At 70.7% G+C, this 57,671-nt stretch carries 51 protein-coding genes (1 of these 51 cut by a window edge); 38 read left to right on the top strand and 13 right to left on the bottom strand.

Going from position 1 to position 57,671, the window contains the following annotated elements; genetic code table 11:
• Positions 1-54: 54 nt before the first annotated feature.
• Positions 55-678, bottom strand: coding sequence for a TetR family transcriptional regulator (locus tag AB0M63_RS35705; protein WP_366022269.1), 624 nt, complete (start codon positions 676-678; stop codon positions 55-57).
• A 151-nt stretch (positions 679-829) separates the two neighbouring features.
• On the opposite strand from AB0M63_RS35705, the gene AB0M63_RS35710 reads away from it, so the two are divergent.
• The 3 genes from AB0M63_RS35710 (at position 830) to AB0M63_RS35720 (ending at position 2,572) form a co-directional block, all read left to right on the top strand.
• Positions 830-997 carry a hypothetical protein gene (locus AB0M63_RS35710; protein WP_355920934.1) on the top strand — a complete coding sequence of 56 codons (168 nt, stop codon included), beginning with the start codon at positions 830-832 and terminating at the stop codon, positions 995-997.
• Positions 998-1,041: 44 nt separating this feature from the next.
• On the top strand, positions 1,042-1,323 hold the full coding sequence (locus AB0M63_RS35715) for a DUF4190 domain-containing protein (protein WP_355920931.1): 282 nt from the start codon (positions 1,042-1,044) through the stop codon (positions 1,321-1,323).
• 85 nt (positions 1,324-1,408) lie between these two features.
• Complete coding sequence (locus AB0M63_RS35720) at positions 1,409-2,572, top strand: cysteine desulfurase family protein (protein ID WP_366022271.1); 1,164 nt, start codon at positions 1,409-1,411, stop codon at positions 2,570-2,572.
• Between the two features lie 136 nt (positions 2,573-2,708).
• Here the strand turns inward: AB0M63_RS35720 and AB0M63_RS35725 are convergent, their stop codons facing one another.
• Positions 2,709-4,421 (bottom strand): multicopper oxidase domain-containing protein, encoded by a 1,713-nt coding sequence (locus AB0M63_RS35725; RefSeq protein ID WP_366022272.1) that lies wholly within the window; start codon positions 4,419-4,421, stop codon positions 2,709-2,711.
• 214 nt (positions 4,422-4,635) lie between these two features.
• A complete protein-coding gene (locus AB0M63_RS35730) occupies positions 4,636-5,343 on the bottom strand; it encodes an N-acetylmuramoyl-L-alanine amidase (RefSeq protein ID WP_366022273.1) in 708 nt (235 codons plus the stop codon).
• A gap of 60 nt (positions 5,344-5,403) precedes the next feature.
• Here AB0M63_RS35730 and mnmA point away from each other — a divergent pair, with 60 nt between their 5' ends.
• A complete protein-coding gene (gene mnmA / locus AB0M63_RS35735; RefSeq protein WP_355920921.1) occupies positions 5,404-6,534 on the top strand; it encodes a tRNA 2-thiouridine(34) synthase MnmA in 1,131 nt (376 codons plus the stop codon).
• A 36-nt stretch (positions 6,535-6,570) separates the two neighbouring features.
• Here mnmA and AB0M63_RS35740 read toward each other — a convergent pair whose 3' ends face one another.
• Together AB0M63_RS35740 and AB0M63_RS35745 are read right to left on the bottom strand one after the other, a co-directional pair.
• On the bottom strand, positions 6,571-7,350 hold the full coding sequence (locus AB0M63_RS35740) for an alpha/beta hydrolase (RefSeq protein ID WP_366022274.1): 780 nt from the start codon (positions 7,348-7,350) through the stop codon (positions 6,571-6,573).
• A gap of 36 nt (positions 7,351-7,386) precedes the next feature.
• The gene (locus AB0M63_RS35745; RefSeq protein ID WP_355920915.1) at positions 7,387-7,710 is read right to left on the bottom strand and encodes a DUF427 domain-containing protein; all 324 of its coding nucleotides are present in this window, start codon (positions 7,708-7,710) and stop codon (positions 7,387-7,389) included.
• Between the two features lie 50 nt (positions 7,711-7,760).
• On the opposite strand from AB0M63_RS35745, the gene AB0M63_RS35750 reads away from it, so the two are divergent.
• The 9 genes from AB0M63_RS35750 to gatB all read left to right on the top strand — a co-directional run bounded on the left by AB0M63_RS35750 (position 7,761) and on the right by gatB (position 18,480).
• Positions 7,761-8,300: a TIGR00730 family Rossman fold protein gene (locus AB0M63_RS35750; RefSeq protein WP_366022276.1), complete on the top strand. Its 540-nt coding sequence runs from the start codon at positions 7,761-7,763 to the stop codon at positions 8,298-8,300.
• 7 nt (positions 8,301-8,307) lie between these two features.
• Positions 8,308-9,006: an SDR family oxidoreductase gene (locus AB0M63_RS35755; RefSeq protein WP_355920909.1), complete on the top strand. Its 699-nt coding sequence runs from the start codon at positions 8,308-8,310 to the stop codon at positions 9,004-9,006.
• A 58-nt stretch (positions 9,007-9,064) separates the two neighbouring features.
• Positions 9,065-10,072 carry a methionine synthase gene (locus AB0M63_RS35760; RefSeq protein ID WP_355920906.1) on the top strand — a complete coding sequence of 336 codons (1,008 nt, stop codon included), beginning with the start codon at positions 9,065-9,067 and terminating at the stop codon, positions 10,070-10,072.
• 15 nt (positions 10,073-10,087) lie between these two features.
• Positions 10,088-12,280, top strand: a complete 2,193-nt coding sequence (gene ligA, locus AB0M63_RS35765; protein ID WP_366022278.1) for an NAD-dependent DNA ligase LigA — start codon at positions 10,088-10,090, stop codon at positions 12,278-12,280.
• A gap of 270 nt (positions 12,281-12,550) precedes the next feature.
• A complete protein-coding gene (locus AB0M63_RS35770) occupies positions 12,551-14,809 on the top strand; it encodes a bifunctional diguanylate cyclase/phosphodiesterase (protein WP_355920900.1) in 2,259 nt (752 codons plus the stop codon).
• Between the two features lie 97 nt (positions 14,810-14,906).
• Positions 14,907-15,203, top strand: a complete 297-nt coding sequence (gene gatC / locus AB0M63_RS35775; RefSeq protein ID WP_030231941.1) for an Asp-tRNA(Asn)/Glu-tRNA(Gln) amidotransferase subunit GatC — start codon at positions 14,907-14,909, stop codon at positions 15,201-15,203.
• A 5-nt stretch (positions 15,204-15,208) separates the two neighbouring features.
• The gene (gene gatA, locus AB0M63_RS35780; RefSeq protein ID WP_355920896.1) at positions 15,209-16,711 is read left to right on the top strand and encodes an Asp-tRNA(Asn)/Glu-tRNA(Gln) amidotransferase subunit GatA; all 1,503 of its coding nucleotides are present in this window, start codon (positions 15,209-15,211) and stop codon (positions 16,709-16,711) included.
• Entirely contained in the window at positions 16,708-16,950 is a 243-nt protein-coding gene (locus tag AB0M63_RS35785; protein ID WP_355920893.1) for a hypothetical protein, read from the top strand. The genes gatA and AB0M63_RS35785 overlap by 4 nt, the downstream gene beginning before the upstream one ends.
• 15 nt (positions 16,951-16,965) lie before the next feature.
• Positions 16,966-18,480, top strand: coding sequence for an Asp-tRNA(Asn)/Glu-tRNA(Gln) amidotransferase subunit GatB (gatB, locus tag AB0M63_RS35790; protein ID WP_355920890.1), 1,515 nt, complete (start codon positions 16,966-16,968; stop codon positions 18,478-18,480).
• A gap of 70 nt (positions 18,481-18,550) precedes the next feature.
• Here gatB and AB0M63_RS35795 read toward each other — a convergent pair whose 3' ends face one another.
• Positions 18,551-19,333: a methyltransferase domain-containing protein gene (locus AB0M63_RS35795; RefSeq protein WP_366022279.1), complete on the bottom strand. Its 783-nt coding sequence runs from the start codon at positions 19,331-19,333 to the stop codon at positions 18,551-18,553.
• Between the two features lie 117 nt (positions 19,334-19,450).
• On the opposite strand from AB0M63_RS35795, the gene AB0M63_RS35800 reads away from it, so the two are divergent.
• The 7 genes from AB0M63_RS35800 to AB0M63_RS35830 all read left to right on the top strand — a co-directional run bounded on the left by AB0M63_RS35800 (position 19,451) and on the right by AB0M63_RS35830 (position 27,203).
• Complete coding sequence (locus AB0M63_RS35800) at positions 19,451-19,744, top strand: hypothetical protein (RefSeq protein ID WP_355920887.1); 294 nt, start codon at positions 19,451-19,453, stop codon at positions 19,742-19,744.
• A gap of 206 nt (positions 19,745-19,950) precedes the next feature.
• Positions 19,951-22,194 (top strand): MMPL family transporter, encoded by a 2,244-nt coding sequence (locus AB0M63_RS35805; protein WP_366022281.1) that lies wholly within the window; start codon positions 19,951-19,953, stop codon positions 22,192-22,194.
• Complete coding sequence (locus AB0M63_RS35810) at positions 22,172-22,747, top strand: GNAT family protein (RefSeq protein WP_355920881.1); 576 nt, start codon at positions 22,172-22,174, stop codon at positions 22,745-22,747. Before AB0M63_RS35805 ends, AB0M63_RS35810 begins: the two co-directional genes overlap by 23 nt.
• Before the next feature lie 35 nt (positions 22,748-22,782).
• On the top strand, positions 22,783-23,385 hold the full coding sequence (locus AB0M63_RS35815; RefSeq protein ID WP_355920878.1) for a hypothetical protein: 603 nt from the start codon (positions 22,783-22,785) through the stop codon (positions 23,383-23,385).
• A gap of 197 nt (positions 23,386-23,582) precedes the next feature.
• Positions 23,583-23,768 (top strand): hypothetical protein, encoded by a 186-nt coding sequence (locus AB0M63_RS35820; protein WP_355920876.1) that lies wholly within the window; start codon positions 23,583-23,585, stop codon positions 23,766-23,768.
• A 101-nt stretch (positions 23,769-23,869) separates the two neighbouring features.
• Complete coding sequence (locus AB0M63_RS35825; RefSeq protein WP_366022283.1) at positions 23,870-26,932, top strand: AAA family ATPase; 3,063 nt, start codon at positions 23,870-23,872, stop codon at positions 26,930-26,932.
• A gap of 37 nt (positions 26,933-26,969) precedes the next feature.
• Positions 26,970-27,203, top strand: coding sequence for a DUF6191 domain-containing protein (locus AB0M63_RS35830; RefSeq protein WP_355920870.1), 234 nt, complete (start codon positions 26,970-26,972; stop codon positions 27,201-27,203).
• Here the strand turns inward: AB0M63_RS35830 and AB0M63_RS35835 are convergent.
• Together AB0M63_RS35835 and AB0M63_RS35840 are read right to left on the bottom strand one after the other, a co-directional pair.
• Positions 27,160-28,314 (bottom strand): PQQ-dependent sugar dehydrogenase, encoded by a 1,155-nt coding sequence (locus AB0M63_RS35835; protein ID WP_366022460.1) that lies wholly within the window; start codon positions 28,312-28,314, stop codon positions 27,160-27,162. The genes AB0M63_RS35830 and AB0M63_RS35835 overlap by 44 nt on opposite strands.
• 186 nt (positions 28,315-28,500) lie before the next feature.
• Complete coding sequence (locus AB0M63_RS35840) at positions 28,501-29,499, bottom strand: aldo/keto reductase (protein WP_355920868.1); 999 nt, start codon at positions 29,497-29,499, stop codon at positions 28,501-28,503.
• 76 nt (positions 29,500-29,575) lie between these two features.
• Between AB0M63_RS35840 and AB0M63_RS35845 the strand changes: the two genes are divergently transcribed.
• From AB0M63_RS35845 to serA, 6 genes are all read left to right on the top strand, one after another.
• Positions 29,576-30,523: a 2-hydroxyacid dehydrogenase gene (locus AB0M63_RS35845; RefSeq protein ID WP_366022284.1), complete on the top strand. Its 948-nt coding sequence runs from the start codon at positions 29,576-29,578 to the stop codon at positions 30,521-30,523.
• Between the two features lie 455 nt (positions 30,524-30,978).
• The gene (locus AB0M63_RS35850) at positions 30,979-33,957 is read left to right on the top strand and encodes an EAL domain-containing protein (protein WP_366022285.1); all 2,979 of its coding nucleotides are present in this window, start codon (positions 30,979-30,981) and stop codon (positions 33,955-33,957) included.
• Between the two features lie 237 nt (positions 33,958-34,194).
• On the top strand, positions 34,195-36,048 hold the full coding sequence (locus AB0M63_RS35855; RefSeq protein ID WP_355920858.1) for an acetolactate synthase large subunit: 1,854 nt from the start codon (positions 34,195-34,197) through the stop codon (positions 36,046-36,048).
• A gap of 20 nt (positions 36,049-36,068) precedes the next feature.
• Positions 36,069-36,596 carry an acetolactate synthase small subunit gene (gene ilvN / locus AB0M63_RS35860; protein WP_355920856.1) on the top strand — a complete coding sequence of 176 codons (528 nt, stop codon included), beginning with the start codon at positions 36,069-36,071 and terminating at the stop codon, positions 36,594-36,596.
• Positions 36,597-36,738: 142 nt separating this feature from the next.
• Positions 36,739-37,737, top strand: a complete 999-nt coding sequence (gene ilvC, locus AB0M63_RS35865) for a ketol-acid reductoisomerase (protein WP_355920853.1) — start codon at positions 36,739-36,741, stop codon at positions 37,735-37,737.
• A gap of 232 nt (positions 37,738-37,969) precedes the next feature.
• The gene (serA, locus tag AB0M63_RS35870; RefSeq protein ID WP_355920850.1) at positions 37,970-39,559 is read left to right on the top strand and encodes a phosphoglycerate dehydrogenase; all 1,590 of its coding nucleotides are present in this window, start codon (positions 37,970-37,972) and stop codon (positions 39,557-39,559) included.
• Positions 39,560-39,638: 79 nt separating this feature from the next.
• On the opposite strand, the gene AB0M63_RS35875 is transcribed toward serA, so the two are convergent.
• Positions 39,639-41,183: an MFS transporter gene (locus tag AB0M63_RS35875; protein ID WP_366022287.1), complete on the bottom strand. Its 1,545-nt coding sequence runs from the start codon at positions 41,181-41,183 to the stop codon at positions 39,639-39,641.
• A 123-nt stretch (positions 41,184-41,306) separates the two neighbouring features.
• On the opposite strand from AB0M63_RS35875, the gene AB0M63_RS35880 reads away from it, so the two are divergent.
• On the top strand, positions 41,307-41,882 hold the full coding sequence (locus AB0M63_RS35880) for a TetR/AcrR family transcriptional regulator (protein ID WP_355920841.1): 576 nt from the start codon (positions 41,307-41,309) through the stop codon (positions 41,880-41,882).
• Here AB0M63_RS35880 and AB0M63_RS35885 read toward each other — a convergent pair.
• Complete coding sequence (locus AB0M63_RS35885) at positions 41,833-42,969, bottom strand: MFS transporter (RefSeq protein WP_366022288.1); 1,137 nt, start codon at positions 42,967-42,969, stop codon at positions 41,833-41,835. The genes AB0M63_RS35880 and AB0M63_RS35885 overlap by 50 nt on opposite strands.
• Positions 42,970-43,139: 170 nt before the next feature.
• Between AB0M63_RS35885 and AB0M63_RS35890 the strand changes: the two genes are divergently transcribed.
• The gene (locus AB0M63_RS35890) at positions 43,140-44,555 is read left to right on the top strand and encodes a PLP-dependent aminotransferase family protein (RefSeq protein WP_366022289.1); all 1,416 of its coding nucleotides are present in this window, start codon (positions 43,140-43,142) and stop codon (positions 44,553-44,555) included.
• Positions 44,556-45,216: 661 nt separating this feature from the next.
• Here the strand turns inward: AB0M63_RS35890 and AB0M63_RS35895 are convergent.
• Both AB0M63_RS35895 and AB0M63_RS35900 read right to left on the bottom strand, forming a co-directional pair.
• Positions 45,217-45,858 carry an HAD-IA family hydrolase gene (locus AB0M63_RS35895; protein WP_366022290.1) on the bottom strand — a complete coding sequence of 214 codons (642 nt, stop codon included), beginning with the start codon at positions 45,856-45,858 and terminating at the stop codon, positions 45,217-45,219.
• Positions 45,859-45,871: 13 nt separating this feature from the next.
• On the bottom strand, positions 45,872-47,074 hold the full coding sequence (locus AB0M63_RS35900; RefSeq protein WP_366022292.1) for a helix-turn-helix domain-containing protein: 1,203 nt from the start codon (positions 47,072-47,074) through the stop codon (positions 45,872-45,874).
• A gap of 130 nt (positions 47,075-47,204) precedes the next feature.
• On the opposite strand from AB0M63_RS35900, the gene AB0M63_RS35905 reads away from it, so the two are divergent.
• The 7 genes from AB0M63_RS35905 to AB0M63_RS35935 all read left to right on the top strand — a co-directional run bounded on the left by AB0M63_RS35905 (position 47,205) and on the right by AB0M63_RS35935 (position 53,010).
• Complete coding sequence (locus AB0M63_RS35905; RefSeq protein ID WP_366022294.1) at positions 47,205-48,131, top strand: proline dehydrogenase family protein; 927 nt, start codon at positions 47,205-47,207, stop codon at positions 48,129-48,131.
• Between the two features lie 61 nt (positions 48,132-48,192).
• On the top strand, positions 48,193-49,824 hold the full coding sequence (gene pruA, locus AB0M63_RS35910; protein ID WP_366022295.1) for an L-glutamate gamma-semialdehyde dehydrogenase: 1,632 nt from the start codon (positions 48,193-48,195) through the stop codon (positions 49,822-49,824).
• Positions 49,825-49,911: 87 nt separating this feature from the next.
• A complete protein-coding gene (locus tag AB0M63_RS35915; protein WP_355920820.1) occupies positions 49,912-50,565 on the top strand; it encodes a hypothetical protein in 654 nt (217 codons plus the stop codon).
• The gene (locus AB0M63_RS35920) at positions 50,562-51,215 is read left to right on the top strand and encodes a hypothetical protein (RefSeq protein WP_366022297.1); all 654 of its coding nucleotides are present in this window, start codon (positions 50,562-50,564) and stop codon (positions 51,213-51,215) included. The genes AB0M63_RS35915 and AB0M63_RS35920 overlap by 4 nt, the downstream gene beginning before the upstream one ends.
• Before the next feature lie 8 nt (positions 51,216-51,223).
• Positions 51,224-52,066 (top strand): alpha/beta hydrolase, encoded by an 843-nt coding sequence (locus tag AB0M63_RS35925; RefSeq protein ID WP_366022299.1) that lies wholly within the window; start codon positions 51,224-51,226, stop codon positions 52,064-52,066.
• A 24-nt stretch (positions 52,067-52,090) separates the two neighbouring features.
• Positions 52,091-52,630 (top strand): GNAT family N-acetyltransferase, encoded by a 540-nt coding sequence (locus AB0M63_RS35930; protein ID WP_355920811.1) that lies wholly within the window; start codon positions 52,091-52,093, stop codon positions 52,628-52,630.
• A gap of 248 nt (positions 52,631-52,878) precedes the next feature.
• Complete coding sequence (locus AB0M63_RS35935; RefSeq protein ID WP_089098576.1) at positions 52,879-53,010, top strand: hypothetical protein; 132 nt, start codon at positions 52,879-52,881, stop codon at positions 53,008-53,010.
• A 104-nt stretch (positions 53,011-53,114) separates the two neighbouring features.
• Here AB0M63_RS35935 and AB0M63_RS35940 read toward each other — a convergent pair whose 3' ends face one another.
• Complete coding sequence (locus tag AB0M63_RS35940) at positions 53,115-54,668, bottom strand: metallophosphoesterase family protein (RefSeq protein WP_366022300.1); 1,554 nt, start codon at positions 54,666-54,668, stop codon at positions 53,115-53,117.
• A gap of 143 nt (positions 54,669-54,811) precedes the next feature.
• On the opposite strand from AB0M63_RS35940, the gene AB0M63_RS35945 reads away from it, so the two are divergent.
• The 3 genes from AB0M63_RS35945 to AB0M63_RS35955 all read left to right on the top strand — a co-directional run.
• A complete protein-coding gene (locus AB0M63_RS35945) occupies positions 54,812-55,855 on the top strand; it encodes a 3-isopropylmalate dehydrogenase (protein ID WP_355920804.1) in 1,044 nt (347 codons plus the stop codon).
• Between the two features lie 274 nt (positions 55,856-56,129).
• A complete protein-coding gene (locus tag AB0M63_RS35950; protein WP_366022302.1) occupies positions 56,130-57,218 on the top strand; it encodes a branched-chain amino acid aminotransferase in 1,089 nt (362 codons plus the stop codon).
• A gap of 98 nt (positions 57,219-57,316) precedes the next feature.
• Positions 57,317-57,671, top strand: the 5' portion of a protein-coding gene (locus tag AB0M63_RS35955; protein WP_355920799.1) for a hypothetical protein. 716 nt of this gene lie beyond the right edge of the window; the window shows 355 of its 1,071 coding nt (coding positions 1-355); its start codon is at positions 57,317-57,319; the stop codon falls past the right edge of the window.

Consider the following 57,671-nt stretch of genomic DNA (forward strand, 5'->3'; position numbering starts at 1 on the left):
AGCTCTCCTGGCCGGACCACCGGGTGTGCCGCCCCTGTCGTATGTCCCGCCCCCTCAGCCGAGCCAGTGCCGGCGGCCGACGCTGATCAACCGCATCTGGCGGGTGGCGAGTTGTGCCACCCGCTCGCGCTCCTCGTCCGAGGTCTCCAGCGCCTCCAGGAAGAGCGAGGCCGTGATGAGCATCTGGTCGACGTAGAGATGGGCGAGCATCAGCAGGTCGGAGTCCTGCCAGCCGCTGGATTCGGGGTCCTTGGCGAGTTCGGCCTTCACCTCCTCGGCGAACCGGGCGAGTTGGTCCCGGATGGCCTCCCGCACCGGCTGGACTCCGCCGTGCCGCTCGCGCGCGATGAAGCGGACGTGCGCCGGGTACGTGTCCACATGGTCGGCGATCAACCGGACGGCGCGCGTGATGCGTTGGTCGCTGTCCGCCGGGGCCACCGTCTGCCGGATCATCGGATGCAGACTGCCCAGCGCCTCCTCGACAAGCGCCACTCCGAGATCGGCCGTGGACCGGAAGTGCCGGTAGAAGGCGGTCGGGGCGACACCCACGGCCCGGGTGACCTCGCGCAGGCCCAGACTGCTCAGGCTCTGCTCCTCCAGCAGCCCCAACGCGGCGTCCAGCAACGCCTGTCGGGTCTTCTGCTTCTGTACCTGCCGGATGCCGAGGGTGTGACTCATGTCATCCAGTTAACAACTGTTCTCCGGAATTGAAAAGCCGTCCCAGACGCTAGACTCAAAGTCAGTGAACAAGTGTTACTACAACCGTTCACCGAAACGTAACGAGAGTCCACAAGACTCACGAGAGTCATCTCGGAGGGGGATCCATCCCATGCTGTTCCTCGTCGTAGCGCTGCTCCTGCTCGGCGTCGTGATGGGCACCGTGGCCCACGCACCGCTCGCCTTCACCGCCGTCGCCGCCGCCGTCATCGCCGTATGGCTGGGCATCTTCGCGCTCCGCGAGCGCCACGGCCGCCGCGGCCGTACGTCCGCCAACTGACCGCCCGTCCATCCGCCCGCCCGATCACCGGGAGCTGAACCACCATGCAACTCACCGCACCTGCAACCAGGACCGCCGCCGTCAAGCCCACCGGCCGCCGTGACGCCGACGGCATGGCCGTCGCGTCCTTCATCCTCGGCCTCGTCGGCCTGCTCGTGCTCAACGTGTTCCTCGGCCCGATCGCCATCGCCCTGGCCGGCGCGGCGCTCTGGCGTGGCACCGCCCGTCGCGGCCGTGCCTTCCTCGGCCTCGGACTCGGCATCGCCGATCTGCTGGTCCTCGTCGCCTTCATGCAACTGGACAGCACCGTCTCCTGGAGCTTCTAGGCCCGGGGGAGCGACGGCAAGGACGAGGTGACAAGCGGCCCGCACCTCCTGGGCGCTCACCGGGGACCGTAGAATCGGCGTCACCATGGCATACCTCGACCACGCCGCGACCACCCCGATGCTTCCCGAGGCAGTCGAGGCGATGACGGCCCACCTGAGCATCACGGGCAACGCCTCCTCCCTCCACGCTTCCGGCCGCAAGGCCCGCCGTACGGTCGAAGAGGCCCGGGAGACCCTCGCCGAAGCGCTCGGCGCACGGCCCAGCGAGGTCGTGTTGACCTCCGGCGGCACCGAGGCCGACAACCTCGCGGTGAAGGGCCTGTACTGGTCCCGCCGCGACGCCGACCCGGCCCGCACCCGCGTCCTGGCCAGCCCCGTCGAACACCACGCCGTCCTGGACGCCGTGCACTGGCTGGGCGAGCACGAGGGTGCCACCGTCGAGTACCTCCCGGTCGACGCCCACGGCCGCGTCCACCCCGAGGTGCTGCGCGAGGCCATCTCCCGCAACCCCGACGACGTGGCCCTGGCCACCGTGATGTGGGCCAACAACGAGATCGGGACCGTCCTGCCGGTCCGCGAACTGGCCGATGTGGCCCAGGAGTTCGGCGTCCCGCTGCACTCCGACGCGGTCCAGGCCTTCGGCCAGGTCCCGGTCGACTTCGCCGCCTCCGGCCTCGCCGCGATGACGGTCTCCGGCCACAAGATCGGCGGCCCGTACGGCATCGGCGCCCTGCTGCTCGGCCGCGAATACACCCCTGTCCCCGTCCTGCACGGCGGCGGTCAGGAACGCCATGTCCGCTCCGGCACCCTCGACGTCCCCGCCGTCGCCTCCTTCGCGGTCGCCGGCCGCCTCGCCGCCGAACAGCGCGAGTGGTTCGCCCGCGAGATCGGCGCCCTGCGCGACGACCTGGTCTCGGCCGTCCGTACGGCGGTCCCGGACGCGATCCTCGGCGGGGACCCGGTGGACCGGCTGCCTGCCAACGCTCACTTCACGTTCCCGGGTTGTGAGGGCGACTCGCTCCTGCTCCTCCTGGACGCCCAGGGCATCGAGTGCTCCACCGGCTCGGCCTGCACGGCGGGCGTCGCCCAGCCCAGCCATGTCCTGCTCGCCACCGGTACCGACCCGGACCTGGCCCGCGGCACCCTGCGCTTCTCCCTCGGCCACACCTCCACGGAGGCCGACGTGGACGCCGTGGCGAAGGCGATCGGTCCCGCGGTGGAACGCGCGCGAGCCGCCGGGCTGACCTGACCCGGACATGCGTCGGACCGGGAAGAGCCCGCCGGCTCTCCCCGGTCCGAGGTGTCCGGCGTCCACGGGGGAGGCCGACGCCGGACATCGGGGAACGAAGCTCCCCGCAGGAGCGGAACTGCGTGAACTGCCCGGCCTAGTCGTCCGTCGCGCTGGCGCTCGCGGTCGCCGTGGCGGTCGAGTCGTCCGTCGCGGTCGCCGAGGCGCTCGCACTCGCGGACGCGCTCGCGCTGGCCGTGGCCGTGGAGTCGTCGGACGTCGTGTCCGAGCTGGTGGTGCTCGTGCCGTCGTCCGTGACCATGAGGGAGGCCATCATGCCCTCGTCCTCGTGCTGCAGGAGATGGCAGTGGAGCATGTACATATAGGTGTCGTCGGCGAAGTCGGTGAACTCCATGGCGATCTTGATCGAACCGCCGCCGACCACCTCGTAGGTGTCGTACCAGCCCAGTTGGACCCCGGTGGGATCCTCGCCGTTGATGGCGATCAGCTGATACGGCACGTCGTGCAGGTGGAACGAGTGTTCCAGCTGAGTGGAGTTCTGGATCGTCCAGACCTCCTTCGAGCCGAGCGTCGTACTGATCATCGCCATCCCGGCCATGGTGGTGCCGGCCGAGCCGTTGATCAGCATGGTGGCGCCGCTCTGGCCCAGGGTGATCGTCCGCGCGGTGAAGTCGGTGGTGTCGTACCGGTCGATCGTGTTGAGGGTGCTCGGCAGGTCGGCCGGGGTGTCGCTGCCGCTGGCCGTGATCGCGAGGACGTCGAACGTGCCGCTGCCGCCGCGGATCCAGCCGGTGGTGACCACGGCCTGGAGGGTGGCGTCCGCCGTGAGGTCCATGACGAACTCGGCGCGGGCGCCCGCCACCAGACGGATCGTGGTCACCTCGGCGGCCTCGGCCAGGTAGCCCTGGTCGGAGGTGATCTGGGTGAGGGTGCCGCCGTCGCTGCGCTGGATGGTGATGATGTCGGACGGCGACGCGTTCAGGGCGCGGAACCGGGTCCGGGTCTTGGTCGCGGTGAAACCGAGCGTGGTGGAGTCCACGTTGGTTCCGTTGAGCAGGAGGGGGAACGTGGTGGTGCTCAGCCGGTAGCCGGCCGCGTCGTACTTGATGTCACCGGTGTCGTCGACGGCGAGGCACTGGAAGATGAGCGGGATGTCGTCGACGCCGTAGTCGCTGGGCAGCGCGGCGGAGGTGTCCGTGGAGTCCTCGACGATGATCATGCCGGCCAGGCCGTGCACGGCCTGCTGGGCGGTGGTGCCCAGGGCGTGCGGGTGGTACCAGAGCGTGGTGGCCGGGTCCTTGACCGTGAACGTGGGCGACCAGGTGGTGCCGTCGGAGAAGGCGACCTGCGGGCCGCCGTCCATCTTCGCCGGGACGTGGGCGCCGTGGAAGTGGACCGTGGTGTCCGCGCCGATGCTGTTGGTGATGTTGAGCAGGACCTCGTCGCCGTTGGTCCACTTCATGGTGGGGCCCAGGAAGTCCTGGTTGTAGCCCATCGTGGTGCTGGTGACGCCCGAGATCACCTCGTGGGTGCCGGTCTTGGCCTCCAGGGTGAAGGTGGTGACGCCGCTGGTGGTGGTGCCCTCCAGGAGGTCCGGGATGGTGAGGGTGCTGTCCGCCGCGGAGGCCTTGTTCTTCGCCGCGTCGTTCAGCAGCGAGAAGGCGCCTCCGGCCGCGGCGACCGCCGCGATACCGGCTCCGGCCATCCCACCGAGGAACTTGCGCCGGTGCAGACCCTTGCCCCGGGCCGCGCTGTCCTTGCTGTGATCGCGCTTCTCGGCCGTGGTTTTGCGGTGGTTGCCCTTGCTGTCTCTGTTCGCTTCGGACGCGGGCTCGCTGGTGTGTGTCATGCGGCCAGAGATTTGACCTAAGGCCTGTGTAAAGACTGGGTGGTTGTTAGTAGCGAGCAGGGCAAGCTGTGAAAGGTAAGCGTGCACGATCCCTCCACAACTCCCTTGCATCTCAAGGTGAGTTGGCGTACCCCAGGTCACATCCGGAGCGGGGGACGCATCGGACACCGCCGTAACTGAAACGACTCATAGCCAAAGCGAGGTGTGACCAGCGTCACACTTGCGTCCGGTGTGCCCGCTTTACCAGCGCCATGTACCGGTCCCAGTCCCAGTACCGCCCCGGGTCCGTGTGATCGGTGCCCGGCACCTCCACATGCCCGATGACGTGCTCCCGGTCGACGGGGAATCCGTACCGCCGGCATATCGCCGCCGTCAGCCGCGCGGAGCCCGAGTACATCGCGTCGGTGAACGAGGATGCCCGCTCCACGAAGCCCTCGTGCTCGATGCCGACACTGCGTTCGTTGTACTCCCGGTTGCCCGCGTGGAAGGCCACGTCCAGCTCGCGGATCATCTGTGTGATGTGCCCGTCCTTGCGGACGATGTAGTGCGCCGCCGCCTGGTGCGCGGGGTCCTGGAAGGCCTTCACCGCGCTGTCGAAACCGCCCTGCGTGACATGGATGACCACCCGGTCTATCGCGTAGTCGTCCGGCCGGTCCGCCCGCCGGTAGTTCGCCGAGGACGCGGCCACCCACGACGCACCCGTGAAGTCCACCGCACCCGGTGTCCGCGGTTTCTCCACCCCCGGCAGCCGCCACCACAGCCGCGACAGCTCCTCCCGCGCCAGCACGGCCGTCCCCACGGCGGCCACGGCCCCGCCGATCAGCAGCGCCCGCCGCCCGGGCCGCCGGCCCGGGTCGCCCTGAGCCGCCCCATCGCTTTTCGCGGTCCCGCTTTTCGCGTCCTTGCTTCTGGTCTCCCCCATGTGATCGTCAACGGATACTCGCGGGTCCCGGTTCCCGGCGACCCGTACCCTGGAAGCGTTATGACTGAGACCTCGCAGCGCCCCCGCCCCCTTCGCGTACTCGCCGCCATGTCGGGCGGAGTCGACTCCGCCGTCGCCGCCGCCCGGGCCGCCGAAGCCGGCCACGACGTGACCGGCGTCCACCTCGCGCTCTCCGCGAACCCGCAATCGTTCCGCACGGGCGCGCGTGGCTGTTGCACCATCGAGGATTCACGGGACGCCCGCCGGGCCGCCGACGTCATCGGCATCCCGTTCTACGTCTGGGACCTCGCCGACCGCTTCCGCGAGGACGTCGTGGAGGACTTCGTCGCCGAGTACGAGGCCGGCCGCACCCCGAACCCCTGCCTGCGCTGCAACGAGAAGATCAAGTTCGCCGCGCTCCTCGACAAGGCGCTCGCCCTCGGCTTCGACGCGGTCTGCACCGGCCACTACGCCCAGGTGATCGTGAACGAGGACGGCACCCGCGAGCTGCACCGCGCCTCCGACATGGCCAAGGACCAGTCGTACGTCCTCGGTGTCCTGGACGAGAAGCAGCTCGCGCACGCCCTGTTCCCGCTCGGCGACACGGTGACGACGAAGGACGAGATCCGCGCGGAGGCCGAGCGGCGCGGCCTCGCGGTCGCCAAGAAGCCCGACTCGCACGACATCTGCTTCATCGCCGACGGCGACACCCAGGGCTTCCTCGCGAACCGCCTCGGCAAGGCCGAGGGCGACATCGTCGACGAGTCCGGCTCCGTCATCGGCTCGCACGAGGGCGCGTACGGCTTCACCATCGGCCAGCGCAAGGGCCTGCGCATCGGCACCCCGGCCGCCGACGGCAAGCCGCGCTACGTCCTGGACATCTCCCCGGTCGACAACACGGTGACGGTCGGTCCGGCCGCCTCCCTGGACGTCAGCGGCCTGACCGCCGTCCGCCCCCGCTGGTGCGGCACGGCCCCGACCGGCCCCGGCACCTACACCGCCCAGCTCCGCGCCCACGGCGGCGAGACCGAGGTCACCGCCGAACTCGTCGACGGCACCCTGGAGGTGTCCTTCACCGAGCCGGTACGGGGCGTGGCCCCCGGACAGGCGATCGTGCTGTACGACGACACGCGCGTGGTCGGCTCGGCGACCATCGCGACGACCACGCGCGCGGCTACCGCCATGGCGTGACCCTCAGGGGCACGCCGTTTTCGGGGCACCGCGCGGTCAGCGCGTGAGGAACTCCGTGAGCAGCGGCGCCAGGACGGCCGGGTCCACCATGTGGGTCTGGCCGTCCAGCGTGCGATACGTCCCCTCCGGCGCCGCGTCCGCCACGGCCCGCGCGGCCTCCCGCATCCACTCCGCGCTCGCGCCGCCCGCGATCGTGAGCACCGGCACGGACAGGGACGCCAGCCGCTGCGCCGGCACCAGACCGTCGCCCATGGCCGCGTCGTCGTAGGCGAGGGTGGGGGCGATGGCCTCCATGCCGGGCCACATGGGGGAGTTGCGGGCGCCCTCGATCATCTGCGGGGGTGCGCCGGTGAGTGCCATGAACAGCTCGACGGCGTCGCCGTGGCGGCCTCCGGCGAGCAGTGCCGTGAGCCGCTCGGTGTACTCGGCGCGCTCCTTGGCGCCGGACGCGTCGAGGGCGAACGGCGGCTCGTACAGGGCGACTTGGGTGACCGGCAGGCCGCTCGCCGCCGCGTGCAGGACCAGGGCGGCACCGGAGGAGTGGCCGTACAGGGCCGCGCTGCCGCCCACGGCGTCGATCAGCGCCGCGAGGTCCTCGACCTCGCGGGCCACCGCGAACGGGGCCGTGTCGCCGCTGGCGCCACGACCCCGGCGGTCGTACGGGACGGCACCGAACCGGTGCGCGAGCTGAGCGGCGAGCGGCAGCAGCCCCTCGCCCGTCGTCATCGCGCCGCCCACCAGGACGACGGGCGGACCCGCACCGATGCACTCGTACGCGATGGCGGTGCCGTCGCGTGAAACAGTTTTCTTGTCCATGCCCTGGAGACTGCCGCAGGACGCCGGACTAATCGGTCACAACACTTCTACTTCGTAGAAGCAGAGATGGTCCTTGATCTCCGCGACGTCGGGCTTGGGGTCGGGGTACGCCCACACCAGGTCGGTCGCGTCCGGCAGCGACCAGTAGGACGCGTCGCCCTTGAAGGGGCAGTGTGTGTGGGTCGCGGAAGGGGTCAGGAGGTCCAGGCGCACATCCTCCGGGGGGATGTAGTACCGGACCGGACAGCCGGTCTCCTTCAGGACGAGGGGGCGGTCGCTCTCCGCCAGCACCTGGTCGCCGTGGACGACGCGTACGCGGCGGTCGCCCTGCTCGATCGTGATCGTGTGTCCGTCAGCCATACCGGAAAAGCACTCGCGGGCCCCTGGTTCTTCCCGCGTACGGTGACGACATGAAGATCTGTGTGTTTCTCTCCGCCGCCGATCTCGACGAGCGCTACACGGGCCCCGCACGGGAGTTCGCGGAACTGCTCGGCAAGGGCGGGCACACGCTCGTGTGGGGCGGTTCCGACGTCGGGCTGATGAAGGTGGTCGCCGACGGTGTGCAGGCGGCCGGCGGCCGGCTGGTGGGCGTCTCGGTGGACTTCCTTGCGGCGAAGGCGAGGCCGGGTGCCGACGAGATGGTGATCGCGGCCGACCTGGCGGAACGAAAGAGACTCCTCCTGGAGAAGGCCGACGCCGTCGTCATCATGGTGGGCGGCACCGGGACGCTGGACGAGGCGACGGAGATCCTGGAGCTGAAGAAACACGGCCACACCGACAAGCCGGTCGTGCTGCTCAACACGGCGGGCTTCTACGACGGCCTGAAGACCCAGTTCCGGCGCATGGAGGACGAGGGGTTCCTGCCCGTCCCGCTCACCGACCTGGTGTTCTTCGCAGAGGAGCCGGTGGGGGCGCTGGCCTACCTGGAGGAGAGCCAGGGCATCGAGTGATGCGAGCATGGCGGGCATGGCTACACATGTGATCACCGGGGCCGGTTCGGGCATCGGCGCGGCCGTCGCCCGCAGGCTGCACGCGCGCGGGGACGAACTCGTGCTCCACGCGCGCGACGCGGGCCGTGCGAAGGAACTCGCGGCGGAGTATCCCGGGTCGAGCACCCTGGTCGGCGACCTCGCCGACCCGGACCGGCTCAGCTGGGCGTTCTCGCACCAGAGCCTGCCCGACCGGGTGGACACGCTCCTGCACATCGCCGGAGTCGTCGACCTGGGCCCGGTAGGCGAGTTGACCCCGAAGTCCTGGCGCCACCAGCTCAACGTCAACCTGATCGCCCCCGCCGAACTGACCCGCCACTTCCTCCCTCAACTCCGGCTGGCCGGCGGCCATGTGCTCTTCGTGAACTCCGGCGCGGGCCTGCGGGCGAGCGCCGACTGGTCCGCGTACGCCGCCTCCAAGCACGGCCTGAAGGCCCTGGCGGACTCCCTGCGCCAGGAGGAACACGAGAACGGCGTCCGCGTCACCTCGGTCTACCCCGGCCGCACCGCCAGCCCCATGCAGGCCAAGGTCCACCAGCAGGAGGGCAAGGAGTACGACCCCGCGCGGTGGATCGACCCCGAGTCGGTCGCCACGACGATCCTGATGGCCATCGACCTGCCGGCGGACGCGGAGGTCAACGATCTGACGGTGCGGCCGGGGCGGTGACACCTCCGGAGCCGTAGGGGGAGGGCCGCCACCCCAACGGGTTACGTAGTCTTCCGGAGTGAGCAACAACAGCCAGTTCAGCTTCGGCGCGGCCACCGGCATCGGTTCCCTGCCCGGTGGTGACGCCCGTGAGGCCGCGAAGACCGCGACCGGGGCCTTCGAGGACTTTCCGTTCCTGCCCGAGCTGCCCGCGCGGGGACCCGGCGCGGACATGATCGGGCGGACCGCCGGGCTGCTCGTCGAGGTGTACGCGCGCGTGGAGCCCAGCGGGTGGCGGATCGGGGACCGGCCGGGGCGGGACACCAAGCGGGCCTGGGCCTGGCTGGGGGAGGACCTCGACGCGTTCGAGGAGTTCACGCAGGGGTACGAGGGCCCGCTCAAGGTGCAGGCCGTGGGGCCCTGGACGCTCGCCGCCAACCTGGAGTTGAGGAACGGCGAGGCCGCGCTCTCCGACCCCGGTGCCTGCCGCGACCTCGCCGGCTCGCTCGCCGAGGGGCTGCGCAACCACCTCGACGACGTACAACGCCGCGTCCCCGGCGCCCGGATCGTGCTCCAGCTCGACGAGCCGTCCCTCATCGCCGTACTGCGCGGACAGGTCAGGTCCGCCAGTGGCTACCGCACCCATCGCGCCCCGGACCGCCAACTCGTCGAGGACACGCTCCGCGATGTCGTCGGCGTACACGCGGACGGGCCCGTCGTCGTCCACTCCTGCGCACCCGACGTGCCGTTCGCCCTGCTGCGCCGGGCCGGCGCGGATGCGGTCTCCTTCGACTTCTCGCTCCTCACCGAGCGTGACGACGATGTGATCGGCGAGGCGGTGGAGGCCGGCACCCGGCTCTTCGCCGGTGTCGTGCCGGGCACGGACGCCGCATTGTCAGACCCGGCCGGTAGCGTCATGGGTGTCAGGACGCTGTGGCGCAGGCTGGGGCTGCGACCGGGACTTCTCGCGGAGGCGGTCACCATCACCCCGGCGTGCGGACTCGCGGGGGCTTCCCCCGAGTACGCGCGCCGCGCTCTCACCCACTGCGTCAGGGCGGCGAGATCCCTCGCGGACAACCCTGAGTGACGGAAGGACAACACGGTGGCCGGCGACAGGCAAGCGGAGACGACGGTGCCCGCAGAGGCACGGGAGAAGCACGCGCAGCTCGCTGAGCAGATCGAGGAGCACCGCTTCCGGTACTACGTGAACGACGCCCCGGTCGTCAGCGACGCGGAGTTCGACAAGCTCCTGCGCGCCCTGGAGGCGCTGGAGGAGGAGCACCCCGAGCTGCGCACGCCCGACTCCCCGACCCAGAAGGTCGCGGGGGCGTACGAGACGGAGTTCACCTCCGTCGTCCACCCCTCGCGCATGCTCTCCCTGGACAACGCCTTCGACGACCTGGAGCTGGCGGCCTGGGCCGAGCGCGTCCACAAGGACGTCGGCAGCTCCGCGCACCACTTCCTGTGCGAGCTGAAGGTCGACGGCCTCGCCGTCAACCTGACGTATGAGCACGGCCGCCTCACGCGCGCGGCGACCCGCGGCGACGGCCGCACGGGCGAGGACATCACGCCCAACGTCCGCACCATCGCGGAGATCCCGGACCGGCTGACCGGCGACCGCGTGCCCGACCTCGTGGAGATCCGCGGCGAGGTCTACTTCCCGATGGAGAAGTTCGAGGAGCTGAACGCCCGCCTGGTCGAGGCCGGCGACAAGCCCTTCGCCAACCCCCGTAACGCGGCGGCCGGTTCACTGCGCCAGAAGGACCCGCGCGTCACCGCCACCCGCCCCCTGCACATGGTCGTCCACGGCATCGGCACCCTGGCGGGCTTCGACCCCCTCACCCGCCTCTCCGAGGCCTACGACCTGCTGAGCACCTGGGGCCTGCCGACCTCCCCGCACAACAAGGTGGTCGACGACCTCGACGGCGTACGGGAGTTCATCAGGTACTACGGCGAGAACCGCCACTCCGTGGCGCACGAGATCGACGGTGTGGTCGTCAAGCTCGACGAGATCCCCCTCCAGGGGCGGCTCGGCTCCACCTCCCGCGCCCCGCGCTGGGCGATCGCGTGGAAGTACGCGCCCGAGGAGGTCAACACCAAGCTGGTCAACATCCGGGTGGGTGTGGGCCGTACGGGCCGGGTCACGCCGTACGCCCAGGTCGAGCCGGTCACGGTGGCCGGCTCGGAGGTCGAGTTCGCGACCCTGCACAACCAGGAGGTCGTCAAGGCCAAGGGCGTCCTCATCGGTGACACGGTGGTGCTGCGCAAGGCCGGTGACGTCATCCCGGAGATCCTCGGCCCGGTCGCCGATCTGCGGGACGGCAGCGAGCGGGAGTTCGTGATGCCCGCCGAGTGTCCCGAGTGCGGGACACCGCTGCGGCCGATGAAGGAGGGCGACATCGACCTCCGCTGCCCGAACGCCCGTACCTGCCCTGCCCAGTTGAGGGAGCGCCTCTTCTACCTCGCGGGCCGCAAGGCGCTGGACATCGACCACTTCGGCTATGTGTCGGCGGCGGCCCTCACCAAGCCGCTGGAGCCGGCCGACCCGCCGCTGCGCGACGAGGGCGACCTGTTCGGCCTCACCATCGAGCAACTGCTGCCCATCAAGGCGTACGTCCTCGACCAGGACAGCGGGCTGCCCAAGCGCGACCCGAAGACCGGCGAGGAGAAGATCGCGACGGTCTTCGCCAACCAGCAGGGCGAGCCGAAGAAGAACGCGCTGGCGATGCTGGAGACCATCGCCGCCGCCAAGGAGCGTCCGCTCGCCCGGGTCCTCACCGGTCTGTCGATCCGTCATGTCGGTCCGGTCGCGGCCGAGGCGCTGGCCCGGGAGTTCCGCTCGATCGAGCGTATCGAGCAGGCCACCGAGGAGGAGTTGGCGAACACCGAGGGCGTCGGCGCGATCATCGCCGCCTCCCTCAAGGAGTGGTTCGCCGAGGACTGGCACCAGGAGATCCTGCGCAAGTGGCGGGCCGCCGGGGTCCGGATGGAGGACGAGGGGGCCGGCGAGGACGAGGGCCCGCGTCCGCTCGAAGGGCTGACCGTGGTCGTCACCGGCACTCTCGAACACTTCACGAGAGACGGCGCCAAGGACGCCCTGCAGAGCCGGGGAGCGAAAGTGACCGGTTCTGTTTCGAAGAAGACGTCCTTCGTGGTCGTAGGTGACAATCCTGGTTCGAAGTACGACAAGGCGATGCAGGTCAAGGTGCCCGTGCTGAACGAGGACGGTTTCACCGTCCTGTTGGAGCAGGGACCCGAGGCGGCCGCCGAAGTCGCGCTTCCGGTCGAGGAGTAGCGAGGAGCAGCGGTTGAAGGCCACCCGATCGGCGCATACCAGATGCATACGGGTGGCCGGGTCGCATTCGGGCAACCGTCCACGACCGCTGCCCGTGGAAGCCTTCTGCGGCCTACTGTTGAGGTGTGCACCTGCCGTGCCCGGCTGCGGTTGGGGCGGCCCCCTGCTCCTGGTGAGCCGGGGGAAGGGTTTTCCAAACGCGGTGCCGTTGACGGAAGTCGGGCATCGGACCGCGTGGCGTGGGCACCGCCGGCTGTGAGAGGGACGGGAATGGAACCGACCGAGAGCGCCGCCCCGGACTCACTCCTGCGCCGGCTCACCGGCGCCTGGCGGGGGAGTCGCCCGGGTGCGCGACCCGTGGAGCGTCCGGGCGCGCAGCCGCGTGCCACCGGACAGTACTCCACACCGGACGCGCGCCACGACGCACCGCTCACCCCCGACCACACCTCCGGCCTGCCGGGCGGTGAAAGCGGACGGCACCTCCACTGGCCCGCGCTGCCCACGGCGGTCGTGGCCGCCGCCGGGTTCGTCCTGGGCGCCGGTTTCTTCCGGGCGTTCACCGGCGACCACGCGCTCTTCCCGTCCGGCACCGTCGGCTGGTCGCTGGCCGTCCTGACCGGTGTCATCGTCGGCCACCTGGTCGCCCTCGGCCGCGCCCGCTGGTGGGGCGGCACCGGCTCGGGCGCCGCCCTCACCCTCGGCGTCCTGCTGCTCTACGGCTGGGTCGCCGCCGGCATGGTCAGCCTGACCGTCGTCGTCCTGGTCGGCATAGCCCGGCGCAACCGCTGGCGCCAGGGCGTGCTGCACGGCGCGGTGGACATCCTCGGCATCGCCGCCGGAGCGCTCGTGCTGGGCGCGTTCGGCCGGGTGCCGTCCGTCGAGCAGCCCTGGAACCCGGACAGCTGGACGGTCTACACCGCACCCGAAGTGGTCCTGGTCGCCGTCGCCTATCTCGCCGTGACCCGCACCCTGCTCTGGTATCTGCACGCCCCGCGCCACGGCGGACTGCCCACCGTCGCCCGCACCGCCCTGCTCAGACAGGGGCTGGTCGCCGTCGCCCTGCTCGGCATCGCACCGCTGATCTGCGTGGTCGCCGTCGCCCAGCCGGTGCTGCTGCCGCTCTTCTCGATCCCGCTGATCGCCCTCGACTCCACCCTGTGGATGGCCCGCGCGAGGGCCGAGGAGCAACTGCGCGATCCGCTGACCGGACTGCCCAACCGGCAGTGGCTCCTGGAGCGCATCTGGACCGCCCTGGACGACGCCGAGCGCATCGGCGCCAAGGCCGCCCTCATGCTCATCGACCTCGACCGCTTCCGGTCGGTCAACGACACCCTGGGCCATCTCGCCGGTGACCGGCTGCTGTTGCAGATAGCCGACCGGCTGCGGGTGGCGCTGCCGCGCGGGGCGGAGGCCGCGCGGCTCGGCGGCGACGAGTTCGCCGTTTTACTGCCGGTCGCCGATTCCACGACGTCCGCGACCCGGGTCGCCCGCAACCTCGTCGCCGCGCTCAGCTCCCCGCTCGACCTCGACGGGCTCACCCTCGTCCTGGAGGCCAGCGCGGGCGTCGCCGTCTTCCCCGACCACGCCCTCGACGCCGAGGGGCTGCTGCGCCGGGCCGACGTCGCGATGTACCAGGCGAAGCGGGACCGTACGGGCGTGGAGGTCTACGAGTCCAAGCGGGACTCCAACACCCCGGACCGGTTGGGCCTGCTGGGGGATCTGCGCCGGGCGCTCGACGCGCACGAGGTGCAGCTGCACTACCAGCCCAAGGTCCGCTTCGACGGCCAGGTCGCCGGCCTGGAGGCGCTGGTGCGGTGGGTCCATCCGGAGCGCGGGAAGGTGCCGCCGGACGAGTTCATAGCGATCGCCGAGTCGTCCGGGCTGATGCCCCATCTGACGGAGTACGTGCTCGACACCGCGCTCGCCCAGGTCGCCAGATGGCGGGCTCAGGGCCTGTTCGTGCCGGTCGCGGTGAACGTCTCCCCGCGCGATGTGCACACCCCCGGTTTCGCCGGATCGGTCGCCGCGCGCCTCGCCCGGCACGGCGTCCCGGCGGGCTCCCTCCAACTGGAGATAACGGAACACGTCCTCCTGGAGGACCCGCAGCGAGCCGCCGACACCCTCAACGGCCTCACCGGACACGGCGTGAAGATGTCCCTCGACGACTTCGGCACCGGCTACTCCTCCCTGGTGCATCTACGGCGGCTGCCGGTCAGCGAGTTGAAGATCGACCGCTCCTTCGTGGCCCGGCTCGCGGTGGACACCGAGGACGCGGAGATCGTGCGCTGCACGGTGGATCTCGCCCACTCGCTGGGGCTGCTCGTCGTGGCGGAGGGCGTCGAGGACGACGAGACGTGGGAGCGGCTGCGGGACCTCGGCTGCGACGCCGTACAGGGGTGGCTGGTCGCCGCGGCGATGCCGCCGGAGGACATGACGGCGTGGCTGCTGGCGCGGGGGTCCCGGGGATGGCAGCGGCCCCGGGCGGCGCTGCCGGCCGCCGCCGCGGACGATCCGGGGCGGCTCGGCTGACCGCCCCGGCAAAACCGTTTAACGGCTGAGGGGCCCCGCCCCATAGGATTGGCCGGGATTGGCCCCAAACCACACACTCACCCCAGAGGAACGCTGCATGCCTGGCATCACGCGCGAGGAGGTCGCCCACCTCGCCCGGCTGGCGCGTCTGGAGCTGAAGCCCGAAGAGCTCGAACACTTCGCGGGACAGCTCGACGACATCATCGGCGCGGTCGCCCGCGTCAGCGAGGTCGCCGACCAAGACGTACCGCCGACCTCCCACCCGCTGCCGCTGACGAACGTCATGCGCCCGGACGAGGTCCGTCCCTCGCTCACCCCCGAGCAGGCGCTCTCCGGCGCCCCGGCCCAGGAGCAGCAGCGTTTCAAGGTGCCGCAGATCCTGGGGGAGGACTAATCACCATGACGGACCACAGCAGCATCATCCGGCTCACCGCCGCCGAGACCGCCGCGAACATCGCGTCCGGTGTGCTCACGGCCGTCGAGGTCACCGAGGCCCACCTCGCCCGTATCGAGGAGGTCGACGCGAAGGTGCACGCCTTCCTGCACGTCGACCGCGAGGGCGCCCTCGCGCAGGCCCGTGCCGTCGACGCGAAGCGGGCCAGGGGCGAGCAGCTCGGCCCCCTCGCCGGCGTCCCGCTCGCGCTCAAGGACATCTTCACCACCGAGGGCATCCCGACCACGGTCGGCTCCAAGATCCTCGAAGGCTGGATCCCGCCGTACGACGCGACGGTCACCAAGCGGCTGAAGGCCGCCGACGTGGTCATCCTCGGCAAGACCAACATGGACGAGTTCGCCATGGGGTCCTCGACCGAGAACAGCGCGTACGGCCCGACCGGCAACCCCTGGGACCTCACCAGGATCCCCGGTGGCTCCGGCGGCGGTTCCTCCGCCGCGCTCGCCTCCTTCCAGGCGCCCCTCGCGATCGGCACCGACACCGGCGGTTCCATCCGCCAGCCGGCCGCCGTCACCGGCACGGTCGGCGTCAAGCCGACATACGGCGCGGTCTCCCGCTACGGCATGGTGGCGTTCTCCTCCTCCCTCGACCAGGGCGGCCCCTGCGCCCGTACGGTCCTGGACGCGGCCCTGCTGCACGAGGTCATCGCCGGACACGACCCGCTCGACTCGACCTCCATCGACGCCCCGGTCCCCCCGGTCGTCGAGGCCGCCCGCAACGGCAGTGTCGCGGGCATGCGCGTCGGCGTCGTCAAGCAGTTCCGCGGCGAGGGCTACCAGGCCGGTGTCATCCAGCGGTTCGACGAGTCCGTCGCCGTACTGAGGGAACTGGGCGCCGAGATCGTCGAGTTGGACTGCCCGTCCTTCGACCTCGCCCTGTCGGCGTACTACCTCATCGCGCCCTCCGAGTGCTCCTCCAACCTCGCCCGCTTCGACGGCCTGCGCTACGGCCTCCGTACCGGCGACGACGGCACCCACTCGGCCGAGGAGGTCACCTCCCTCACCCGTGAGGCGGGCTTCGGCCCCGAGGTCAAGCGCCGCATCATGCTCGGCACGTACGCCCTCTCCAGCGGCTACTACGACGCGTACTACGGCAGCGCCCAGAAGGTCCGTACGCTCATCACCCGCGACTTCGAGAAGTCGTTCGAGAGCGTCGATGTGATCGTGTCGCCGACGACGCCGACCACCGCCTTCCCGATCGGCGAGCGCGCCGACGACCCGATGGCGATGTACCTCGCGGACCTGTGCACCATCCCGACCAACCTGGCGGGCAACTCGGCCATGTCGCTGCCCTGCGGTCTCGCGCCGGAGGACGGCCTCCCGGTCGGGCTGCAGATCATCGCCCCGGCCCTGAAGGACGACCGTCTTTACAAGGTCGGCGCCGCCGTCGAGGCCGCCTTCGTGGAAAAGTGGGGGCACCCGCTGCTTGAGGAGGCACCGTCGCTGTGAGCAACGCACTGTCGAAGGCCAAGGGCTTCAAGAAGTCCAAGTCCGGCACTTATGTGTCCATGGCCACCACCGCGTTCGGCGCGCTGGGTGTCGCCAAGCAGATCAAGAAGGCGCGCACCGAGCACGACACGCTCCGTCTGATCGACGCCACGGTCTCCGCCGTCGCGATCGTCACCGGCCTCGCCATCCTGTACCGCGAGCTGAAGCGGCTGGGCGACGACGACGTCCTGCTGGGCTGAGAGGGAAAGTTCACCGTGACCACCACGACCGACCTGGAGTCGTACGAGGACGCTCTCGCGTCGTACGACCCCGTCATGGGCCTTGAGGTCCATGTCGAACTCGGCACAAAGACCAAGATGTTCTGCGGCTGTTCGACCGAACTGGGCGCCGAGCCCAACTCGCAGACCTGCCCGACCTGCCTCGGCATGCCCGGCGCGCTCCCGGTCGTCAACGCGATCGGCGTCGAGTCCGCGATCAAGATCGGCCTCGCGCTGAACTGCGAGATCGCCGAGTGGTGCCGCTTCGCCCGGAAGAACTACTTCTATCCGGACATGCCGAAGAACTTCCAGACCTCCCAGTACGACGAGCCGATCGCCTTCAACGGCTACCTCGACGTACAGCTGGAGGACGGCGAGACCTTCCGGGTGCAGATCGAGCGCGCCCACATGGAGGAGGACACCGGCAAGTCGCTGCACGTCGGCGGCGCGACGGGCCGTATCCACGGCGCCTCGCACTCGCTGCTCGACTACAACCGCGCCGGCATCCCGCTCATCGAGATCGTCACCAAGCCGATCGAAGGTGCGGGCGAGCGTGCCCCCGAGGTCGCCAAGGCCTACGTCGCCGAGCTGCGCGAGCTGATCCGGGCGCTCGGGGTCTCCGAGGCGCGGATGGAGCAGGGCCAGATGCGCTGCGACGTGAACCTGTCGCTGCGTCCGCACGGCCGCGAGAAGTTCGGCACCCGCAGCGAGACGAAGAACGTCAACTCGCTGCGCTCCGTGGAGCGTGCCGCCCGCTACGAGATCCAGCGCCACGCCGCGGTGCTGAACTCCGGCGGCACGATCATCCAGGAGACCCGCCACTTCCACGAGGACACCGGGTCCACGACCTCGGGCCGCGTGAAGGAGGAGGCCGAGGACTACCGGTACTTCCCCGAGCCGGACCTGGTGCCGGTGGCACCCTCGCGCGAGTGGGTCGAGGAGATCCGCTCCGGGCTGCCCGAGCAGCCGTTGGCCCGCCGCAACCGGCTGAGCGAGGAGTGGGGGATCACCGCCTTCGACATGCAGTCGATCCTCAACGCCGGTGCCATCGACCCGATCGTCGCGACGATCGACGCCGGTGCCGACGCGGCCTCCGCCCGCAAGTGGTGGATGGGTGAACTCGCCCGCAGCGCCAACGAGTCGGGCAAGGCGCTCGACGAGCTGCCCATCACGCCCGAGCAGGTCGCCCGGGTCACCGCGCTGGTGACGGCCGGAGACCTGAACGACAAGCTGGCCCGCCAGGTCATCGAAGGCGTCCTCGCCGGCGAGGGCACCCCGGACGAGGTCGTCGAGAAGCGCGGTCTGAAGGTCGTCTCCGACGACGGCGCCCTCACCACCGCCGTCCAGGAGGCCATCGCCGGCAACCCGGGCATCGCCGACAAGATCCGCGGCGGCAAGGTGGCGGCGGCCGGCGCCCTGGTCGGCGCGGTCATGAAGGCCACCCGCGGTCAGGCCGACGCGGCCCGCGTCAAGGAGCTGATCCTGGAGCAGTTGGGCGTCAGCGAGGGCTGACGGAAGTCAACTCCCTGGGGGGATGCATCGGTTGCGATGCATCCCCCCAGGTGTGTCATCAGGCGTGTGATCAGGTGCGGCGCCCGACCACCCGCACGAAGCCAAGCGTGCGCCCCTCGTCGGCCCGCACCAGCTCCACAGACTCACGGGCCATGCGCGCCATCCAGTCGTAGGGACTCTCCTCGGCGCACACCTCGCTCCACAGCAGCCAGTCCTTCCAGCCGTCGGGCTGCCAGTCGGCGGTCTCGACCTCCACGGTCCCGCCGCGCGCCCAGTGGCGGCGCCACCAGTCGGCGGAGTGGAAGGCCCAGAAGCCGGGGTCCCAGAAGGGCCTCAGATGCTCGGGCGGTTCGTCGCCGGGCAGTTCCTCCCGGAGCGCGGGCATGACGACGCCGATCCGTCCGCCGGGCTTCAACAGCCTTGTGAGCGTGGGCAGATAGAGGTCGGCGGTGCCGAAGTACTGGTACGCGTCGATCGACACGATCGCGTCGAACGTGCCCTCCGCGAAGGGCAGGTCGTGCGCCTCGACGTGCACGGGCAGCACGCGGCCGTCGACGCCCGCCTCGGCGATCCGTACGGCGTTGTCGTCGGGCTTCACCCACAGGTCGGCGGCGGTGACCTGGACGTCGTACTCCCTGGCGAGGAAGACGGAGGTCATGGCGCGTCCGCAGCCCAGGTCGAGCACCCGCGCGCCCGGGCGCAGGGTGTCGAGGCCGAGGGCGGGGGCGAGCCACTCCAGGAGCCACAGCGCGTGCGGGCCCATCTGGTTCTCGATGGTCCAGCGGGCGTCGTAGCCGTTGCTGCGCGGGTAGCGGGGATGGGTCAGGCGGTCGGTCAGGTCGGTGTCGGACATCGGTGAACGGGCTCCTCCGGTTCTGCGTAGCTTCCTGGGGGAGAGCAACGAGATTGTGGAGGACGTCGGTTGGCCGCGCATCAGGTTTCTCAGGAGGACGCGCTACGCTCGCCCGCCATGGACGCACGCGGAGATTCCGAGATACCGGACTTCGGGGATCCGGCACTGGACGCGCGACGGGCCCGCTGGACATCGGCCCTGACCGGCGCCGTGCTGGCCCTCGCGGGTGTGGCCGCGGCGGTGCTCCGGGCCAGTGGGTCAGCACCCGCGCTCGTGCCGGCCGCCTATGCCCTGGGCGCGGCGGTGTGCGCCCTCGCGTCGGTCCTCGGCTCCCGGGGTCGTACCAGACGAGCCCTGTGGCTGTTGGTCGTCGGGGCCATGGTGATGGCGCTGGGGGACCAGTTCGACTGAGGCGACAGCCGAGGTGACAGAGTTCCCGTTACTGTCCTGTGATCTGGCTCCCACTCCCGTGATCCGGCGCACGAACGCCATGAACGATCACATTCTGCTGCAAGAGTGTGCCTCGTACTGCTCATGCGTTCTTTGCGGGCTGTTCATCCCTTGGACGAGTTTTCCCGGTCAAAGATCCACAATTCACCATCCCCGGGAGCACGTTCGTGGCAGCCCTTGCCCGCTGGTGTGTTCGGCACCGCCTCGCCGCCGTCCTGTTGTGGCTCCTCGCGTTCGGCGGGATCACCGCGGCCGCCGCCGTCACCGGCTCGGCGTACTCGAACGACTACGAGGCGCCCGGCACCGAATCGGGCCGCGCGACTCAGCTCCTCAAGGAGGGGTTCCCGGGTCTCGGCGGCGACAGCGACACCGTGGTCTGGCACACCTCGCCCGGCTCGGTCCGCGCCGCCGACGTCGAACAGACCATGACGGACGCCCTGGACAAGATCGCGAGCCTGCCCGGAGTCGCCTCCGTGGTCGGCCCGTACGACGGCCAGGGCACCGGCCGGATCAGCGCCGACGGACGGACCGCCTACGCCACCGTCACCTTCGCGCACCAGGCCGAGGACATCGACAAGTCCCAGGCGCAGGCGGTCGTCAGCGCCGCGAAGGCCGCCGAGACCGACGGGCTCCAGGTGGAACTGGGCGGTAGCGCCATCGCGCTCACCGAGTCGTCGAGCGGGCACACCGCCGAGATCGTCGGGGTGGCCGTCGCCGCCCTCGTGCTGTTCCTCGCCTTCGGTTCCCTCGCCGCCTCGCTGCTGCCCATCGGCACCGCCCTGGTGAGCGTCGGCACCGCGTACGCGGCGATCGTGCTGCTCGGGCACGCGATGACCGTCGCCGACTTCGCGCCCATGCTCGGCATGCTGATCGGGCTCGGCGTCGGCATCGACTACGCCCTGTTCATCGTCACCAGACACCGGCGCGGGCTGAAACGCGGGCTCTCCGTCGCCGAGGCGGTCACCGGCGCGGTCGTCACCACCGGACGCGCGGTCGTCTTCGCGGGCGCCACGGTGTGCATCGCCCTCCTCGGGATGCTGATCCTGCGGCTCGGCTTCCTCAACGGGGTCGCCATCGCCGCCTCGTTGACCGTGGTGCTCACCGTCGCGGCCTCCGTGACCCTGCTCCCGGCCCTGCTGTCCTTCATCGGCCCGCGCGCCCTCAGCCGCCGCGAACGCCGCCGGCTGGCCGAGCACGGGCCCCAGCCGGAGCTGCCCACCGGCCTCGCCGCCCGCTGGTCCGTGTTCGTCGAGCGCCACCCGAAACTGCTCGGCATCCTCGCCCTGGCCGTCATGACCGTCCTCGCCCTGCCCACCCTCGCCCTCCACCTGGGCACCTCCGACCAGGGCAACGACCCCAAGGCGTCGACCACCCGCCAGGCCTACGACCTCCTCGCCGACGGCTTCGGCCCCGGCGTCAACGGCCCGCTCACCCTCGTCACCAAGATCGACGGAGCCGAGGACAAGCTCGCCCTCGACAACCTCGACGCCACCCTCCGCACCACCGAGGGCGTCGCCTCCGTGACCCCGGTGACCTACGACGCCGGCGGCTCCACCGGCTACTTCTCGGTCGTCCCGGACTCGGCACCGCAGTCCCAGAAGACGAGCGACCTCGTCGACCGGCTGCGCACCGAGGTACTGCCCCGGGCCGAGACCGGCACCTCGCTCGACATCCACGTCGGCGGAGTGACCGCGAGCTACGACGACTTCGCCGCCGTGATCGTCGGCAAGCTCCCGCTGTTCGTCGGGGTCGTCATCTCGCTCGGCTGCCTGCTGCTCCTGCTCGCCTTCCGGTCGATCGGCATCCCGCTCAAGGCCGCCGCGATGAACGTCGCCGCCGTGGCCGCCGCCTTCGGGGTCGTCGTCGCGATCTTCCAGTGGGGCTGGGGCAGCGAGTTCCTCGGCCTCGGCCGGGCCGGACCGATCGAACCCTTCCTCCCAGTGATCATGGTGTCGGTCCTCTTCGGACTCTCCATGGACTACCAGGTCTTCCTGGTCGGCCGGATGTACGAGGAATGGCTGGAAACCGGCGACAACCGCCGGGCCGTCCGCGTCGGCCTCGCCGAGACCAGCCGTGTCATCAACTCGGCCGCCGTCATCATGATCTCCGTCTTCCTCGCATTCGTGCTCAGCGGCGACCGCGTGATCGCCATGTTCGGCATCGCGCTCGCCTCCGCCGTCGCCCTGGACGCCTTCGTGCTGCGCACCCTCCTGGTCCCGGCCCTCATGCACCTGCTCGGCGGCGCCAACTGGTGGCTGCCCCGGAGCCTGGACCGCGTCCTGCCCCGGATCAGCATCGAACCGCCCGAGTGCCGCGCCGCCCATGAGAGGCTGGCCGCCGCGACGGACGCCGAGGTGGCGGACGTCCTGGCCAAGGAGCGGGAGCAGGATGTACGCGATATCCCTGGGTGACGACGGGGCCGAACTGCGTCCCCTGGAGCCCTGGCACGCCGAGGAGTTCTTCGCCCACCTGGAGCGTGGCCGGGAGTTCATCGGCCAGTACATCTCCTTCGGCTCCAAGGAGACGGACGTCGAGTCCGCGCGGGCCATGCTCCAGCGCTACGCCGACCTGCGCGCCGCCGACAGCGCGTCCCTGCACGGCATCTGGCTGGACGGGAAGCTCGTCGGCGGGGTCCTCTTCCTCAACTTCCATGCCGACCAGGGCAACTGCGAAGTCGGCTGCTGGCTGGAACCCGCCGCCGCCGGGCGCGGGCTGATCACCCGCGCGATCCGGATCCTCATCGATTTCGCGATCGAACAGCGCGGTATCCACCGGGTCGAATGGCATGCCGCGTCGGGCAATGAGAAGAGCCTGAATGTTGCCCGCCGCATGGGCATGACCAGGGACGCGGTCCTCCGCGAGTCACACCCCTATCGGGGGGTACGGCACGACATCGAGGTGTGGTCGGTGCTCGCACCTGAGTGGCGCGAAGCACGCGCGCGTGACCCACACAGCGATCTTTAAGGAACTTCTCAGACTTCACCCCTACCGTGCGCACCATGGGTACCAAGACTGTTGACGAGGCCGCGAACGAGGCCACCGAGGTGAAGAGCGACGCGGAGACCGTCGATGTCACCAAGACCGACGAGGAAGTGACCGCGACCGAGAACGAGGCCACCGACGAGGCCGAGCACGAGGACGACCTCACCGAGGAGGAGTACGCCGCCGAGCTGGCGAAGCTCCGCGAGGAGGAGGGCGAGGGCCCGACCGGCGTCGGCCAGGGCGCCGCCGCCGTGGTCTCCGCCGCACTCGGCTTCATCTCGCTCTCCGGCGGCTGGATCGGCACCGTCGCCGCCGCCCGCGAGACCCTCAAGGGCCAGCTCTCGACCTCCTCCACCGCGAGCGTCGCGAAGCAGATCAAGGAGGTCTACGGCGACGCCTGGCACACCACCGCGCTGTGGGCCGGCATCTTCGCCCTGGTCGCCGCGCTGGTCGGCGTCGCGGTCCTCGTCCGCCCCGCGTTCGGCACCCCCGGCAAGCCGCAGGCCGTCTGGATCAAGTCGGTCGCCTGGGCGGGCGTCACGCTCGGTGTCGTGGGCCTGCTCCTGGCCGTCCTGAAGTACACCGACATCCTGCTCAGCCTGCCCTCCGCGAGCAGCTGAGTCACCGCAGTTCATCAGGGGTCTTAGGGCCTTCGTAAGCACCTTACGGAGGACCTGAGGCCCCTTACTCATGTCTAAGGCCCGCCGGGCCCCGCAAGATGCGGAACTCTCCCGATGTGGCGGCCCCCCCTTGGAGACGAAGGTTGAGGCATCGCACCAAGCGAAGCCGAAAAACCGCCTCCACCAAGGGACTTGAGATGCACGAGTACGAACTCCACCAGATCCGTTCCGCCGAACTGCGCCGCCAGGCCGCCAACGAGCGCCTCGCCCGCGAAGCCGTCCGCAGCCGCCGCGCCGCCCGCCGCGAGCAGGCCCGGCAGGCCGCCGAAGGGGAGGTGCATACCGAACGCCCTCGTCGGCACCTGTTCGCCCGTGCGTGGTGAACGCTCCGGCACGGGAGGGCGGCCGTACGGCGCCCGCCGGGGCGCTCCTCCCCTCGGCCGCCCGCCCGAAAACGGGTGCCGCGTTGTCAGACCCGCGTGACATGCTCCAACCCGTGGAGACCAGGTCCGTCAGTCCGGTCTTCGTCGGCCGCGCCGACGAACTGGACACGCTGAACGATGCGCTCGCCCGCGCCGCCGCGGGCGAGCCGCAGGCGTTGCTGCTGGGCGGTGAGGCCGGGGTGGGCAAGACCCGGCTCGTCGAGGAGTTCGCCACCGCCGCCTGCCGGCAGGGCGCCGTCGTCGCCCTCGGCGGCTGTGTGGAGATCGGCGCGGACGGACTGCCCTTCGCCCCGTTCTCCACCGCCCTGCGCGCCCTGCGCCGCGAACTGCCCGCCGAACTGTCCGCGGCCGCCGCCGGACAGGAGGAGGAACTCGCCCGACTGCTCCCCGAGTTGGCGGAGGCACCGCCCGCCGGCCGACCCCGTGGCCGAGACGAGGAGGGCATGGCCCGCCTCTTCGAACTCACCGCGCGCCTCCTGGAGCGCGTCGCCGCCGACCGCACGGTGGTGGTCGCCCTGGAGGACCTGCACTGGGCCGACGCCTCCACCCGCCACCTCCTCGCCTACCTCTTCCGCACCCTGCGCACCGGCCGCCTCGTCGTGCTCGCCACCTACCGCGCCGACGACATCCACCGCCGCCACCCCCTCCGCCCGCTGCTCGCCGAACTCGACCGGCTCCGCACGATCCGCCGGATCGAACTCGGCCGCTTCAACCGGCAGGAGGTGGGCCGCCAGATCGCCGGCATCCGCGCCGCCGAACCGGACCCCGCCCAGGTCGACGAGATCTTCGAACGCTCCGACGGCAACGCCTTCTTCGTCGAGGAACTCGCCGTCGCCGCCCCCGACGGCTGCCGCACCAGCCTCACCGACTCGCTGCGCGACCTGCTCCTCGTCCGCGTCGAGTCACTGCCCGAGAGCGCCCAACGCGTCGCCAGGATCGTCGCCGAGGGCGGCTCGACCGTCGAGTACCGACTGCTCGCCGCCGTCGCCCGGCTCGCCGAGGACGACCTCATCGAGGCGCTGCGGGCCGCCGTCGGCGCCAACATCCTCCAGGCCGCGCCCGGCGGCGACGGATACCGCTTCCGCCACTCCCTGGTCCGCGAGGCGGTCGGCGACGACCTGCTGCCCGGCGAGCGCTCCCGCATCAACCGCCGCTACGCCGAGGCCCTGGAGGCCGACCCGACGCTCGTCCCCGCCGACCAGCGCGTCATGCGGCTGGCGAGCTACTGGTACCACGCCCACGACGCCGCCAAGGCCCTCCCCGCCGTCCTGGACGCCTCCGTCGCGGCCCGCGGCCGACACGCCCACTCCGAGCAACTGCGGCTCCTGGAGCGGGCGATGGAGCTGTGGGACACCGTCCCCGACGCCGTACGCGCCGCCCTGCGCCCCCTCGACTACGCCGAGGTCTATCCCCCCTGCGGCTGCGACCCGGAGACCACGCCCCTGCGCTACCTCGACCTGATGGCCGAAGCCGCGGTCGCCGGCCGGCTGAGCGGGGAGCGCGAGCGCGCCCTGAAGATCACCAAGCGGGCACTGCGCCTCCTGGAGGACGAGGGGGACCCGCTGCGGGCCGCCTGGTTCTGGGTGCAGCGCTCCGTCCTGATCCGGAACCAGAGCCGCGGTGACGGCTGGCCCGAACTGGCCGCCGCCCAGGAACTGGTCCGCGGACTGCCGCCCTCCGAGGTGCACGCCGAGGTACTGGCCAAGGTCGCCGGCTGGTCCATGGTCCATGTGCCGGGACCCGACGCCTATGTGGCCGCCGAGCGCGCGGTCGAGTACGCGCGGATGGTGGGCGCCCGCGAGATCGAGATGGACGCCCGCCTCACGCTGGCCGGCCTCATGGTCGCCTCCGGCGATGTCGAGGCGGGCCTCGCCGAGCTGGTCGAGGTGAACGAACGGACGGTCGCCGAGGGCATCTCCACCGTCGCGGGCCGCAGCTATGTGAACCTTCCGTCCTGCCTCGAAAATGTCGGCCGCTCCCGCGAGGCCGTCCCGATCCTGGAGACGGGGCTCGCCTTCGCCAAGAAGTTCGGCCAGTTCGACAAAGAGGCCTGGATCTGGGGGAACCTCGCCGAATCCCTCTTCACCCTGGGCCGCTGGGACGAGGCCGCCGAGGCCGCGACCAAGGCGGAGCGGGTGGGTCAGAGCGCCAAACCCCGCGGCTTCCACGCCCGCCTCCGCGCCGAACTCGCCCTCGCCCAGGGCGATGTGCCTGAGGCCCGCCGCCAACTGGCCGCGGCCCGCGAGCACTTCGGCACCCATGACATCGCACCCCAGCACCACCAGCCGCTGGAGCGGATCGAGATCCAGGTCGCCGCCGCCGAAGGCCGCCTCCTCGACGCCCGCGCCACCCTCGAACAGGCCCTGGACTCCGGATTCCGGCCCGGCACCCATTTCGAGACCTGGCCCCTGCTGGTCGCCGCGGCCATCACCGAGACCCAGGCCATCGGCCTGCCCGCCGCCGACCCCGGCCGCCCCAAGATCCTCGAACGCATCCGGGAGGCGGCCAAACCGGTCGCCACCAACGTCCCGGTCTGGCAGGCCCACGAACGCTGGCTGCGCGCCGAACTGCTGCACGCGGAGGGCCGCTGCGCCCCCGACCACTGGTCCGAGGCCGTCGCCGCCTTCGAACGCCTCGACCGCCCCTACGACCTCGCCCGCGTCCGCCACCGCCTCGCCGAAGCCCTCCTCTCCGACCCCACCGGCGGTGACGACGAACGCGAACGCGCCACCGAACTGCTCCGCCTCTCCGCCGCCGTCGCCGACCACCTCGGCGCCCGCCCGCTCGCCGACGCCGTCGCCCTGCTCGCCCAGCGGGCCCGCCTGACGCTCACCCGGGTCCCCGAGCCGAGAGCCGTCCCCGCCGACCCCGTCGAGGCACTCGGCCTCACCAGCCGGGAGCGCGACGTCCTGCGCCTGGTCTCCGCCGGGCGCACCAACCGGCAGATCGCCGAGGAACTCTTCATCTCCCCCAAGACCGCGAGCGTCCACGTCTCGAACATCCTCGGCAAGCTCGGCGTCTCGGGCCGGGGAGAGGCCGCGGCGGTGGCCCACAGGCTGGGCCTGTTCCCGCCCGATCCGCTCACCGCGCGATCCGCGGGATGAGCCGTACGCTGTAGGGGACCGGCACAGGGGAGGCGCCGTGTTCAACATGTTCGAGGAGTTGTTCTCACCGGGCCGCAAGCACACCGAGGACGAGCGCAATCGGCTGGAGATGACCAGGGAGGACGTCGGTGACGGCGACCCCGGGCGCGGTCCGATAGACCTGGAGTCCGGCAAGGTCGTCGTACGCCTGCCGGACCCCGCTGCCGATCTGTCCGCCGACGCGTCCGCTACGTCACCTGAAGCTCCAGAATCCGATCGTCCCCCGACTTAGGCGTGCCCCGCCCGTCCGTGTTGCTGGTCACCAGCCACAGCTTGTCGCCACCGGCCGACACCACCGTGCGCAGCCGGCCGTACTTGCCGGTGAGGAAGGCCTGCGGGGTGGCCGACGCCTTCGTGCCGTCCAGCGGGATGCGCCACAGGCGCTGGCCCTTCAGCCCCGCCATCCATATGGAGCCCTTGGCATAGGCGATGCCGCTGGGGGAGGCGTCGTCCGTGTGCCACTGGGCGATCGGGCTGTGGTACTTCGGGTTGCTGGTCCTGCCCTCGGCGTCCGGCCAGCCGTAGTCGTCGCCCGGCTTGATCGCGTTCAGCTCGTCCCAGGTGTCCTGGCCGAACTCCGAGGCGAACAGCCGCTGCTTGGTGTCCCAGGCCAGACCCTGCACATTGCGATGGCCATAGGTGTACACCGGCGAATTCGGGAACGGGTTGCCCGGAGCGGGGTCGCCCTCCGGGGTCAGCCGCAGGATCTTGCCGCCCAGGGACTTCTTGTCCTGCGCCAGACCCCGCTGACCGCTCTCGCCCGTCCCCGCGTACAGCATGCCGTCCGGGCCGAAGGCGATCCGCCCGCCGTTGTGGATATAGCCCTTGGGGATGCCCTTGAAGATGGTGTCGGGCGCGCCCAACTGCTCACCGGCCGGCTTCTTCGCGTCGTACAGCATGCGGACGATGCGGTTGTCCGAGTCCGAGGTGAAGTAGGCGTAGATCATGTGGTCCGAGGCGTAGTCCGGGGAGAGCGAGATGCCGAGGAGGCCGCCCTCGCCGGCCGGGGACACCCCGGACACCGTGCCCAGCTCGGTCTTCTTGCCGGTGGCCTCGGCGATCCGGGTGATGGTGCCGTCGTCCCGGGAGGAGACCAGCAGGTTCCCGTCGGGCAGCGGGGCCAGGCCCCAGGGGGTCTTGAGCCCCTCGGTGACCGTGCGCAGCACCTTCACCGTGCCCTTGGCGGGCGGGGTCTGCTCGGCGGCCTGCGCGGAGGGGGATGCCCCCGCCGTCGTACCGCCGCTGCCCGCCGACGTACTGGTGGCGTCGCCCGGGGATCCTCCGCCGTCGGAGGAGCAGCCGGCCGTCAGCAGGAGCGCGGTCACGGCCAGGGCGGCCGACACGACTCGTCGTTGCACGATCAGGTCCCTTCGACGGGCGGGTACTCACCAGTGGGTACGGCGGGTTCTTGCGGTGGGCTCACGGCCGGGCCCTGCGGCTGGTTCTACTTTTCATACACCGCTCGCGCCGCTCGGGTTCCCGATCCGTGAGCGCCGACGCACGATCCGGCCCCGCCCCGTGTACGGCGGTCAGTCCCAGGACCCCAGCGCCGCCGGCAGCTCCGCGACCTCCGTGAGGTCCTCCGGCGTCAGGCGCAGCTCCGCCGCCCCCGCGTTCTCCGTCACCCAGTGCTCCCGCTTGGTGCCCGGCACCGGCACCACGTGCGGGCCCTGCGCCAGCACCCACGCCAGGGCCACCTGCGCCGGGGTGACCTCCGGGCCGTGGCGCCGGGCCACCCGTCGCAGCCCGGCCACGATCGGCTGGTTCGCGGCCGTCATCTCCGCGGTGAAACGGGGATGCCGGGCGCGCACGTCGTCCGGTTCGAAGCCCTCGCCCGGGGTCAGCGTGCCGGTCAGGAAGCCGTTGCCGAGCGGCATCGCGGCCAGCAGGCCGACCCCGCGCGCCGCGCACCACGGCAGCAGCGCGTCCAGCGCCTCCGACGACCACACCGACAACTCGGCCTGCACCGCGGTCACCGGGAACACCTGCTGCACGCGCTGGAGTTGGCGGATCGTTCCGTCATGCAGCCGCGCCCCCGGCCGGCGCGCGGAACGGGCACCGACCGCGCACATCCCCAACGCCCGTACCTTTCCCGCCCGTACGAGGTCCGCCATCGCGCCCCAGGTCTCCTCGACCGGGACTTCGGGGTCGGCGCGGTGCAGTTGGTAGAGGTCGATCACATCGGTCTGCAGGCGGCGCAGTGAGGCGTCGCAGGCGCGTTTCACATAGCCGGGGCGGCCGTTGGCCACGATGTGCTGTTCGCCGACCAGCAGACCGACCTTGGTCGACACGAACGCGTCCTCGCGCCGCTCCTTCAACACCCGCCCCAGCAACAGCTCGTTGGTGAACGGGCCGTACATGTCGGCGGTGTCCAGCAGCGTCATCCCCAGATCGAGCGCCCGGTGCACCGCCCTGACCGACTCGTCGCCCCGCTGCCGCGACCCGCTGTACGCCCAACTCATAGGCATGCAACCGAGTCCCACGGCCCCCATCGCGAGCGCCCCCGCGCCGATCGTCCTGCGCTCCACCTGCTCGTGACCCTCCCTCTTCCGGCTCCCCAACCTAACCTCTACGCGCGCGTGGCCCTGACATAGCCTCCTGACCATGACTGCTGACGTGTGGCTGCCCATTCCTCCGGAGGAGATCGAGGGGCTCCCGGAGGGGCCGAACTATCTGTTCTGGGACGGGGGTGAGGAGTTCCCGGCGGACCCGGCCGACTGCGCGTTCTACGTCGTGCCCTACATGAAGGGCATGGAGATCAGCGTGCGGCCGCTGCCGGAGATGGGTTCCGTGGAGGTCGTGCAGACCCTGTCGGCCGGCATCGACCATGTGCAGCCGGGGCTCACGCACCTGCGCCCCGGTGTGCGGCTGTGCAATGCGCGGGGAGTGCACGAGGCGAGCACCGGCGAACTCACCCTGGCGCTGATCCTCGCCTCGCTGCGCGGCATCCCCGACTTCGTGCGCGCGCAGGACAAGGGGGAGTGGCTCGGTGGGTTCCGTCCCGCCCTCGCCGACAAGTCCGTCCTCATCGTCGGCTACGGCTCCATCGGCTCCGCCATCGAGGACCGGCTCACTCCCTTCGAGCTCGCGCGGGTGGCGCGGGTGGCGCGCTCCGGGCGCACCACCGAGCGCGGACCGGTGCATCCGCTCGCCGAACTGCCCGCGCTGCTCCCGGAGGCGGACGTCGTCATCCTGTCCACGCCCCTCACCGAGACCACCCGTCACCTGGCCGACGCCGAGTTCCTGGCCCGGATGAAGGACGGGGCGCTGCTGGTCAACGTGGCCCGCGGCCCCGTCGTGGACACCAAGGCGCTGCTCGCGGAGCTGGAGAGCGGCCGTATCACCGCGGCGCTGGACGTCACCGACCCCGAACCGCTGCCCCGGGGGCACCCGTTGTGGCAGGCCCCCGGCGTGCTGATCAGTCCGCATGTCGGCGGGCCCACCTCGGCGTTCCTGCCGAGGGCGAAGCGTCTGGTTGCCGACCAGTTGGGTCGGTTCGTGAACCAGGAGCCGCTGCGCAACGTGATCCTTACGACAGGACCGACGGGGTAGTCGCAACAAGCGTGCAATCCGCTTCCGGTACCCTCCGCAATCTTCCGAAAGCGGGGCGTGCACGCATCTCCGCTGGTCGTCACGGAGCGTAGAGGAACTATGTCCCTGAGTGACGAGACTGGTGTATCGTCCCGGCAGGGGCTGCGCCGCGCACCGTTCGGCGCCGGGGATGGACATTTCAGACTGTGAGGGGGGCGACGGGCGATGCACGGCCTATGGACGAGCGATCCGACGCGGCGGGGCCGTCGACGGCGACCCTGGCGCACCGCCGCGCGCAGACGCGGCCACCACGGCAATCACGGCAATCACGGCAATCACGGCAGTCACAGCGGCCACGGCGGACATCCCGGCCACCACGGACACCATCACCGAAGGCCGGGCGGCCGCCGGAGGCACACCCATCCAGCGCACCGGGGCCCGCGGGACCCGGGAGCGACGCGGACCGGGAGGGCCCGGTGAGCGCGCCACCGTCTCCGACGACCACCCTCAACGGGGCGCTCCGGGACCGGACTTCGCCCGAAGCGCGGCTGCCCCGACCGCCGGGTCCCGGCGGCGGACGCAGCCTGGTCCAGCAACTCGTCCTGGCCCTGGTGTGCGCGGGATACGCCGTCGGTTCGGCGCTCGACTGGGGGTCGTCCCAACTCGCGCTGATCATGGGCGACTTCGGACTGAGCGCCGCGGCGGGTACGGCCGCCGTCTCGTGCTTCCTCTACGCGCGCAGCCGCCGTATCCGCTTTCGACCCGCCTGGCTGCTGTTCTCGCTCTCCTCGGCGATGGCGGCGCTGGGCAACGGAGTATGGGGGTGGTACGAGGTCGTGCTGGAGCGACCCGTGCCCAGCCCCAGTTACGCCGATCTGTTCTTCCTGTGCTTCGCGCCGCCCGCCATCGTCGGGCTGCTGGTGCTCGCCAAACGACCGGTCACCAAAGCGGGTTGGGTCTGTCTGGCGCTGGACGCCTGGCTGATCGGCGGCTCGCTGCTCACGCTGTCCTGGAGCCTCGCGCTGGCCCAGGCCGCCAAGTTCGACGGGCCCAGCGTGGCCCACACCGCGCTGTCGCTGGCGTACCCGCTGCTCGACATCGCCCTGGTCAGCATGGTGCTCGCGCTGCACTTCCGGCGCTCCTCGGTCAACCGCACCGCCGTGAACACCGCGATCGGCGCGCTGGCCCTGACCGTGATGTGCGACGCCCTGTTCACCTCGCCGCTGCTGCACAACAACTACCACTCGGGCCAGTTGCTCGACGCGGGCTGGTTCGCCGGTTCACTGCTCCTCGCGTACGCCCCGTGGGCCGCGCCCCGGCACGCCCGGCCCGAGGACGACGGGCACACGCGCGTGGTGCACGAGCACCGGCCCGGACAGCCCGCCGGCAGCCGGCACCAGGCACCCGCGCCGGGCGCCGAGCAGGGTCGGTATCCGGCCACCCGGCCCATCGCGGGCTCGCTGGCCGCGCTCACCCCGTATCTCGCCGCCGCCGTCTGCACGCTGGGGATCCTCTACAACGTCCTCAACGGCCGCAGCCCCGACCGCGTGGTCCTCATCACCGCGGGCTGCGTGGTCCTCGCGCTCGTGGTGCGCCAGGGCATCATGCTGATCGACAACATCACCCTCACCCAGGAACTGGCCCAGAAGGAGAACCACTTCCGCTCCCTGGTGCAGGGCTCCAGCGACGTCATCATGATCGCCGCCCCGAACGGCATCCTCCGCTACGTCTCCCCGGCCGCCGCCGGTGTCTACGGCAAGGCCGCCGAGGAACTGGTCGGGACCGAACTGGCCTCGCTCATCCACCCCGAGGACCTGGGCTGCGTGGTGCACGAGGTGCGCCGCTTCCTCACCGCCGGCCCCTTCGAGGAATCCACCACCCGTATCGAGTGCCGCTTCCGGTCCGGCGACGGCGGCTGGCTGAACGTCGAGTCCACGGTCAACCGCCATCACGGCGGCCTGATCTTCAACAGCCGGGACGTGACCGAAAGAGTGCGCCTCCAGGCGCAGTTGCAGCACAACGCCGAGCACGACCCGCTCACCGACCTGCCCAACCGCGCGCTGTTCACCCGGCGCGTCCAGCAGGCCCTGTCCGGCCGCCGCTCCACCGACCGCGGCACGGCCGTGCTCTTCATCGACCTCGACGGCTTCAAGGCGGTCAACGACACGATCGGCCACCAGGCCGGGGACGAGCTCCTCGTCCAGGCCGCCCGCAGACTCCAGGACTCGGTCCGGCACGGCGACACCGCGTCCCGGCTCGGCGGCGACGAGTTCGCGGCCCTGATCGTCGGCGACGGCACCCGGGACCGCGCCGCCCGCGAGCGGCACATCATGGAGCTCGCCGACCGCCTGCGCGTCACCCTGTCCCAGCCGTACCTCATCGACGGCAACGATGTCCGCGTCGCCGCCTCCATCGGCGTCGCCTTCGCCGAACCGGGCCTCGGCGCGGGGGAGTTGCTGCGCAACGCCGACCTGGCCATGTACCGCGCCAAGGGCGCGGGCAAGGGCAGGGTCGAGCTGTACGCCCCACAGATGCAGCAGGACGTCGTACGGAAGGCGGAGCTGGCCACCCGGCTGCGGGCCGCACTGCACAACGGCGAGTTCGCGCTGCTGCACCAGCCCGTGGTGTCGCTGACGGACGGCCGGATCGCGTCGGTGTCCACGCAGGCGCGCTGGCGGTCCTCGCAGGGGGTGCTGTTCACGCCGGCCGAGTTCCTGCGGGTCGCCGAGGACAGCGACAGGACCGCCGAGCTGGGGCGCTGGATGCTGGAGGAGGCCGTGGAGCAGGCCGCCGAGCGGACCGGGACCGGGCTCGCCGTGTCCGTGGGCGTCCGGATGAGCGCCCGGCGGCTGCTGGACCGCTCGATGCCGCTCGGCTCGATCGAGGCCCTGCTGACCCGGCACGGGCTGCCCTCCGGTTCGCTGGTGATCGAGCTGTCGGACACCGACCCACGGGTCTCCCTGGACGAGCTGGAGCGACGCCTGACCGCGCTGCGGCGGCTCGGGGTCCGGATCGCCCTCGACGGGTTCGGGAGCGGCTACGCGGCCATCACGGCGCTGCGGCGGCTGCCCGTGGACGTACTGAAACTGGACCGCAGTCTGGTCGAGGGCGTCGTCGAGTCCGCGCGGCTGCACAAGATCACCAGTGGGCTGCTGCGGATCGCCGGGGACCTCGGGCTGCAGTCCGTGGCCGACGGGGTGGACCTGCCCGAACAGGTGGTCGCCCTGCGCGCGATGGGCTGCACGCACGGGCAGGGCATGGCCTTCTCCGGGCCGCTGGACGAGTACCGGCTGCGCCGGGCCCTCTCACGCGGCCACTATCCGGTGCCGCACGGGCCCGCGGAACCCGCGTTCGCGGGCGGCGGCTCCGGGGTGTACACCAGTGGTGTGCCCGCGGTTCTCGGTGGCGGAACGGCCCTCCGCTCACATAATGAGACTCCCGTCCCACCCACTTGACAGTCGGTGCGTGCCGGGGGGAGGGTCAATGCCATGCGCACCCGAATTCTCGTACTTGGAAAGCGCGTCGGCTGAAGCTGGTGACGTCCGGACGGACCCGGAACTCCCAGCGACCGCACCCGGCGCGCTCCCCTCGCTTGCCTCACGGCACGAGGGGTTTTTTGTTGCACAGGGACCAGTCGTGCAGCAGTAGAACCCCGCACAAACCTCGCAAAAACCCTCAGCATCGAGAAGAGAATGACGATGACCGAGCAGGCCACCGGGGCCCATCCGCAGCCGCGGCCCCGATCCGGAGGACAGCAGTCCGCCCCCGAGCACGTCACGGGCGCGCAGTCCCTCATCCGCTCTCTTGAGGAAGTCGGGGCCGACACGGTATTCGGCATTCCCGGCGGTGCGATCCTTCCGGCGTACGACCCGCTGATGGACTCGACGCGGGTGCGTCACGTCCTGGTCCGGCACGAGCAGGGCGCGGGCCACGCGGCCACCGGCTACGCGCAGGCCACCGGCAGGGTCGGCGTCTGCATGGCGACCTCCGGCCCCGGCGCCACCAACCTGGTGACCCCGATCGCCGACGCGCACATGGACTCGGTGCCGCTCGTGGCGATCACCGGGCAGGTCGCGTCGAAGGCCATCGGCACGGACGCCTTCCAGGAGGCGGACATCGTCGGCATCACGATGCCGGTCACCAAGCACAACTTCCTGGTCACCAAGGCCGAGGACATCCCGCGCGTCATTGCGCAGGCCTTCCACATCGCCTCCACCGGCCGCCCCGGCCCGGTGCTGGTCGACATCGCGAAGGACGCCCTCCAGGCCAAGACCACCTTCTCCTGGCCGCCGGTCATGGACCTGCCCGGCTACCGCCCGGTGACCAAGCCGCACGCCAAGCAGATCCGCGAGGCCGCCAAGCTGATCACCGCCGCGAAGCGGCCCGTCCTCTACGTCGGCGGCGGTGTCCTCAAGGCGCACGCCACCGCCGAGCTGAAGGTCCTCGCAGAACTCACCGGAGCCCCCGTCACCACCACCCTGATGGGGCTCGGCGCATTCCCCGACAGTCACGAGCTGCACGTGGGAATGCCGGGCATGCACGGTGCGGTCACCGCCGTCACCGCGCTGCAGAAGGCCGACCTGATCGTCGCCCTCGGAGCCCGCTTCGACGACCGCGTCACCGGCAAGCTGGACAGCTTCGCCCCGTACGCCAAGATCGTCCACGCCGACATCGACCCCGCCGAGATCGGCAAGAACCGTGCCGCCGACGTGCCGATCGTCGGAGACGCCCGCGAGGTCATCGCCGACCTGGTCCAGGCCGTGCAGAAGGAACACAGCGAGGGCCACACCGGCGACTACAGCGCCTGGTGGAAGGACCTCAACCGCTGGCGCGAGACGTACCCGCTCGGCTACGAGCAGCCCGACAACGGCCAGCTCTCCCCGCAGCACGTCATCGAGCGCATCGGTCAACTCGCCCCGGAGGGAACGATCTTCGCGGCGGGCGTCGGCCAGCACCAGATGTGGGCCGCGCACTACATCCAGTACGAGAAGCCCGCGACCTGGCTCAACTCCGGTGGCGCCGGGACGATGGGCTACGCGGTCCCGGCCGCGATGGGCGCGAAGGCCGGCGCCCCGGACCGTACGGTCTGGGCGATCGACGGCGACGGCTGCTTCCAGATGACCAATCAGGAACTCACCACCTGCGCCCTGAACAACATCCCGATCAAGGTCGCCATCATCAACAACGGCGCCCTCGGCATGGTCCGCCAGTGGCAGACCCTGTTCTACAACCAGCGCTACTCCAACACCGTGCTGCACAGCGGCCCGGAGGCGGACGGAAAGCAGCCGAGCGCCGGCACGCGCATCCCCGACTTCGTCAAGCTGTCGGAGGCGATGGGCTGTTACGCGATCCGCTGCGAGTCCCCCGACGACCTCGACAAGGTCATCGAAGAGGCCAACTCGATCAACGACCGCCCCGTCGTGATCGACTTCATCGTCCACGAGGACGCCATGGTGTGGCCGATGGTCGCCGCCGGCACCTCGAACGACGAGGTCATGTTCGCCCGGGACGTCCGCCCCGACTTCGGCGACAACGAAGACGACTGAGCGAGAGAGACGAAAGAGAAATGTCCAAGCACACGCTCTCGGTCCTGGTCGAGAACAAGCCCGGTGTCCTCGCCCGGATCACCGCCCTGTTCTCCCGGCGCGGCTTCAACATCGACTCCCTCGCCGTCGGCGTCACCGAGCACCCCGACATCTCGCGCATCACGATCGTGGTGAACGTGATCGAGGCGCTCCCCCTCGAGCAGGTCACCAAGCAGCTCAACAAGCTCGTCAACGTGCTGAAGATCGTCGAACTGGAAGCCGGTTCCGCGGTTCAGCGCGAACTCGTTCTGGTGAAGGTGCGCGCCGACAACGAGACGCGCTCGCAGATCGTCGAGATCGTCCAGCTGTTCCGCGCCAAGACCGTCGACGTCTCCCCGGAGGCCGTCACCATCGAGGCCACCGGCAGCAGCGACAAGCTGACCGCCATGCTCAAGATGCTGGAGCCGTACGGCATCAAGGAGCTGGTCCAGTCCGGCACGATCGCCATCGGCCGCGGCGCCCGCTCCATCACCGACCGCTCGCTGCGCGCGCTCGACCGGTCCGCGTAACCCTCGTAGAAGACATTTCTACGACCGGAACGCGGGCGGCCGGCAGCGGCCTGCCGCCCGCATTCCGAGACCCGGAAACTTCCCCTCCCGCCGCCGTCATACGGTGGGACGCAACACCTGCACACCAAGGAGAGAACCCAAAGTGGCCGAGCTGTTCTACGACGCCGACGCCGACCTGTCCATCATCCAGGGCCGCAAGGTCGCGGTCATCGGCTACGGCAGCCAGGGCCACGCCCACGCGCTGTCGCTGCGTGACTCGGGCGTCGACGTCCGGGTCGGTCTGCACGAGGGCTCCAAGTCCAAGGCGAAGGCCGAGGAGCAGGGCCTGCGCGTGGTGACGCCGTCCGAGGCCGCCGCCGAGGCCGACGTCATCATGATCCTGGTGCCGGACCCGATCCAGGCCCAGGTCTACGAGGAGTCCATCAAGGACAACCTCAACGACGGCGACGCGCTGTTCTTCGGCCACGGCCTGAACATCCGCTTCGACTTCATCAAGCCGCCGGCCGGCATCGACGTCTGCATGGTCGCCCCCAAGGGCCCGGGCCACCTGGTGCGCCGCCAGTACGAGGAGGGCCGCGGCGTTCCGTGTATCGCGGCCGTCGAGCAGGACGCGACCGGCAACGGCTTCGCGCTCGCGCTGTCGTACGCGAAGGGCATCGGCGGCACCCGCGCCGGCGTCATCAAGACGACCTTCACCGAGGAGACCGAGACCGACCTGTTCGGTGAGCAGGCGGTTCTCTGCGGTGGTACGGCCGCGCTGGTCAAGGCCGGTTTCGAGACGCTGACCGAGGCCGGCTACCAGCCCGAGATCGCCTACTTCGAGTGCCTGCACGAGCTGAAGCTCATCGTCGACCTCATGTACGAGGGCGGCCTGGAGAAGATGCGCTGGTCGGTCTCCGAGACCGCCGAGTGGGGCGACTACGTCACCGGCCCGCGGATCATCACCGACGCCACCAAGGCCGAGATGAAGAAGGTCCTCGCCGAGATCCAGGACGGCACCTTCGCCCGTGAGTGGATGGCCGAGTACCACGGCGGCCTGAAGAAGTACAACGAGTACAAGCAGAAGGACGCCGAGTCCCTGCTGGAGACCACCGGCAAGCAGCTCCGCAAGCTGATGAGCTGGGTCGACGAAGAGGCGTAAGGCCTGAGGCCGAGGGGCCGGAGCGCGCGCTCCGGCCCCTTTGTCCAACCCGGCCGGTCACGGACGGGTGATCCTTCCGCGGAGGCGTAAGACGACTGTCGGCGCGCCACTACACTGCCGTACTACATACGCGTCAGGCCCACAGCGTCGTGCGTCTCCACGCGGTTCGTACCTCCACCGCCTGCGGCCGTCGGGACGGCCGTCCGCACGCAATGGACTTGTGAGGACTCACGTGAGCTCGAAACCTGTCGTACTCATCGCTGAAGAGCTGTCGCCCGCGACCGTGGACGCCCTCGGCCCGGACTTCGAGATCCGCCACTGCAACGGCGCGGACCGAGCCGAACTGCTCCCCGCGATCGCCGACGTGGACGCGATCCTGATCCGCTCGGCCACCAAGGTCGATGCCGAGGCGGTCGCCGCCGCACGCAAGCTGAAGGTCGTCGCACGAGCCGGCGTCGGCCTGGACAACGTGGACGTCTCCGCCGCCACCAAGGCCGGCGTGATGGTCGTCAACGCCCCCACCTCGAACATCGTCACCGCCGCCGAGCTGGCCTGCGGTCTGCTGCTGGCGACCGCACGCCACATCCCGCAGGCCAACGCCGCGCTGAAGAACGGCGAGTGGAAGCGCAGCAAGTACACCGGCGTCGAGCTGGCCGAGAAGACCCTCGGCGTCGTCGGCCTCGGCCGCATCGGCGCGCTGGTCGCCCAGCGCATGTCCGCGTTCGGCATGAAGGTCGTCGCCTACGACCCCTACGTCCAGCCCGCCCGGGCCGCGCAGATGGGCGTCAAGGTCCTCTCCCTGGACGAGCTGCTCGAAGTCTCCGACTTCATCACCGTGCACCTGCCCAAGACCCCCGAGACGGTCGGTCTGATCGGCGACGAGGCGCTGCGCAAGGTCAAGCCGACCGTGCGCATCGTCAACGCCGCGCGCGGCGGGATCGTCGACGAGGCGGCGCTGTACTCCGCGCTCAAGGAAGGCCGCGTCGCCGGCGCCGGCCTCGACGTGTACGCGAAGGAGCCCTGCACGGACTCCCCGCTCTTCGAGTTCGACCAGGTCGTCTCCACCCCGCACCTCGGCGCCTCCACCGACGAGGCCCAGGAGAAGGCCGGTGTCTCGGTCGCCCGCTCGGTGCGCCTCGCGCTCGCCGGTGAACTGGTCCCGGACGCGGTGAACGTCCAGGGCGGCGTCATCGCCGAGGACGTCAAGCCCGGCCTGCCGCTCGCCGAGAAGCTCGGCCGCATCTTCACCGCCCTCGCGGGCGAGGTCGCGGTCCGCCTCGACGTCGAGGTCTACGGCGAGATCACCCAGCACGACGTCAAGGTGCTCGAACTCTCCGCGCTCAAGGGCGTGTTCGAGGACGTCGTCGACGAGACCGTGTCCTACGTCAACGCCCCCCTGTTCGCGCAGGAGCGCGGTGTCGAGGTCCGCCTCACGACCAGCTCCGAGTCCGCCGACCACCGCAACGTGGTCACCGTGCGGGGCACGCTCGGCACCGGCGAGGAGGTCGCGGTCTCCGGCACGCTGGCCGGTCCCAAGAACCTGCAGAAGATCGTCGCGGTCGGCGACTACGACGTCGACCTCGCGCTCGCCGACCACATGGTGGTGCTGCGGTACGAGGACCGTCCCGGTGTGGTCGGCACCGTCGGCCGTGTGTTCGGTGAGGCGGGCATCAACATCGCCGGCATGCAGGTCTCGCGCTCGGTCGCGGGCGGCGAGGCGCTGGCCGTCCTTACCGTCGACGACACGGTTGCCGCGGGTGTGCTGGCCGAGGTGGCCGAGGAGATCGGGGCCACGTCGGCCCGGTCGGTGAACCTGGTCTGACCGAACCTACGGTTCGACGTTTCACGAGAACGCCGGACGGACTGAGCAAACCTCAGTCCGTCCGGCGTTCTCGTTCGTGTCAGGCGGCGACCTTCTCCGTCTCCTTCTCCTGCACCGGAACCCGCAGCCCCCGCAGGGTCCGCGCCGCCGCGAAGGCCGCGCCCAGCAGCAGCACCGCGCCCGCGATCGCCGCGCCGTGCATACCGTCGGTGAAGGCCTCCCGGGCGGTCGCGGTCAGCGCGTCTCCCGTGTGCCCCGGCAGCCGGCGGGCGACGGCCAGGGCGCCGCCGAGGGTCTCGTGGGCCGGAGCGGGGGCCGAGGCCGGGATGCCGTGGCGGTAGACGGCCGTACCGATGGAACCCAGGATCGCCATGCCGAGCGCGCCGCCGAACTCCGCGCCGGTCTCCATCAGCGAGGAGGCGACGCCCGCCTTCTCCACCGGTGCGCTGCCCATCGCGAGGTCCATGATCTGGGACATCACCATGACGATCCCGGAGGCGAGGACACCGGCGGCGGCCAGGGCCAACCAGAGGGAGTCGGTGCCGGTGAGGGCGAGCATGCCGTAGCCGGTCGCGGCGATCGCGAAGCCGGCCGTGACGACGTAGGCGCGGTCGACTCCCTTCTGTACGAGGGTGGTTGCCAGCGGGGCAGCCATGCCGATCGGCACCGAGGGGAGCAGCGCCCACAGGGCCGCCTCCATCGCGCTCTTGCCGAGCACCGACTGCAGGTACTGCGTGGTGAAGAAGGCCGAGCCCATCATCCCGAAGGCGGAGACCAGGTTGAGGACGACGGAGGGGGCGAAGCCCCGGCCGCGGAACAGAGCCGGGTCGATCATCGGGGAGGCGGCCGTGCGCTGGCGGTGGACGAAGAGGGCCGCGAAGAGCAGACCGACGGTGATCGAGACGACGTACTGGACGTGCCAGCCCTCGGAGGGGATCTCCTTGAGGCCGTAGATCACGGGCAGGACGGCGGCCAGGGACAGCGGGACGCTCGGCCAGTCGAAGCGGCCGGGGGCGGGGTTCTTGGACTCGGGGAGCAGGAACGGGCCGATCACCAGCAGCAGCGCCATCGCGGGCAGGTTGATCAGGAAGACCGAGCCCCACCAGAAGTACTGGACCAGCACACCGCTGAGCACCGAGCCGAGCGCGACACCGGCGGTCATCACACCGGACCACAGGCCGATCGCCTTCGCGCGCTGGCCGGGGTCGGTGAACATCGTGCGCAGCAGCGCCATCGTCGAGGGCATCAGGGTGGCGCCGCCGATGCCGAGGACCGCGCGGGCGGCGATCAGGGTCTCGGCGCTGTCCGCGTAGGCGGCGATGAAGGAGGCGGTGCCGAACGCCGCCGCGCCGATCAGGAGGAGCCGGCGGCGGCCGATGCGGTCGCCGATCGAGCCCATCGTCATCAGCAGGCCGGCCAGGACGAAGGCGTAGATGTCGAAGATCCACAGCTGCTGGGTGCCGCTGGGTTCCAGGTCCGCGCTGATCGCCGGGATGGCGAAGTAGAGGACGGAGACGTCCATGGAGACCAGCAGCAGCGGCAGCATCAGGACGCCGAGCGCGGTCCATTCCCGGCGCCCGGCGCGGGAGTTGGGGATGCTCGCGGGGTTCGTCGAGTTCGTCATGACAGCGAATGTACGCGCGTCTTAAACACTTGTCTAGAACGCCTGTGTAAGTCGACCGTCTAGGCCGTGCGTATAAATCATGCGTCTAGGACGGTTGTATGGATCGGCGGTAGGGTGGCGGGCATGGGACACCGTGAGGATCTGCTCGAAGGCGCGAAGCGCTGCCTGCTGGAGAAGGGGTTCGCGCGCACGACGGCGCGCGACATCGTGAAGGAGTCGGGGACGAATCTCGCGTCCATCGGCTACCACTACGGCTCGAAGGACGCGCTGCTCGCGCAGGCGTACGTCTCCCTGGTGGACCAAATGTCCTTCGAGTGGGGTGAGCGGCTCGTCGGGGCGCCGGGCTCGCTGGAGCGGTTCAGGGAGGTGTGGTCGAACGTCGTCGCCTCCCTCCGCGAGCCGGGCTCGATGTGGCGGCTCAGCGGGGAGATCATGGCGATGGGCGACCAACTGCCGGAGGCTCGCGATCAGTTGTCGCTCGCGCAGCGCGAGGGCGGCCGCGGGTTGGTCTCGCTGCTGATGGCTGTGCCGGAGGAGGAGGTGTCGGACGAGACCGCCGACACGCTCGGCTCGTTCTACATGATCCTGATGTCGGGTCTCATCATGCAGTGGACCTTCGACCCGAAGACCGCACCCGACGCGGACCGGCTCACCGAGGGGCTCCGTCAGGTACTGGAGAGTGCGCGCAAGGCGCAGTGACCCGGTCCCGCAACGCCGGGGCCACCGCGCCCAGCATCAGGAGTGCGGTCAGCGCGAAGGCCCAGGGGTAGCCGGTCAGGCCCGCCGTGATGCCGAAGCCGGCCGCGCCGAGGCCCATGCCGCCGTCGTAGGCCAGGTTCCACAGGGCGCTGACCGTGCCGTACGAGGCGGCGGAGACGCGGGTGTACATCAGGGCCAGCGTGGCGTTCTGGGTGATGCCGAAGCCCGCGCCGAACAGGGCCGTACCGGTGATCACCGCGACGGGGTCGCCGGAGAGGGCGATGACCAGGACGCCGAGGGCCGACAGGAGCAGGCCGGGCAGGACGAGCCGTTCGCTGCCGTGCCGGTCGCCGTGGCGGCCCGCCAGCCAACGCGTCAGGGTCGACGCGGCGGGCTGCACGAACAGGGCCACCGCGACGACCCCGGCGGAGGCCGAAGGGACGGCCAGCGGCAGGAAGGTGACCACGATCCCGGCGGCGGTGGCGGTGGCCGCGAAGACCACGACAGGCCGCAGCAGGGCGCCGGTTCGCAGACCTCGTACGACACCGAGCGGCTGCTCGGAGCGGTCCGTGCGGGCGTCCGCGCGATCCGGCAGGCCGAGGACGAAGACGATCGCGGCCAGCGCCGCGAGACCGCCGGCCACCGCGACCGGGCCGTACCCCACGCGCCCGGCCAGCCACAGCCCCAGCGGCAGCACGACCAGCGACGGCACACCGGACACCACACCCACCAACGCCAGCCCCTCGCCCCGGCGTTCGTCCGGGATCAGCGACGCGGTCAGCGCGCCGCCCGCGACGATCGTCAACGCGAAACCGAGCCCGCGCACGAAGCACACCGCGGTGATCCATGCGGCCTGCCCGGAGACGGTCAGCACCAGCGCCGGGGCGCCGAGCAGCAACAGCCCTGCCATCAGGGTCAGTCGGTACCCGAAGCGGGCGACGAGCCGGGGCGTGACCAGTTCACCCAGCACGGTCGCGAGCATCAGCGAACCGGTCGCCAGCCCCGCCGCGCCTCCGCCGCCCCGCTCGGCGGCGTACGCCGGTACGACCGAGAGCAGAAGGAAGAAGCTCAGACTCGCACCGACCATGCTCACGAAGCGTAGGAGGAGGGGACGGGAGAGGAGCGGAGGGCGAGGGCCTGAAGTGGCGTCGGAGGGGCCGGAGTTGGAGGTCATCGGCTCAGTGCTCGGGGAGTCCGTGTGGGTCGCCATGGCATCGACACTAGATTCCGACCGGACCGCCGGTAAGCTCCAATTCCATGCCACCGCAGTGGGCCGGTTTGTCACCCGAGCTGCTCCTGTCCGTCGACCGCGACAGCGAGGAGCGGCTGTGCGCGCAGTTGGAGGGGCAGTTGCGGGACGCGATCCGCACGGGCCGGCTGCGCGCGGACGAACGCCTCCCCTCCTCCCGTGCACTAGCCCGCGAACTGGGCCTGTCCCGCGGCCTGATCCAGGACTGCTACGCCCAACTCCAGTCCGAGGGCTACCTGGTCACCCGCGTCGGCTCGGCCACCAGGGTCGCGACCGGCGCCCACATCCCGAAGTCGCCGGAAGCCGAACCGTCCCCCACCCGGCCCCACTTGACCGCCGACTTCCGGCACGGCGTGCCCGACCTGGCCTCCTTCCCGTTCACCGACTGGCTGTGGGCGACCCGCGAGGCGGCCCGGACGATGCCGACCGCGGACCTCGACTACGGTGATCCACGCGGCAGTTCGGCCCTCCGTGAGGTGGCGGCGGGCTATCTGCGCCGGGTGCGTGCCGCGTGCGCGGAGCCCGCCCGGACCGTGATCTGCTCCGGTTACGCGCAGGGTCTCGGTCTGGCGCTGGGCGCGCTGTCCCGTGCCGGGGCGCGGGTGGTGGCGTACGAGGACCCGGGCGGCCCGGCCGTCGCGCGGGCGGCGGCGGACGCGGCCGGTCTGACGGCGGTACCGGTGCCGGTCGACGAACAGGGCGTGGACGTACGGCGGTTGGCGGCGACCGGCGCGGACGCGGTGATCGTCACCCCGGCCCACCAGTGGCCGACCGGAGTGGTGATGGCTCCCTCCCGGCGCCTGGCCCTGATCGAGTGGGCGATGCGCGAGGACGCCTATGTCATCGAGGACGACTACGACGCGGAGTTCCGCTACGACCGGGAGCCGGTGGGCACCCTTCAGGGGCTCGCCGCCGACCGCGTGATCTCCATCGGCACGGTCAGCAAGTCCCTGGCCCCCGCCCTCCGCATCGGCTGGCTGCTCTGCCCACCGGCACTCATGGCCCCCGTCACGGAGGCGAAACACGCGAGCGACCGGGGCTCCCCGACCCTGGACCAACTGGCCCTGGCCCGCCTGATCGAGTCCGGCCGCTACGACCGCCACCTCCGCCGCATGCGCACGACCTACGCGTCCCGCCGCACGGCCCTGATCACCGCCCTGACCGAAAACGCCCCGTCCGTAACCCTCTCAGGCCTGGCAGCAGGCTTCCACGCGGTGGCCCACCTCGCACCGGGCCTCGACGAGGAGACGGTCATCACTCGGGCACGCGCCCGCGGAGTCGGCCTCTACGGCATGAGCGCGTGCCGCGCTTCGGGGGCTGCCGATCCGGGTCAACTCGTGTTGGGATTCGGGAATGTGACGGTGCGTGGGATCGGGGAGGGGGTGGCGGCGGTGGCCGATCTGCTTGAGCCGTCGGGCGCCTGATGGGTGGTGGTTGTTGCGTGCGGGTGACGAATGGGGTCCGCCGGGTCGGCCTACGGCGTGAGCGCCTGGCGTGCCTCGGGATCGTGGCGGTGCGGAGGGCGGGGTGGCCGTGGTGGATCTGCGTCAGCCGTCGGGCACTTGCCGGGCGGCGGTGGCCGCTTCCGGGGCGATCTGCGCGGGCCGATGCATCGTTTCGGTCCGCGTCCGCGCGCCCGCCGGTTAGGCCGCTGCGGTATGAGCGCCTTGCGTGCCTCGGGAACATGGTGGTGGGCGTAGCCGCGAAGGGTGTGGCGGTCGTGGCGGATCTGTTGCAACCGTGGAGCGTGTGACGGGCGGCAGTGGCCGCGTCGAGGACGACGGGTGCGGGTTAGATCGCCTCGGTCCATGTCCATCCACTCGACCCCCCGACGCTGCGGGCCTCCACGCGTCAGGGGCTGCCGATCCGGCCCGACTCGTGCTGGATTCCGGCAACGTGGTGGTGCGCGGGGTCGTGGACGGTGGGGGTGCCCTGGCGGATTTGCTTCAGCCGTCGGGCACTGGACGGACAGCGGTGGCCGCGTCGGAGTCGACGAGTGTGGGCGCGCCAGGTCGGCCTCCACGGCATGAGCGCCAGCCCCGCCTCAGCAGCCGCCGATCCTCCCCAACTCGTGCTGGGTCGGGTTCAGCCGCCGAGCACCTGACGCACAGCGGTCGCCGCGTCCAAGGCGACCCGCGTAGGCCGATACGCCCCCTCGGTCCACGTCCGCCCACACGACACCCACACGCTGCACGCTCCCACGCCCGCCGCCCCGAGAACATCGGCGTGTGCTGAGTCCCCGATCATCCACGCGCCCCGCAGGGACGCCCCGACCGTGGTCGCCGCCGCGTGGAAGATCTCCGGTGCGGGCTTCTTGTGGCCGGCTGCCTCGGAGATGACCCAGCCGTGGACGAGGGTGTCGAGGCCGGTGGTGCGGATCTTCAACTCCTGTTGTGCGACACGGCCGTTGGTGACGATCACGGAGGTCCAGCCCTCGGCGGTGGCCTCGGTGAGGGCGGTGCGGGTGGTGTCGGGCAGGGTGACGTGGTCGGCGGCGCCGTGGTCGAGGAGGGTCCGGATGGCGGGGGCGACGGCGCTGCCGTAGCGGTCGGTCATCGCCCGTGCGATGGTCTGCCTCGGTGTGTATCCGCTCGCGTCGACGGACATCAGCCACCCCAGGTCCGCCTCCGGCAGGCCGTGCGCTGCCAGGAACTCCGACGCCGCCTCCCGGAACGCGGCGTCACGGTCGACGAGGGTGTTGTCCAGATCGAGCATCAGCAGCGGCATGCCAGGCAGTGGATCACCCCGGCGGCCGTTCGGACCACAACCGCGCCCCCTTCAACGCCATGTGCAGCAACAACCGGTCCTCGCCGTCGTCCAGGTCCAGCCCCGTCAACTGCTCCACCCGAGACAGCCGGTAGTACAGCGTCTGCCGGTGGATGCCCAACTCGGCCGCCGTACGCCCCGCTTGGCCCGCGCGGTCGAGGTACGCCTCGGCGGTGCGGGCGAGTTCGTGGTGGGCGGGGGAGAGGAGGGGGGCCACGGCCGGATCGTGGGCGGAGTCCGGGGAGAGGGAGGTCAGCAGGCGGTACGGGCCGATGCGGGACCAGTCGGCCACCGGCGCGAAGCGGGATTCCGCGAGGGCCGCGCGGCACGCGGCCGTGGCCTCCTGCCAGGCCGTGGCCAGATCGGTGAGGCCGGTGCGCGGGGCGCCGATGCCGGCGGCCCGGGCGCGCTCCTCCAGGAGCCGTGTGGCGGCCGTCGTCGCCGGGGTCCCGACGTACGTCGTGCGCAGCCGGACCAGTACCGCCAGGCACTGCTCCGCCGTCCCCCACGGGACCGTGCAGAGCGCCGTCGCGTGGGGGACCGTACGGGCCGAAGGGGCGTCGTCCGGGTCGGCGGAGGGCCACGGCGCGACACACACCAGCGCGTACGGCCCGTCGCCGCGCGTGCCCAGGGCCGTCCGCAGGGCCGCCACCGCCATGTCCCCCTGCCAGCCGCGCTCGGCGGTCAGCACGGCCCGCAGCTCCCGGCTGAGATCCGCCCCGTGCTGCGCCTCGTCCGCGAGCAGCGCGCCGATGCGGGCCGCCACCGCCATGGCCGCGTCCAACTGCGCGGCGGTGGGTCCCGGGTCGTCGTCCAGGAGCCAGACGTAGCCGAGGACGACACTCCGATGGCGGACGGGGAGGCAGATCCGTCCCCGGTAGACCCCCGCCTCGGGGGTGGGCGGGATCCGGACCGGCCCGGTCGCCCGCGTGATGCCGAACCCCTCGAACCAGGTCCGCACGGCGGCCGTCGAGCGCCGGGTCAGGATCGAGCGGGTGCGGACCGGGTCCAGCGCGGACGCGTCCAGGTCGCCCTCACCGTCGTAGGCCCCGAAGGCGATCAGCTCGAAGTCACGGTTCTCCAGCGTCGCCGGGGCGCCGAGCAGCTCGGAGATCTCGTCGACGAGCTCCTGGTAGTCGCCTCTGGAATCGGATGTCACCCGGGCATTCTCCCGCATTCCCGCGCCCCCTTCATACATCTGTCTGAGATCTGCGGCACGGATGCGTGACAGCTGTCGATGGCCGACGATCGGAGGGGTACCTAGGTTTCACGGTGGTCCTGTTTGTTTGGTTCTGTGGAGGTGCCCCGTGCTGGGTCCCGTGATTCTCGCCGCCTCGCGCAGCGATCGGATGCGTCGGCTGATCTCGGCGGCGCCGGTGACCAAGCAGGTCGTCGACCGCTTCATCCCCGGCGAGACCGTCGACGAGATCGTGCCGATCGTCCAGGACCTCACCGCCAAGGGCCTGGAACTCACGATGGACGTCGTCGGCGAGGACATCACCACCCCCGGACAGGCCGCCGCCGCCCGCGACGCCTACCTCCAACTCGTCGACCGGCTCAAGAAACTGGAGCTGGGCACGCGCGCCGAGATGTCGATCAAGCTGTCCATGTTCGGCCAGGCGCTGGCCGGCGGTCACGAACTCGCCCTCGCCAACGTCCGGCCCGTCGTCGAGGCCGCCGCCGCCATCGGTACCACCGTCACGCTCGACGCCGAGGACCACACCACCCTCGACTCGATGTTCGCGATCCACGAGGAGCTGCGGAAGGACTTCCCGCAGACCGGCTGCGTCATCCAGGCCTACCTCTTCCGCACCGAGGCCGACGCCCGCCGCCTCGCCGAGGCCGGTAGCCGCGTCCGGCTGGTGAAGGGCGCCTACAAGGAGCCCGCCGAGGTCGCGTACCAGCAGAAACACGAGATCGACAAGGCGTACGTCCGGATTCTGCGGATCCTGATGGAGGGCGACGGCTACCCGATGATCGGCTCCCACGACCCACGGCTCATCTCCATCGCCCAGGAAATCGCCCGGCGCGCGGGCCGCAAGCCCGACGAGTACGAGTTCCAGATGCTCTACGGCATCCGCAGCGACGAGCACCTGCGCCTCGCCGCCGAGGGCCACCGCATGCGCGTCTACACGGCCTACGGCACCGACTGGTACGGCTACTTCATGCGTCGCCTCGCCGAAAAGCCGGCCAACCTCCTCTTCTTCGCCCGCTCGACCCTCACCAAGGGCTGACCGAGCACCCGAGCACCCCAAAGCCCGAACACCCGCTCACGTACAAGGAGTTACGGATCCCATGGACGCTGTGACCCAGGTCCCCACCCCCGTCAACGAGCCGGTGCACGGCTACGCGCCCGGCTCTCCCGAGCGGGCCCGTCTGGAGGCCAAGCTCAAGGAGCTGGCCGAGAACCCGGTCGACCTGCCGATGACCATCGGCGGCGAGCGGCGGATGGGCGGCGGCGAGCGCGTCGACGTCGTACAGCCGCACAACCACAAGGCGCGGATCGGTACGTACGCCAACGCCACCCAGGACGACGCCCAGGACGCGATCGACGCGGCGCTCGCCGCCGCGCCCGCCTGGCGCGCGATGTCCTTCGACGACCGCGCCGCGATCATCCTGCGCGCCGCCGAACTGCTGTCCGGCCCGTGGCGCGAGACCCTCGCCGCGTCCACCATGCTCGGCCAGTCGAAGACCGCCCAGCAGGCCGAGATCGACTGTCCCTGCGAACTGGTCGACTTCTGGCGCTTCAACGTCAAGTACGCCCGCGACCTGCTCGCCGAGCAGCCCCCGGCCAACTCCCCGGGCGTCTGGAACCGGCTCGACCACCGCCCGCTCGAAGGCTTCGTCTACGCGATCACGCCGTTCAACTTCACGGCGATCGCGGGCAATCTGCCGACGGCCCCGGCACTCATGGGCAACGTGGTGGTCTGGAAGCCGAGCCCGACGCAGACCCACGCGGCCGTCCTCCTCATGCGGTTGCTGGAGGAGGCGGGTCTCCCCAAGGGTGTCATCAACCTCGTCACGGGCGACGGCATCGAGGTGTCGAAGGTCGCGCTGGCCCACCGCGACCTGGCCGGCATCCACTTCACCGGTTCCACCAAGACCTTCCAGCACCTGTGGAAGACGGTCGGCACCAACATCGAGAAGTACCGCGCCTACCCGCGCCTGGTCGGCGAGACCGGCGGCAAGGACTTCGTCGTCGCCCACCCGAGCGCCGACAAGGCGGTGCTGAAGACCGCGCTCACCCGGGGTGCCTTCGAGTACCAGGGCCAGAAGTGCAGCGCCACCTCCCGCGCGTACATCCCGGCCTCCATCTGGAACTCCGGTTTCAAGGAGGAGTTCGCGGCCGAGGTCGACTACCTGACCATGGGTGACGTCACCGACCTCGCCAACTTCGTCGGCGCGGTCATCGACGAGCGCGCCTTCGCCAAGAACAAGGCGGCCATCGACCGCGCGAAGGCGGACCCCAACTGCACGATCGTCGCGGGCGGTTCGTACGACGACTCGGTCGGCTACTTCGTCCGCCCGACGGTCGTCGAGTGCAGCGACCCCACCAACGAGGTGTTCACCACCGAGTACTTCGGCCCCTTCCTCGCCGTGCACGTCTACGACGACGAGAACTACGACGAGATGCTGACCCAGATGGAGTCCGTCTCCGACTACGCCCTGACGGGCTCGGTGATCGCGGGCGACCGTGCGGCGGCGGCGTACACGATGGAGAAGCTGCGCTACGCGGCCGGCAACTTCTACATCAACGACAAGTCCACCGGCGCGGTCGTAGGCCAACAGCCCTTCGGCGGCGGCCGATCCTCCGGCACCAACGACAAGGCCGGCGCCCCGCAGAACCTCATGCGCTGGACCCTGACCCGCGCCATCAAGGAGACCCTGGTCGCGCCGACCGACTACACGTATCCGCACATGGGCTGAGCATGTGCACGGGCCGGGATGTGGGGCATGCTGACGTCGCACATCCCGGCCGCCGGGCCCGTGCCCGTACAGGAGGGGGTTCACCAGGTGAACGCGGAAACCGACGACGCGAACGCCCCGTCGGTCATCCTCTTCGACCTCGGCAACGTTCTCTTCTGCGACCCGTGGGAGTCGCTGCTGCTGACCCCGGGATCGGGGCTCGCGGACCGGTGGGGGCTCGATCCCTCGTTCGTTCGCGAGGCCGGCCGGCGGCTCTGGAACAGGTTCAGCGTGCGGGAATCGGAGGAGGCGCAGTACTGGCAGGCGCTCTCCCAGGAACTCGATCGCCCCGTCCCGCCGGAGCTTGTCGCGGACCTGGAGGATGAGCTGCTGGTGGCGAACCCGGCCGCCGGCGAACTGCTCGCCGCCGCCTCCCATGACGGAAGGCGCCCGGTGGGCATCGCCTCGAACAACACGACCTTCTGGTACGCGAAGCAGGCGGAACGGCTCGGCCTCGCCCGGTGGGTGGATCCCGGGCTCGTCTTCCTGTCCTGCCGGCTGGGCGTCACCAAGGGCACGCCGGGACACGGACTCCTGGAGGTGGTCGCGGAACACACCCGCCCGCCGGACACCCTGCTGGTGGAGGACCGCCCGGCCAACCTGGCCCGGGCCAGGTCGCTGGGCTTCCGCGCGGTCTGCTACGCGTTCACGGACCCCGCCGGTGTGTCGTCGGCGGAGCTGCTGGACACAATCACTGGGTGACCGAACTGCCACAGCCGTCAACTCCCGTTCCGCGCAAGGCCGTTTCCCGTGCAGAGTCGCCCGGTCCCGTGGGCGCGCCCGCGTTGACGGCGCTGTTGGCCGAGTACAACTCGCTGCGCACGGAGAGTCTGCAGGCGATCAGCAACCGTATCCAGATCATGAACTTCGCCTTCACGTCCCTCGCGGTCGTCCTGGCCGCGATGTTCAGCTCCGACCTGCCCCGGGGCATCCTGATCCCCGCCTGTCTGGTCTTCGTCCCCGGTGCCGCGAAGGCGAGCCTGCTCATCTGGCTGGGCGAGTACCACCGCTCCCAACGGGCCGGCCGGGGCGTCGCGATGGTCGAGCGTCAGATCAACCGCGTCCTGGGCGAGGGGGAGTTGCTGGGCTGGGAGTCCCGGCTCGTCGCGTCCGGCACGCACATGGGTTACCCGTACGTCGCCACAGTCGTGTTCATTCTGAGCACGGGCGTGCTCGCCGAGAGCCTCGGCGGCTACTTCCTGGCCGAACGCCTGGCGTCAGGACCGGGGTTGGCGGGCGACTTCCTTGTCGCCGGGGCCGTGTTCCTGTACGCGGCCCTCTTCGAGACGCTCTTCCTGCGCTTCTTCCTCCGCCGCTGGCGCGCGATCCGCGGCGCGACCCACAGCGCCTAGGTGCCGCCATGACCCGTACAGAGACAACGACCGTGACGGCGGACGACGGAGTACGGCTGTGGGCCTCCCGGTCCGGCCGTGGCACACCCCTGGTCCTGTGCCACGGCGGGCCCGGGCTATGGGACATGTTCGACGACGTGGCCGGGATGCTCGACTCCCGTGCCACGGTGGTCCGTTGGGACCAGCGCGGGGGCGGCCGGTCCGAGCCGTGCGCGGGTCCGTGGACCATCGACCGCTTCGTGGCCGATCTCGACGCCGTACGACGGCACTTCGCACTGGAGCGACCGGTACTGCTCGGCCATTCCTGGGGCGCGTCGCTCGCCCTGCACTACGCGCTCGCCCACCCCGACCGGCTCGCCGCCCTCGGCTACGTCAGCGGCACCGGCATCGGACCGGACACCGACTGGCACCCGGACTACCGGGAGAACCTCCTGGCCCGTCTCGGCGAGAACCCCCAACACCTCGCCCGCTGGCGCGAGTTGCCCGGTGAGAGCCGGGAGCGGGCAGTGCTCCAGTGGTCGGCCGAATTCGTCGACCGGGACCGGGCGGTCGAGCACGCGGAGCGGATGGCGGACCCATGGTTCGCCATCAACTCCCCCTGCAACAAAGCTCTGAACGCCGAGGCCAAGCAGACCGCCGGCAGTCCCGCCCTGTACGCCGCCTGCCAGGACCTCGACCTGCCCGTACTCATCGTGGACGGGGGGCGGGACATCCGGCCCCGGTCGGCGGTCGACTCGTTGGAGCGGGCGTTGCCCCGGGTTCGCCGAGTGACATTGCCGGATGCCGGGCATCTGCCGTGGGTCGAGGACGCGGTCGGGTTTCGTGATGCGGTGATGACGGCCACGCCGTAGGCCCCCGTCTCCGATACTGACCCCGTGACCATCCGTATGCGCACCGCCCACACGGCCGACCTCACCCCGGCCGACCTCCGCGCCGCCCGCGCGCTGCTGGACGCCGCCTTCGCCGGTGACCTCACCGATCAGGACTGGGAGCACGGCCTCGGCGGTGTTCATGCCCTGCTCGCCGACGAGGACGGGCTCGTCGCGCACGGGTCGGTCGTGATGCGTCGGGTGAGGTACCGGGGACGCTGGCTGCGGGTCGGGTATGTGGAGGGGGTCGGGGTACGGCCCGACGCCCGGCGGCGGGGGTACGGCGGGCGGGTCATGGCCGAGCTGGAGCGGATCGTCGATCATGCCTACGACGTCGGTCTGCTCGGCGCGAGCGACGACGGTGCCCGCCTCTACACCGCGCGCGGCTGGCAGCTGTGGGGCGGCAAGATCTCCGCGCTCGGCCCGGACGGCATCGTCCATCTGCCCGAGGAGGAGGACAGCACGTACGTACGGCCCGCGCTCGCCGGGCCCCTCGACCTCGGCAGCGATCTCCTCTTCGACTGGCGTGACGGGGACGTTCTCTGAAACCGCAGGTCAGAGGCACGTGACTCGTTTCACCATCTCAGATAGTAGGAAGTCCGAGTAATTGTGGAGACAGATGCGCGGTCCTGTCCTAGCTTTGTAGGAGCCGAACGTCTCGCTCGACCCAGCGAATGGCGGTCGTGAGCCGGACACCGTGCAGGCAACCCCTGCGGTCCGCAGCTCCCCGCCCAACTCCGGCGTCTCGCAACCCCTTTCCGCACTCCAGGATGTATCGAAGGAGTCGATTCTCCATGGCCGAGACGACCGTCCGCCGCCGAGTCCGCCACGTGTCCCGCACCAGCGAGTCCGAGCGCAAGAACGCCGCCGCCGCCCTCCAGCGCGCCCTCGACCGCCGCGACAACGGCGGCGAGACCGGCCACTGAGCACCACCACTGAGCACCACCACTGAGCAACCCCACTGAGCAACCCCACTGAGCAACCCCACTGAGAAGCCGGGAGCCGCGCCCGCGCGGGGTGCGGCGCGGTCTCACCGACCGCGCCGCACCTCGAAGTGGTCGATGCGCCTGCCGTTCTCGTCCAGCGCCGACACCGAGAGCCTGGGCGCGCTGCCGCTCTCCGCCTCCACCGAGAGGAGGGAGAAGCCCCGGTAGCGCACCCGCGACCACTCCACCGTCTCCGCTTCGCTGTGCTGGCCCTTCGCCCACTGCGCGGTGTCGACCGTCCCGTGCCGCGTGACGTGCCCCTCGTAGCTCTCCTTGACGCCCGCCGGGAAGCCGTACAGATCCCGCCCGCCGCCGCCCGCCGTGACGTACACGATCCCGTCCTTCGTCGGATCGGTGGACGCGCCGATCGGTACCGCCCGGCCGACCGAGCCGTCCCGGATGGCGTCGGTCCGCTCGTACACATGGTTGTGGCCGTTGATCACCAGGTCCACCTGGTGCTTCGCGAACAGCGGCAGCCACTCGGCCCGTACCCCGCCGTCCGAGGCGTGCGAGGAGGTCGAGTAGGCGCAGTGGTGGAAGAAGACCACGACGAAGTCGACCCCCTCGGCCGCCCGCAGCTCCCGCAGCCTGCCGTCCAGCCACGCCGTCTGCTTCCCGCCCGTGTAGCCGAGGTTGGCGGTGATCTCGTACGACACGTCGTTCGCGTCGAGCGCCACGACGCCGACGTTGCCGTAGACGAAGGAGTACACGCCCGGCGCGTGCGTCGGGTCGAAACCGTTGTCCGGGAGGGACCAGCGGGCGAGCTGGCCGCCGTAGCCGTCGGGGGAGTACCAGGCCTCCATGTCGTGGTTGCCGGTCGTCACCATCCACGGGACGGACCGGGCGACGCCCTCGTTCTGCTTGAGGAACAGGTCCCAGTACGTCGGGTCGTAGCCGTCCGCCTTCACGCCCTGCCCGTTGGTGTCCGCGTAGCAGATGTCACCGGCGTGCAGATGGAAGGCGGGGTTCTGGCGCAGGACGACACGGTCGGTGGCGGCGGCCGCGTTGCTCACGCCCTGGTCGCCGAAGGCCGTGAACACGAACTTCTCCGGGCTCGCCGGCGCCGTACGGAAGGACCCGATCGTCGAGCGGTGGGCCGGGGCGGCCGGGTCGAAGCCCTCGTGGCCGACGCCGTAGTAGTACGTCATGCCGGGGCGCAGACCGTCCAGGGCCGCGTGGACGTAGTACTGCTCGACGGCCGGGCGGACGCCGGTCAGGCCCGGGGTGTGCAGGGCGCGGACCTCGGCCGTGATCCGGCGGCTCAGGTCGTCCGGCTTCGTGCCGACGCGGACGTACGGCTTCCGGACCGCGAACGGCACCTGCCAGGAGATCCGCATCCCGGTCTTCGGGTCGGCGCCGAAGGCGAGATGGCGGCCGAAGGGGGTGACGGCCGAGCCGTGGACGGGGGAGGAGGTGGTCCCCTTGGTGTCGGTCGTCCCCGTGGTGGTGGCGCACCCGGTCAGCAGCCCGCCCGCCACCGCGCCCGCCGTCACCAGCGTGCGGCGCCGGGACAACTTGGTGCGCAGGTACTCGTACTGCTCGGCCATGCTCATCCGGACCGCGAGCTGCTCCGGGATGCCGACGTCGGGTGTCTCCATGTCGATGAATTTCCCAGCGAAGCCCAACGGGGGCCATGCGTAAGGGTGAACGTACGTCGAACGGCGCACGCCCGCCCTCCCCTCGCTGTCCGTATCTCGGACAGCCCATGTCATCCCATGGGACGAGGAGTACGGTGGCGGGCATGTCTCGCAGCATCGATCTCGCAGTGATCCCCGGTGACGGCATCGGTCAGGAAGTCGTGGCCGAAGGTCTCAAAGTCCTCTCCGCCGTCCTTCCGCAGGACGTGAAGCTGGAGACCAAGGAGTTCGACTTCGGCGCCAAGCGCTACCACGCGACCGGTGAGACCCTCACCGACGCCGACCTGGCCGCGCTGAAGCCGCACGACGCGATCCTGCTGGGCGCGATCGGTGACCCGAGCGTCCCGTCCGGTGTCCTGGAGCGGGGCTTCCTGCTCAAGCTGCGGTTCGCCTTCGACCACCACGTCAACCTGCGGCCCAGCAAGCTGCTCCCGGGAGTTGCGACCCCCCTCGCCGGTGAGCCGGAGATCGACTTCGTCGTGGTCCGCGAGGGCACCGAGGGCCCGTACACGGGCAACGGCGGCACCATCCGCAAGGGCACCGAGCACGAGGTCGCCACCGAGGTCTCCGTCAACACCGCGTTCGGTGTCGAGCGGGTCGTCCGTGACGCCTTCGCCCGCGCCCAGGCCCGCCCGCGCAAGAAGCTCACGCTGGTCCACAAGAACAACGTGCTGACCTTCGCCGGCCACCTGTGGACGAATGTCTTCAACAAGGTCGCGGCCGAGTTCCCCGAGGTCACCACCGACTACATCCACGTCGACGCGGCGACGATCTACCTCGTCACCGACCCGGCCCGCTTCGACGTGATCGTCACCGACAACCTCTTCGGCGACATCATCACCGACCTCGCCGCGGCCGTCTCCGGCGGCATCGGCGTCGCCGCGAGCGGGAACATCAACCCGTCCGGCGAGTTCCCCTCGATGTTCGAGCCGGTGCACGGCTCCGCGCCCGACATCGCGGGCCAGGGCAAGGCCGACCCCACCGCCACGGTCCTGTCCGTCGCCCTCCTGCTGCGCCACCTCGGCTACGACGCCGAGGCCGTGCGCATCGAGGAGGCCGTCTCCGCCGACCTCGCGGAGCGCACCGGCAAGCCCGCGCGCAGCACCACCGAGATCGGCGACGCGCTCGCCGTACGAGTAGCCGGCTGACCCGCCGCACTGCTCGAAATCTCTGGCAATCTCTCGCAGTGATTCGAAGCCGCCGGGTCGCAACCGCACCCGGCGGCTTTTCTTACGTCCCCGCCGGGTGCCACCATCATCCCTGGGTCGCATTCACGCCGTTTTCGTCCACGGTCCACCGCGCGCGATAATCGAACGCGGAGCCGCGGAATGAGGGAATGCTCGGACGTCCTAACACTGGCCACTGGCAGTCGAGGGGCGTGAGCGCGGCCCGTCACACACAACCGGTGAAGGACAACCACTCATGACGACGCCCACGATCGAGCTCAAGCCCTCGGCCTCGCCACTTTCCGCCGCCGAGCGCGACGCGATTCTGGCGAACCCCGGGTTCGGCCGCCACTTCACCGATCACATGGTGACGATCAAGTGGACCGAGGGCCGCGGCTGGCACGACGGCCAGCTCGTGCCGTACGGCCCGCTCTCCCTCGACCCCGCGAACATGACCCTGCACTACGCGCAGGAGATCTTCGAGGGCCTCAAGGCCTACCGCCAGGCCGACGGCTCCGTCGCCACCTTCCGCCCCGAGAAGAACGCCCGCCGCTTCCAGACCTCCGCGCGCCGGCTCGGGATGCCGGAGCTGCCGGTCGAGACGTTCATCGAGGCGTGTGACGTGCTCGTCGCCCAGGACCGCGACTGGGTCCCGGCGCACGGCGGCGAGGAGTCCCTGTACCTGCGCCCGTTCATGATCGCGACCGAGGTCGGCCTGGGCGTGAAGCCCGCCAACGACTACCTCTTCCTGGTCATCGCCTCCCCGGCCGGCGCGTACTTCCCCGGCGGGGTCAAGCCCGTCTCCATCTGGGTCTCCGAGGACCACGTCCGCGCCGTCCCCGGCGGCATGGGCGACGCCAAGACCGGCGGCAACTACGCCGCCTCCCTCCTCGCCCAGGCCGAGGCCGCCGAGCAGGGCTGCGCGCAGGTCTGCTACCTCGACGCGGTCGAGCGCAAGTGGGTCGAGGAACTCGGCGGCATGAACCTGTACTTCGTCTACGGCGACAGGATCGTCACCCCCACCCTCACCGGTTCCATCCTGGAGGGCGTCACCCGCGACTCCCTCCTCACCCTGGCCCGCGACCTCGGCTACGAGTCCGAGGAGGGCCGGATCTCCATCGAGCAGTGGCAGCGCGACTCGGAGAACGGCACCCTGACCGAGGTCTTCGCCTGCGGTACGGCCGCGGTCATCACCCCGGTCGGCACGGTCAAGCGCACCGGCGCCCAGTGGCACCAGTCGGGCGGCGAGCCCGGCGAGGTCACCCTGAAGCTCCGCGCGGCCCTCCTCGACATCCAGCGCGGCGACACCGTGGACAAGCACGGCTGGATGCACCCGCTGGGCTGAGTCGGATCTCCGGCCGACGGCCGATGGTCCGTTCGACGCGTATCGCCTCCCCCGTGCGGGTATCCACTGATTCCGCGGGGCACGGGGGAGGGGACGCGGTGAGTGATGGGCCGATAGCGCGGTTGCGGTGGCTGGTGCGGGCGTTGCGCACCCCGCGCCGCCCGCAGAGCCTCACGGTGCTCGTGCTGCTCGCCGCCGTCGCCGGGCTTCTGCTGTGGCGGGCCGGCACGATGAACAGCTACGGCGAGAACCTCGCCCTCAACCTGGGCACCGACCTGGTGGGCGTGGTCATCACCGTCTTCGTGATCGGCCCGCTGATCTCCCGGGCCCAGGAGGGCCGGGTGCGCGAGCACACCCGGCTCGACTACGAGTGGTTCGCCGCGCAGGTGTACGGCTCCACGTCCAACGTGAAGGTGCTCGACACCTTCTCCAACCTCTTCGGCCCGCAGTTCT

Source organism: Streptomyces sp. NPDC051576 (assembly GCF_040681835.1).
Classification (GTDB): Bacteria; Actinomycetota; Actinomycetes; order Streptomycetales; family Streptomycetaceae; genus Streptomyces.

Coding starts and splice junctions, on each gene's coding strand:
- AB0M63_RS35825 (WP_366022283.1), top strand. CDS start 23,870: ATGCTCCAACCCGTGGAGACCAGGTCCGTCAGTCCGGTCTTCGTCGGC.
- AB0M63_RS35800 (WP_355920887.1), top strand. CDS start 19,451: ATGGACGCACGCGGAGATTCCGAGATACCGGACTTCGGGGATCCGGCA.
- AB0M63_RS35900 (WP_366022292.1), bottom strand. CDS start 47,074: ATGCGGGAGAATGCCCGGGTGACATCCGATTCCAGAGGCGACTACCAG.
- AB0M63_RS35845 (WP_366022284.1), top strand. CDS start 29,576: ATGACTGCTGACGTGTGGCTGCCCATTCCTCCGGAGGAGATCGAGGGG.
- AB0M63_RS35890 (WP_366022289.1), top strand. CDS start 43,140: ATGCCACCGCAGTGGGCCGGTTTGTCACCCGAGCTGCTCCTGTCCGTC.
- mnmA (WP_355920921.1), top strand. CDS start 5,404: ATGACTGAGACCTCGCAGCGCCCCCGCCCCCTTCGCGTACTCGCCGCC.
- AB0M63_RS35895 (WP_366022290.1), bottom strand. CDS start 45,858: ATGCCGCTGCTGATGCTCGATCTGGACAACACCCTCGTCGACCGTGAC.
- AB0M63_RS35810 (WP_355920881.1), top strand. CDS start 22,172: ATGTACGCGATATCCCTGGGTGACGACGGGGCCGAACTGCGTCCCCTG.
- AB0M63_RS35795 (WP_366022279.1), bottom strand. CDS start 19,333: ATGTCCGACACCGACCTGACCGACCGCCTGACCCATCCCCGCTACCCG.
- AB0M63_RS35710 (WP_355920934.1), top strand. CDS start 830: ATGCTGTTCCTCGTCGTAGCGCTGCTCCTGCTCGGCGTCGTGATGGGC.
- gatA (WP_355920896.1), top strand. CDS start 15,209: ATGACGGACCACAGCAGCATCATCCGGCTCACCGCCGCCGAGACCGCC.
- AB0M63_RS35875 (WP_366022287.1), bottom strand. CDS start 41,183: ATGACGAACTCGACGAACCCCGCGAGCATCCCCAACTCCCGCGCCGGG.
- pruA (WP_366022295.1), top strand. CDS start 48,193: ATGGACGCTGTGACCCAGGTCCCCACCCCCGTCAACGAGCCGGTGCAC.
- AB0M63_RS35820 (WP_355920876.1), top strand. CDS start 23,583: ATGCACGAGTACGAACTCCACCAGATCCGTTCCGCCGAACTGCGCCGC.
- AB0M63_RS35940 (WP_366022300.1), bottom strand. CDS start 54,668: ATGGAGACACCCGACGTCGGCATCCCGGAGCAGCTCGCGGTCCGGATG.
- AB0M63_RS35750 (WP_366022276.1), top strand. CDS start 7,761: ATGAAGATCTGTGTGTTTCTCTCCGCCGCCGATCTCGACGAGCGCTAC.
- AB0M63_RS35935 (WP_089098576.1), top strand. CDS start 52,879: ATGGCCGAGACGACCGTCCGCCGCCGAGTCCGCCACGTGTCCCGCACC.
- AB0M63_RS35730 (WP_366022273.1), bottom strand. CDS start 5,343: ATGGGGGAGACCAGAAGCAAGGACGCGAAAAGCGGGACCGCGAAAAGC.
- AB0M63_RS35815 (WP_355920878.1), top strand. CDS start 22,783: ATGGGTACCAAGACTGTTGACGAGGCCGCGAACGAGGCCACCGAGGTG.
- gatC (WP_030231941.1), top strand. CDS start 14,907: ATGCCTGGCATCACGCGCGAGGAGGTCGCCCACCTCGCCCGGCTGGCG.
- AB0M63_RS35880 (WP_355920841.1), top strand. CDS start 41,307: ATGGGACACCGTGAGGATCTGCTCGAAGGCGCGAAGCGCTGCCTGCTG.
- AB0M63_RS35745 (WP_355920915.1), bottom strand. CDS start 7,710: ATGGCTGACGGACACACGATCACGATCGAGCAGGGCGACCGCCGCGTA.
- AB0M63_RS35740 (WP_366022274.1), bottom strand. CDS start 7,350: ATGGACAAGAAAACTGTTTCACGCGACGGCACCGCCATCGCGTACGAG.
- AB0M63_RS35885 (WP_366022288.1), bottom strand. CDS start 42,969: ATGGTCGGTGCGAGTCTGAGCTTCTTCCTTCTGCTCTCGGTCGTACCG.
- AB0M63_RS35945 (WP_355920804.1), top strand. CDS start 54,812: ATGTCTCGCAGCATCGATCTCGCAGTGATCCCCGGTGACGGCATCGGT.
- AB0M63_RS35715 (WP_355920931.1), top strand. CDS start 1,042: ATGCAACTCACCGCACCTGCAACCAGGACCGCCGCCGTCAAGCCCACC.
- AB0M63_RS35855 (WP_355920858.1), top strand. CDS start 34,195: ATGACGATGACCGAGCAGGCCACCGGGGCCCATCCGCAGCCGCGGCCC.
- AB0M63_RS35755 (WP_355920909.1), top strand. CDS start 8,308: ATGGCGGGCATGGCTACACATGTGATCACCGGGGCCGGTTCGGGCATC.
- AB0M63_RS35950 (WP_366022302.1), top strand. CDS start 56,130: ATGACGACGCCCACGATCGAGCTCAAGCCCTCGGCCTCGCCACTTTCC.
- ilvN (WP_355920856.1), top strand. CDS start 36,069: ATGTCCAAGCACACGCTCTCGGTCCTGGTCGAGAACAAGCCCGGTGTC.
- AB0M63_RS35720 (WP_366022271.1), top strand. CDS start 1,409: ATGGCATACCTCGACCACGCCGCGACCACCCCGATGCTTCCCGAGGCA.
- AB0M63_RS35705 (WP_366022269.1), bottom strand. CDS start 678: ATGAGTCACACCCTCGGCATCCGGCAGGTACAGAAGCAGAAGACCCGA.
- AB0M63_RS35925 (WP_366022299.1), top strand. CDS start 51,224: ATGACCCGTACAGAGACAACGACCGTGACGGCGGACGACGGAGTACGG.
- AB0M63_RS35770 (WP_355920900.1), top strand. CDS start 12,551: ATGGAACCGACCGAGAGCGCCGCCCCGGACTCACTCCTGCGCCGGCTC.
- AB0M63_RS35725 (WP_366022272.1), bottom strand. CDS start 4,421: ATGACACACACCAGCGAGCCCGCGTCCGAAGCGAACAGAGACAGCAAG.